We start from the raw sequence: 56,151 nt of genomic DNA, 5'->3' as shown, positions 1-56,151 counted from the left end.
GGACAGCGCGTAGCGAGCGCTATCCACCAGCGCAATGCTGCGAAAATCCGCCGGATCCCGAAACTCATAGCGGTAGAGGTGGAAAATACCATTGGAATACACCAGGTAAACCGGCACGACATCCTTGGCCAGGCGCTGCTGGAACCGGCGATACGGAAAATACAGCTGCCGGATATTGAAATCATCCGAAAGGTGGTTCTTCGCCTCCACCAGCACCAGGTGCTCGAGCGATTCAAAGCCGCCGTCGATTTCCATCTGCGCGCGGTCCACCGCCACATCCACGTCCAAGTCCGGCAGCCGCACCTTAAGCCCGTGCGTGGACATGCGCCCGGCCACCGTCGCCTGCAATGGCCTGCAGCCCAGGAAGTCCTCTAGCATCCCGCTTGCCGACGCCCCATTTAACGCCACCGCCTCCGAGCTCACCCCCTCCAACGAAAGAGTGTCCAGACCCGCCGGCAGCTCCAGCGTGCGTACCTCGCCGCGCTGCGTTTGTGGAAACTGCTCGTACAGGTTGAATCGCCCCACCAGATATTCGCTGCGGCTGACCGGTAAGATTCCCAGTTGGAGACGCTGAAAAATCCACGGCCGCGACGTAGAAAAATCATGCTTGGCCATCAGCCGCGGCTGCCGGCCCGAGAGCCGTTCTAGCTCCCGCGCGCCGATATAGAAATACCCGCGCCGCTCCAGCTCCGCGTCGTATCCCGCCGCCAGGATGCGCAGCCACCCCCAGTCATTGACGCCGAGCTTCACCGACTCCGGCACACCAAAGCGCGCCCGCAGCTCCGGCGCTTCCGGCCCGCTAGTCACCGCGGACCTCGTAGTTGCGCACCAGGACCTCGTCGACCTTGCCCCGCTTCGAACCAACGGAGTTAATCGCCCGCGTTGCCCCCACGATTCCTACTTCATAGTCCGCATAGAGCTCGCGGATGAACTCGGTGGCCGAATTAGACAACAGGAACTTCACCCCGCGCCTATCCAAGTCATCGCAGACCTCTTTGAGACGCTCTTGTTCCGCACGGTCAAAGCCGCCCTTTTGGTAGCCGGTAAAGGAGCTCGTCACGTTCACCGGGTCATAAGGAGGGTCGAAGTACACAAAGTCCCCCTCGCGTGCCTGTGCTACCGCCGCGGCGAAATCGCCCTGCGAGAAGGCCACATCATTCTCCGCAAAATAGTGGTGCACCGCGCGCAGAGTGTCTTCATCGCAGATGGTGGGATTCTTATAACGCCCAAACGGGGCATTAAATTGGCCGGCCGCGTTCACGCGGTACAGGCCGTTATAGCAGGTGCGATTCAGATACAACGTTCGTGCCGCGCGCTCGACGGGGGAGAGGGCGGCAAACTCGTGGGCATCCCGGTCCACTGCGCGCAGCGCATAGAAAAACTCTGCCTCATTGGGGTAGCCCGCGAGCTCCTCAATGAGCTCATCGACCCCGCCGCGCACCACCTCATACAGGTTAATGAGCTCGCAATTGAGATCGTTGACCCGTGCGCTGGCCGGCTCCAGAGAGAAAAGCACCGCGCCGCCACCGATGAAGGGTTCATAGAAACGCCGCGGGGTATCCGCCGGCAGGGCGGCGTGAATATGCGGCAAGAGCTGGCGCTTCCCGCCCGCCCATTTCACCAGTGGCTTAACGTTTTTCATCGTTGACTCATCTTAGCCGCCCCATCGGACATGAGCACCATCGGGCTTTCGAACGTGCGAGCGGATAAGTCGGGTGCGCGGCCGGGCGGGGCTTGGCGCCCTGGTTGTCCAACGTCACAGTTTTCCCGAAAAGTGCCATGACGGGCGCAAACGCGCAGCCGTGCCGGCGGGAGATCCTCATGGCGTGTATGGCGGTTTCCCTGACCGAATATAAGGTAATAAAATCGCCCCAAAACCCTTAGTTTGTAGACAAAATAGAATTTCCTCACATTTTCTTAGGGAGAAAGAAAAGTTACTGAAGCTGGAAGAGCGTCGGGACAGAAAGGGGCATTTATGCCGCGTATATCAAAAATCCGAGTCGCTGCGCTCAACCTCGTCATCGAGAACGGTTATGACGGGTTCACCATGGAGGAGCTCGCTCACGAAGTGGGCGTTTCCCGCCGTACGCTTTTTAATTACATAAAAGACAAAGAATCGGCAGTTTTAGGCCCCGAAATGTCGGAGGAAGTGGAGAACCAATTCCAAAATTTCGCCGCAGGATTGCCCACCGGAAGCCTGCGCGAAGATTCCAAAATCATGGCTATGACCGTATTCAATCGTGCCGTAGGCGATGAGTTCTTCCCCGAAATCTCCCAGCTCACGGCCCAGGCGTTGGCTAAGGATACGAAGCTGCGCGCTCTGTACTGCCAGCGCAATAGCCGCATAATTCAGCGCGTCCGCCAGGCGGTGCAGGCCCGCGAAGGTTGGAAGTCCTCCGACCCGCGTCTCACGCCGACCGTCAATATCATCCACACCCAGTTCCTGACCGCCTTCGAGACCTTCGTGGAAACCCGTGGCGGAACTTCGCTTGCCGACGCCTTCCGTAGCGCCGGCGCCATCTTCGAAGACTACTTCAACGACGACCTGGCCTAAGCGCCCCGCCTAAGTCTCACCGGCCCTGCCTGCCGGTTCCGCCGCCCAAAATGAGCTAAGAAAATCCCCCGGCGCGCTCCGTAGAGCGCGACCGGGGGATAATCTGTGCAATGGCTCTTAGTCCATCTTGTTGAACGCGGAAGCCATGCCGGACTTCTTGTTGGCTGCGGTGTTGCGGTGGAAGACACCCTTGGACACGGACTTGTCCAGGGCACGGGATGCCACGCGCAGCTGCTTCTCAGCAGCAGCCTTGTCGCCAGCGGCAACGGTCTCGCGGAACTTGCGGATCTCGGTACGGACGGCGGAGCGAACGGACTTGTTGCGCTGACGTGCCTTCTCGTTGGTGATAACGCGCTTCTGCTTGGACTTGATATTTGCCATGAAAAATACCTCTTAGTAATCGAAAGTGATTGACGTAGAAACCGACCTACTCGGACTACTCCCGCGGCCAGCAATCACTGGCGCGCTCGGCGCTGGTATTCGAAGAGCGAACCCAAGGTCCTGCCCGCCCCGACCAGCGCGCCCGGCAAGTAAGTAACCAACACACAATAGCAGTACCGAACCCGACCTGCCAAAACCCTCCCCGCGGCCGCGGCCTGCGCGCTGGCTAGGCCCAGTGGTAGCGCGACCGCAACCTATTCGCGATTCGTTCGAATCTGCGTTCCGGGAAAAGCGTGCCTTGCCGGCGCACCTGCTCCTCGGATACCTCGAGCAGGCGGTCGAGACGCACCCAGCAATCGCACCCGGACTCGTCCCACTCTCCGGCACCGATTTCCAGCCAGGCGTCGTCAAGCGCATGCTTTGGGTTGGGGGAGATAAGCAAGCCCATTACCGTGGTGCGGGTGCGGCCGACGACCAAGATAGCCCGCTCGCGCGGTGGCGCCTGCTTACCTTCGGCCGGTACCCACACCCAGACCACCTCGCCGGAATCAGCCTGGCCGTCCATATCGGGGGTGAAAAATATGGACCGGGGGTGGGAGGCAGTGGCCTCTACCCGGATATCGGCGGCCTTGCGCGGCTCGTGGAACTCATCCGACCTATCCAGTCCCAACCGGGAATTAATGCGGCTCAGGCCGGTGTCTATCGGCTCGCGCTCGCTGATTCCCAGCGCTTGGCGCAGACGGGTGAGCATGGCGCTTTTCATGTCGACTATTGTAGACGTATGTCTGAAAACTTTGCGGCCACGACGTTTACGGATCCCGCCCGAATCCGAAACTTCTGCATTATTGCTCACATCGACCACGGCAAGTCGACGCTGGCGGACCGCATCCTGCAGCTATCCAAGGTGGTTGCGGAGCGCGATATGCGTGACCAGTTCCTCGATAATATGGACATCGAGCGCGAGCGCGGCATCACCATTAAGGCGCAGAACGTGCGCCTGCCGTGGGTGCCCCAGTCCGGCACCGCGCAGGGGGAGCAGATTGTCATGCAGATGATCGACACCCCCGGCCACGTGGACTTTACCTACGAGGTCTCCCGCGCGCTCGAGGCATGTGAGGGCGCCATCCTGCTTGTCGACGCCGCCCAGGGCATCGAAGCCCAAACCCTCGCCAACCTCTACCTGGCGATGGAAAACGACCTGGAAATCATCCCTGTCCTCAATAAAATCGACCTGCCGGCCGCCGACCCGGAAAAATACGCGCTGGAAATCGCCAATATCATCGGCTGCGAGCCGGAAGAGGTGCTGCGCGTGTCGGGCAAAACCGGCGAGGGCGTGGTCGAGCTGCTGGACAAGGTCTGCGAGCTAGTTCCGCCGCCGTCTTCTGAATTCGACGCCGATGCACCGGCCCGCGCCATGATTTTTGACTCCGTCTATGACACCTACCGCGGCGTGGTGACCTATATCCGCATGGTGGACGGCAAGCTCACCCCGCGCCAGAAGGTCACCATGATGTCGACCAACGCCAACCACGAGCTGCTGGAAATCGGCATCGTTTCGCCCACGATGCAAAAGTGCGAGGGCTTAGGCCCTGGCGAGGTGGGTTACCTCATTACCGGCGTAAAAGATGTTCGCGAGACCAAGGTGGGCGATACCGTCACCTGGTCCAACGGCGGTGCCGAAACCCCACTCAAGGGATACAAGGACCCGGACCCGATGGTTTACTCCGGCCTTTTCCCCATTTCCCAGGCCGACTTCCCGGACCTGCGCGATGCGTTGGAAAAGCTGCAGCTTAACGACGCCTCCTTGACCTTCGAGCCCGAAACCTCCGTCGCCCTCGGTTTTGGTTTCCGCTGCGGCTTCTTGGGCCTGTTGCACATGGAAATCACCCGCGACCGCTTGGAGCGCGAGTTCGGCCTCGACCTGATTTCCACCGCGCCTTCGGTAACCTACCGCGTGGTGGCTGAAGACGGCGAGGAAAAATGGGTCCATAACCCGTCTGACTGGCCGGAAGGAAAGCTTAACGAGGTCTATGAGCCTGTGGTGAAGATGACCGTCATCGTGCCCGAGCAGTTCGTCGGCCCCACCATGGAGTTGTGCCAGTCCAAGCGCGGCCAGATGGGTGGCATGGACTACCTTTCCGAGGACCGCGTGGAGCTGCGCTACACCATGCCGCTCGGTGAAATCATCTTCGACTTCTTCGATATGCTCAAGTCCCGCACCAAGGGCTACGCTTCGCTGAACTATGAAGAGGCCGGCGAGCAGCTCGCGGACCTAGTCAAGGTCGACATTTTGCTCAACGGCGACCCAGTCGACGCCTTCTCCGCCATCGTTCACCGCGATTCCGCCCAGTGGTACGGCAATAAGATGACCAAGAAGCTCAAGGAGCTCATCCCGCGTCAGCAGTTCGAGGTGCCCGTCCAGGCGGCCATCGGCTCGAAGATCATCGCCCGCGAAAACATCCGCGCCATGCGCAAGGACGTGCTGGCGAAGTGCTACGGCGGCGATATCTCCCGTAAGCGCAAGCTGCTGGAGAAGCAGAAGGCCGGTAAGAAGCGCATGAAGACGCTGGGCTCCGTCTCGGTGCCGCAGGAGGCCTTCGTGGCCGCGCTGTCTACCGACGCCGACGATTAATCCACTCCACGCATGCCGAACTCACCTCGCAGCCACGCCGTGGTTGCGAGGCTGTCAGCTGCCGGATTCCACGGCAGGCTTGAGCGCCCCGGTCCGCGCAGGAGGGTTGGGGCTGGGGCTTCAGGCGAGTAGTTAGGTTGAATCGGCCCAGGGTGGGACCCAGACTATTCGGCCCTGGCGCCGCTCGAGGCGGCCGCGCACCGGCGGAGCGTGCGGATCGTCGTCGTTGACGCCATTGTGATACGGGCACGCCACGCTGAGATTCGCCATATTGGTCTCGCCGCCGTGTTTCCACGCCTGCAGGTGGTGGATCTGGCACTTATCCGCCGGATAGTTGCACTCGGCCCACGGGCAGGTGGGGTTTTCCGCGCCCGCCATGAGCCGCTGCTTATCCGAGGCATGCCGCGAGGTGCGATACAGGTTCACCGCTCCCTCATAAGGATGGACGAGGGTGACAAGCCCGCATTCGGCCAAGCGCTTTTCCACCAGCTTCGCGCCGCTGATTTCGGCGCCATTGGTAAGGCGTAGCGTGATTTCCTCGCCTCCACCGCTTAAGATTTCATCCAATTCATCGAGCTGGATGATGATATTCGTCGTGGCAGTAGGCCGCGCCGCAGCCCCGCCGCGGAAGAAGATATTCTCTACGGAATCAAGCGGCTTTTCCTCATTGATGCTGGCGTGCAGGTCAGCAATGAAATCGGAATCGCCGGTAATCGAAAGCGTCGACGGCCCGCCCTTGCGCCGCGTCATCCGCACACCCTTCTCCGGCTGCCGCGGCGGATATAGCTCCTTCAACCGCGTGCGCGCGAGCTGCTCCACGTCCTGGTCGGTCGCGCACAATTCAGCGCGCAGCGCCCACGCATCCCGCTTGGATTTCGTGCGCGAAACGTACTTTTCAATGATCTTCAACGTCGCCAAGCAATGCTTGGTCGCCCGGCACGAGCGCTGCCGGCGGGTGAAGGGAGTGGAGCCAAAGTAGACGTCGGCAAGCGCAAGCAGGCTCCGTGCCTCCTGCCGGGGAAGCCCCAGCCGGCGCAGGTCGGCCTCGCGCGCGCCAGAGACCTCGCCGAGAAGCTCCATCGGCGAGGCAAGTTGGCGGGCGTAGTCCTGCAAGCGGGTCATGCCGGCGAGCCTAAGACACCCCGCAAGCCCGCGGTAGCCCACCCGCGCCCGCCTGTGGATAACTCGCCCCACCCGTCACACCAACCCCGAACCCGCCGGGCGCCCTGTGGATAACCTGCGGTACCCTCGAATAGGAAAGCGAGAAAGGAGCTCCCCATGACTGACCCGACCAAGCGGATTCGCCCCGCCAACCCCGGCCGCCTGGCCGCCCCGCGCCAGGCCCAGCAGCTGCCGCCCCTGCCGGTGACGCGGGCGCGCATTGGTGAGCGGGTGGCCACCGAGGTATTCCAGGAAATGGGCGAGAGCATGCTCGAGGAGCTGCAGAACTTCCGCCGCGACCTGCACCGCAACCCGGAAATCGGCCTGGACCTGCCGCGCACGCAGAAGAAGGTCCTAGAAGCGCTGGAGGGCCTGCCGCTGGAGATTCACGTGGGCCAGGATTTGAGCTCGGTGGTGGCCGTGCTGCGCGGCGGCCAGCGCGGCGAGCGGCCGGTGTCGGTGCTTTTGCGCGCGGACATGGATGCCCTCGAAGTGCGCGAGCAGACCGGCAGCCCGTTCGCGTCGACGAATGGGTATATGCACGCCTGCGGCCACGATCTGCACACCGCTGGTCTGGTGGGCGCGGCGCGGATTCTGTGCGAGCACCGCGAGGAGCTGCACGGCGATGTCACCTTTATGTTCCAGCCCGGCGAGGAAGGCCCGGGCGGCGCGCTGCCGATGATTGAGGAGGGCGTCCTCGACGCCGCTGGCCGACGCCCCATTGCTGCCTACGGCCTCCACGTCGGCCCGCAGGACCGCGGCACCTTCCACTATGTGCCAGGCCCGATGATGGCCAGCTCCTCCAACCTGACCATTACTGTGCTGGGCAAGGGCGGGCACGGCTCCCGCCCGCACGATGCCATCGACCCGGTGGCGGCGCTGGCGGAGATTCAGATGTCGCTGCAGACCGCGCTGACCCGCCGTTTTGATGCGCTGGAGCCCATCGTGATTACCGTGACCAACCTGTGGGCTGGCGACGGCGCGTATAACGCCATCCCGGAGCGCGCGGCCTTGGGCGCTACGGTGCGCGTGCTGCGGGATGAGAAGATCGACGCCGTGCGGCAGATGATTACGGAGGTCTCCAGCTCCGTCGCCGCCTCGCACCGCTGCACCGCGCAGGTGGATTTCGAGATTTTGTACCCGACCACCAAGACCAATGCGCGCGAGAACCAGTTCGCCGCCACCTTGTGGGGCCAGATGTTTGGCGCCGAGAACGTCCAGCCTTTTGACGCCCCGATGATGGCCTCCGAGGACTTCGGCTACGTCCTCTCGCAGGTCCCGGGCACGTTTATGTGGATGGGCACGGCGAATCCGGAAAAGCCCGAAAATCAGCGCGAGTGGAATCACTCGCCGATGATGCGCTTTGATGATTCCGTACTCGGCATGCAGTCCGCGGCGCTGGCGGCCGTGGCGTTTGAGCGCCTGGCTACCGAGAACGAGCATCCGTCCGCGCAGACGAAGGCCATGCGCGATGCGGCCGGGGTGCAGAAATAAATCATCCCTAGGGACTATGGCCGCCGGCTTAAGCTTGAGGCCATGGTCAGAACGAAGTGGAGTACGGCGGGCATTGTGGCTGCCTGCGCGGTGGCGAATTGGCTCATCGGCATGGTGCTGATGAACCTCGACATTGAGGAGTATTCGCCGTCGTTTGCGGAGTATGGGCCCTATATCTGCACCGGGTTTGCGGTGGGCGTGCTGGGTATTATCGCCCTGCCCTTTGCCCTGGAGCACCAGCCGCGCGAGCTTTCCGACGTCGACTATGCCGGCTCCACCCGCAGCTTCATCGCTGGCTGCATCGTGCTGCTGGGGTCTAGCTCCTATTTTGGCGCGGCTAGTGGGCTCGTGGCTTTTATTTCTATGGTTTCACGCCGCTCGACCTCGCGCTCGGTGGTCGCAGTGGCGTGCTTCGTGGCGGCATTTGCGATTGATACCATCTTCAACCCCTATATGAGCTGGCACGAGATCGGGTGGGTTGGTGCCATCTTCGTCGTGGTCGTGATGGTCGCGGGGTTATTGGTGGGCCAAAAGCGCGCCAATCTGCGCGAAAAGCGGTGGCGGGTAGAGCAGCAAGCCCGGATGAACCGCGAAGAGATGCGCGCCAAGGTAGAACGCGCGCGGCAAGAGGAGCGCGAGAATATCGCGCGGGACATGCACGATACGCTCTCGCATCGGCTGAGCCTTGTGGCTATTCACGCGGGAGCGCTGAGCTATCCGCGCGAGGGCGTGCCGGAGGAGTTTACCGACGCAGCCCGCACCATCCGCGCCGAAGCCCAAAACGCGGTAGAAGATTTGCGGACTGTCTTAAGCGCCTTGCGCGAAGACCTTTCCCAGGACCCGCGCACCGGTGTAGAGGAGCTGGTCGCGAGCGCACGGGAGGCCGGCGCAGAGGTAACGGTGGCCTACGCGGACGGTGCCAGCCCGGACGTTTTTGACGGACTGTCCACGATGGCGCAGCATGCCGTGCATCGGGCAGTACAAGAGGGCTTGACGAACGCCCGCAAGCACGCGCTCGGTCAGCCGGTAAGCATCACGGTGCGCGAGGCGGCCGGCGCGGTGGACATCGAGATGCGAAACCCAGTCCCGCGCGGGACCCCAGGAACCGACACGGGCAATGGCGCGGACACCTCAGGTGGTTACGGACTGGTGGGCCTGCGCGAGCGTGTGGAGCTTTCCGGCGGGCGCATGAGCATCGCGGCTGACCAGGGAAGTCCGGAAAGAAAGGAAGGCGAGGAATTCAGATGGAGTATCCAGCTACCGCTAGCGCACAAGGAGGCTGCGCAATGAGCGAGATGAGTTGGCAACTGCGCCATCCCGAATACGGGCTCATGCGCATCGACCTAGAAGAGACCACAGCCCGCGAGGGATGGACGGGAGAGTACTTAGACTTTAAGCGCAGTCTTTTTACCTCCACCGTCAACGGAACCTCGCGCAAGCTCAGCTATACCGATACCGATGACTCGGCCTATAGCCTGGAATTCCTGCGCGGACACTGCGATGATAACGCGCCCGAAGACGCCGACCGCATCGAGCTGGTGGAGCGCCGCGGTTATGTCGTGCCGGAGTTTCGCGGGCAAGGCGCAAGGGTGATGTTTGCGGCGGTGGGGAAGCCGGACGTCGATAAGCAGCTGCACCGGGTAAGCCTGTGGACGTTGCTCCTGCAGACTGCGCTGACATTCATTGCGGCCACACTAGTCATCGAATTTTTCCCCAGAATCTTCGAAAAGCTAAACGATATTCTCGTGCCCTCCTTCCTCAACGGCGTAGTGGCGGGCCACGTGGGAATCGTGCCGATAGCGCTCGCGGCAGTGGTGGCGGTTACTGTGGCGTATACGCCCGTCGCATCGCAACTGTGGCGCGCGCGGTGGAATCAACCAGTAGGAAAGGGAGCATAATGGCCGATGCCCTGCGCGTAGTGCTCGTTGATGACGAGGCTCTAGTCCGCAGCGGCCTGCGCCTGCTGTTGTCTAATGCGCCCGATATCGAGGTCGTGGCCGAGGCGAGCAATGGCCGGGACGCGGTGGCTACCGTGCTCGATACGCAGCCCGATGTGGTGCTGATGGATATTCGCATGCCGGTCATGGATGGCATCGCGGCCGTGGAGAAGATTCTGTCCGTCCACGCAGTGCCGATCATCATGCTCACGGCCTTCGATACCGATTCCTTTATTTTGCGAGCCCTGCGCGCCGGGGCGGCTGGGTTCCTGCTGAAATCGACGCCGCCGGAATCGCTCATGGCGGCCGTGCGTGCGGCCGCGGCGGGGCAGCCGCTGTTGAGCCCGGAGGTCGTCGACAAGCTGGTAAGCATGCAGGGGCCCGCGCTTGACGACGCCCATTCGCACCACACCCGCACCGCCCGCAACCGCCTAGGCGCGCTTAGCTCTCGCGAGCGAGAAATCGCCGAGCTGGTGGCGCAGGGCTTGAATAACCAGGAAATTGCCGACCGGCTCGTGGTGTCCATGGCCACGGTAAAGTCCCATATGCAGCACATTTTGAAAAAGATCGGTGGCACGAGCCGCGTGCATATTGCGATCATGGTCTTGGAAGCCCGCGGTTAGGGAGCAGAGAATCCTCCCTGCGGGGGATACCGCGCGGGCGGCGGGCCGGCTTAGACTGGTGCGCGTTATGAAGTTATTCCGAAAATTCGACGCGATGCTGCAGCGACCGCTGTGGCAAAAGCTCGTCATCGCCGCGGTGGCCGTGATCGGCGATTTTTTGGTCGCCTCCGTCCACCTAAGTTCTTCCGAGGTCGTTGAAGATCGGTTAGTGCCCACGTTTGCAGCGATGCTAGGCACCTGGATCCTATTGCCCTTTGCTCTCCGGCATGCTGCGCGGGAGCGTGACCCGCGTAGCACCCAGCCGGGTCCGCGCAGCGCGTTGGTAGCGGCGACGATCATTTCTGCGACGGTCTCGATAGCCGAGTTCCGGCCTTCGGTATTTATGGCGGCATTTTCCGCTGCCTCGCGGCGCAGCCGGCTGTGGATGGCGGTGGTGTGCGTGGCCATGCTGGTTTCCAAGCTAGCAGCCACGGATATTTCCATACCTGCGGGTGAAAGTTTTGCGTATAAGCTGGGTTACTTCGGTAGCCTTGTTTACCCTGCGCTAATTGTGTTGGTTGTTGGGCTGGTGCGGTCGAACCAGAAGGAGCGCACGATTGCGCTTCAAGCGCAGGCCGAGCTCACGCATGAGGAAATGGCCACGCGGGAGAACTTTGCGCGGCAGGAGGAGCGCGACCGGATTGCGCGGGATATGCACGATACGCTCTCGCATCGGCTGAGCATGATCGCGGTCTACGCGGGTGGGCTGGCCTACCGCAAAGACTTGGATCCGGAGGAGACGCGGAAATCTGCGCGCACGATTCGCGATGAAGCCGAGGCCGCCGTAGGAGATCTGCGTGAGGCGCTGCACTCGCTGCGCAGCGAGGGGCGCATCGATCCGCGCGAGGGCGTGGACTCGCTGGTGGAGCGCTCCCGCCGGGCGGGCATGGACGTGGAGGTGCGCTACAAGCAGGGCACGGGGCCGCAGTCGCTGGCGGAGCTTAGCACCATGGCCGGCCACGCGCTCAATCGCGCGGTCCAGGAGGGCCTGACCAACGCCCGCAAGCATGCACCGGGCGAGCCGGTGACCATCACCATCGCCGCGCTTGCCGACGCCCTTTTAATCACCATGTCCAACCCCGTCGCCCCAGCCGAGAAGAAGAGGAGTGGGAACAGTGGCGGGTACGGGATCGTCGGCATGCGCGAGCGCGCTAGTGTGGTGGGCGGATCGCTGCAGGTAAACGATGAGGACGATAGGTTCTCGTGGTCTCTGCGCCTGCCCAGGAAGGAAGTACAGTGAGTGATATTCGTGTGGTGCTCGTCGATGATGAGCCGCTGCTGCGCCACGGCCTGCGCATGATCTTGGAAGGCGCGCCGGGCATCAGCGTCATCGGCGAGGCCGGAAACGGCAAGGAGGGAGTCGAGCTCATCCTGGCCGAGGAGCCGGACGTGGTGCTGATGGATATTCGCATGCCGGTCATGGACGGCATCGAGGCGACGGCGCAGCTGCATTCGCTGGCCGGCGCGCGCGATATCCCGGTGGTGATGCTCACCGCTTTTGATACCGACGAGTTCATCCTGCACGCCCTGCGCGCTGGGGCGGTGGGATTCTTGTTGAAGACGACGGCGCCGGAGGCGCTGGTGGCGTCGGTAAGAGCAGCGGCCCAAGGCCAGCAACAGTTAAGCCCGAAGGTGCTAAAAAACCTGGTGGGGTTGGCAGACACGCCGCCGCAGCCGGAACAGGAGATGATTCAGCCCAGTGGGCTAGATGAGCTTAGCGAGCGCGAAAATGAAATCGCCCAGCTGGTGGCCCAGGGGCTGAGCAATGCCGAGATTGCCGAGCAGCTTTTCATCTCGCTGACCACGGTCAAGACGCACATGAAGCACATCCTGGCCAAGATCGATGGCACCAACCGGGTGCATATTGCCATTGCAGTGCTTGGCGGCTAGCTCCTGCTCGGTGCGGGACCGGCTAGGGCCGACGGAAAATGGCGGAGACTAGCCCGATAAGCGCAATGGCGCCGACGATGATGGAGGCGGCCGGCCAGTATTGCGGGTAGTACTTGAGCGTGTAGCCAAAGACTTGGCCGTCATCGAAGTGCTGCCACAGTGTTACAGGCATCCACCACAGCTTGGTCAGGGTGAGCAGCGCGCCCACGAGGCCGGCGGCAACGCGGCTGCCCCCACGCAAGAAGAAGCTGGCCGCAACCAGCAGTACGCCCGCGATGGTCAGGGCGAAGAGGAGGGGAGTTTCGGTGCCCAGCGGAGAGCCGCGCAGCAGGAACTCGTGGTCAATTTCGTGTTGTTCGATGAGGGTATATCCATCGAGTACGACGTCATCTGGGATTCCCATTATTTCTCCTTATTAGTGTCCGGGGGCGGCTGGGGCGCCTGAGGTGGCATAGGGAAGGCCGACGGAAACGCGGAAATCTGCCACCCTAGAACCGGGTTGTACATCTATTATAGACAAATCTGTCTTAGAAGGCGTAGTCTGAGGCCTTTGACTCGATACAAGGAGACAGTGTGATTATTACCGGACTTCTCACCGGCATCGTCTTCGGTGCTGTGCTGCAGCGCGGGCGCTTCTGCGTGACCGGCATGCTGCGCGATATTTTCCTCACTAAGACCTGGCGCGGTTTTACCGCTCTGCTCATTTTGATCTCGGTCCATGCTTTTGGCCTTACCCTGTTGACCGGCGCTGACGTGCTCTCTCCGGAGATTGCTGATTTCAAACCAGTAGCCGTCATCGTTGGCGGCTTCATCTTTGGCCTTGGCATCATCTTGTCTGGCGGCTGCGCTTCAGGCACGTGGTACCGCTCTGCCGAGGGCCTAGTTGGCTCGTGGATTGCGCTGCTGTTTTATGGGCTATCGGCCGCGGCGATGAAGTCCGGTCCGCTGGCTGGGGCGAATGATTGGTTCAAGCAGTGGAGCCTGCCGGTAACCACCATCCACGACGCGCTGCATATCTCGCCGTGGATTCTCGTGGCTGTGCTGTGGGGCGTGACCTTTATGCTGTGTCGCCACTACCGCGCCAAGGATGCCGGGCGCCCGAAGGTGGACTTGGGCCAGCCGTGGTACGCCAAGCCGTTGAATATGAATATCGCGGCGGTTGCTGTTGGCATCATCGGCACGGTGGGTTTCGTACTCTCTGCCGACGCCGGCCGCAATGGTGGGCTCGGCATTACCACGCCGACTGCGGATATCGTGCGCTGGGCCGCCACCGGTGATTCCGTGCGCATGAATTGGGGCACCCTGTTGGTCATCGGCCTTCTGGTGGGTGCTTTCATTGCCGCGAAGTCCGCCGGCGAGTTCCGCGTGCGCGTTCCGGATGCACAGACTGCAACCCGCGCTATTTGGGGTGGCATCATGATGGGTATGGGTGCTTCGCTGGCTGGCGGTTGCACCGTGGGCAACGGCATGGTGGAGACCTCCTTGTTTAGCTTCCAGGGCTGGGTATCGTTGTTCTTTATGGCACTCGGCGTGGGTGCGGGCGCACGCCTATGGCTCAAGCCGAAGAAGGCGCAGGGCCACCAGTCACGGCAGCCGCAGACCTACTCCACCGAGGAGTCCGTGGATAACTCGGCGGTCTCCGCCGAGGAGAAGGTGCTGCCGAGCTTTGCCTCTGCCACCGGGGCAGTGGCGCTCAAGACCAAACCGCAGGCCAAGGAAAAGGCCCGTGCTCTAGGCGGTGGGCGCTACGCGCTGGATACCCTCGGTGCAGTCTGCCCGTTCCCCTTGATTGAGGCCAAGCAGGTCATGGCGGAGCTAGAGCCTGGTGAGGCGCTGGTCATTGATTTTGACTGCACCCAGGCCACCGACTCGATTCCGCAGTGGGCGGCCGATGAAGGCCATGAGATTCGTGATTTCCATCGCGCGGGCGATGCCGGCTGGCAGGTTACGGTAGTCAAGGGCGGCTAATTACATCATTGTCAGCTACTATGTGGAGGCAGAAGAATCGCGCGTGATTCTTCTGCCTCCTTTGTGGTTTGAAAGAAGTTATCTCATGCCCGAGTTTGATGATAATTCCACCGCCGTTGCGGATATTTTGCATGCCTTCGCCGTCTTTGAACGCGAGGAAGAACACGTGCTAGACGCGGAGCTGCGCCTTAACGTGTATGCCAGCTAGACCATGATTCGCGTCTTTTCCGCGCTGCTGCCTTCTGCCGCCGCGCGCGAGCATATGGTACATACGCTTAGGCCCATCCATGCGGCAACTACCAACGAGTTGCGCTGGACGGATCCGGATAATTGGCATGTGACCATGGCCTTTTATGGCGACCAGCCCAATGATGCCGCGGCTGTGCGCGAGCACCTCGCCCACGCGGTGGCTGGGCGCTCGGCGTTGGATGTGCATGTGAGCGGAGCGGGAAGTTTTGAGCAGCGCACCCTGTGGTTGGGCGTCGGTGGCCAGGCGCGGGGTGTGCGGGAGTTGATGGCGGATTGCCAGCTTGCCGATGTCCCCTTTAATCACCACCGCCCCCACCTCACCGTCGCGCGCGCCGGCCGGCGTACCCGTGATCCGTGGGTACTGGGGGATGTCGTGCGTGCGTTATCGGTGTACCGAGGACCGGACTTTTGCGCGGACCGGGTTTGCCTTATGCAATCGCACCTGGGCGAGGGCCGCGGCGGCGGGCCGCGCTACGAAGTAATTGAGGAATACCCCCTATTCTAGGCGGCGCGGGCGGCACGGATTTCCCGCACGAGGGCATCGAGCTCTTCGCGGGTGGCGGTGCGGTCTGGGTGGGTGGTGCAAAAGTCCAAAAGGAAGTAGCCGGCGTGCTGCAGCGCGATGTGGCGGGCCCAGAATTGGCGCACGGCATCTGGGTTATCGGCGGCGAGGGATTGGATGGCGCGGCGCTCGGAAAGCAGCTCGTACTGTAGGTCACGGCGTGCGGACAACACGGAATCCGGGGTATTGACAAAGAGCAGTCCGAGCAGGGTAGCCATGGATTCCATCGCGCGGACCTGCAGGCGGGCCTGATTGCGTACCGGGGCGCTGCGCTGCCATAGCCATAGCACCGCGGTGGCGATGAGGATGGACAAGAGGATCTCGCCGCAGCGAGCTTGAATGGTGGGCAACAGGGGGCGGGTAGCTGAGTTGCCCATGAGAAGCGCGAGCGGGGTGGAGAAGATAACGCAGATGGCGTAGTTTTTCGCCACGAAGATTTCGGCGCAGAATTGGCAGGCAGCCAGAGCCAGCAGCAGCGTCCAGCCATTAATACCGAAGTAGTGAAGGATGGAAAATAGCAGCACGCCCACTACAGAGCCGAGCATGCGGTGGATGCCGCGGACGGTGCCCGGCACATGGTCGGGTCCCCATTGCAGCATGAGGAAGGCAGAGACCACGCCCCAGTCCGGCCGGTCGAAGCCGAGGCTAAGGCCCACGAGCACGGTAATGATCGCCGAAAGAACCACCTTTTGGGTAGTGACCATGGCATGCGAATCCCGCACCGCGGCGCGGTAAAGCCGGTACCGGCCGGTGGGCCGGGTATGGGGGATAGCGGTGCGATTCGGGTCGACGTCGGTGACATGATCGGTAAGCTGGTCCGAATCGGAGCCGAGGTCAAGGGCGCGGTTATGTGCCACGATGGTGTGCTGGGCAGCAAGGGTGCGCTCTACTAGGTGGGCTCCTTGGGAGTCGATGATGCGGCCACCGCGGATAATGTGGGCGTCGGAAAGCGCCTGCCAAGCAGCAAAAAGTGCGGTTTGTGCTTGGTGGTGGCGGGCGAGTGAATCATCCTGTCCGGCCTGGAAGGCAGACGCGGCCTTTTCCAGGCTGGCTACGGCGCGGCGCTCAGGGCCGTGCGGGTCAAAAAGGGCCGGGGCCATGCCGAGGATCAAGCTGGCCACCATGCCCGTCAGCGCCCAAAAGAGCAGCTGGCCCACGGTGACATCGGTGCGGGCGAGCATGACCGAGCCGCCGCCGACCATGACGAGGAAGAAGGTGCCCGGTGGCGGCAGGCGCAGCGCATTTTGGGCAAAGCCACAACCGGCGGCCAATGCCGTGGAGTAGAGGCCTGCGAGTAGGAGCCACCAATGGCCGTGGCCGGGCGCAAAGATAAGATGGCCTACCAACACGCCGACGGCGGCGACGGTAATGAGCGCGGTGCCGGCGGTGAGCATGACGCGCGGGCGGGTGCGATAGGGCTGTCCCTCGCCAAAGATGACGGTAAACGCGCCGGTGGAAATGAGCAGGATAGCGTAGTCGTGGCCGGTAAGCAGCGCAATGGCGCCGGGCAGGAGAATCGCCAATCCCGCGCGCAGTGCACCAGGCCAGCGCACCGAGGCGCTATTAAATGCGGTGAGTAGCTGGGTGGTGCTAGGGCGCTGCGGGATGGGATAGTCAAGCTGGGCGGCCACGGAGCAGCAGGATCCTTTCTAAGTGGAGTTATCTGACCCGACTACCTTACGCCCACCAGCACCCGCTTCACATTTCGGCGGCCGCGATAAGCCGACGCGTGTAGTCCGTGCTGGGGGAGGACCATACGGCCTCGGTAGGGCCGTGCTCGATGAGCCGGCCGCGGTCGAGGACGGCGACACTATCGCATAGGTGGCGTACCACCGCAAGGTCGTGGGTGACAAAGAGTAAGGTGAGCTCTCGCTTGTCGATGATCTCTGCCAGTAGCTCCAAAACCTGCGCGCGCACGGACATATCAAGGGCCGAGACTGCTTCATCGGCCAGCAGGATATCTGGCTCGCCGCACAGCGCGCGGGCAATGGAAATGCGCTGGCGCTGGCCACCAGAAAACTCGTGCGGGAAGCGGTCGAGGCTATCGGCCGGAAGCCCGACCTCTGCAAGCACGGCCGCGGCGCGGGAGCGCTTTTCGGCTTTGTTTGGGTTGCCCGGCATGGCCTCTGCGATGGATTTCCAGATCTTTAGCCGCGGGTTGAGAGAGCCCTGCGGATCTTGGAAGACCATCTGCACTCGGCCACGGACAGTGACCTCGCCGCTTGTGGGCTGGTCGAGTCCGGCAATGAGCTTGAGCAGGCTGGTCTTGCCCGATCCGGAGCCACCCACAATGCCGAGGCGCTCGCCGTGGTGCACGCGCAGATCGATGCCGTCGAGTGCGGCGTGAGTGCCGTGCACCTTGCTAACCCCTTCGAGCGTGACGAGGGAATCTTCTGCTGCGGCCGGGGCAAGGCTCATCTCTGGCGGCTGTGAGGAGGCGATGAGCTCGCGGGTATAGGGATGCTCGGGCTGGGCAAGAATCCGCTCGGTAGGGCCCGACTCCACCACTGCGCCATGGTGCATTACCACAACGCGGGGACACATGCGGCGGATGACTCCCAAGTCATGGGTGATGAAGATCAGCGCGATGCCGCGAGCCTTGGTCACGCGCTCGATGACGCGCAATACGCCATCTTGCGTGGTGGCATCCAGCGCGGTGGTCGGTTCATCGCAGATGAGCAGATCGGGGTGGCCGGCCATGGCCATGGCAATGAGCACGCGCTGGCGCTGGCCTCCGGAGAGCTGATGCGGAAATCGGGAGGCAATGTCGGCATCAAGCTCCACCTCTTCGAGAGCGGTTGCGGTATCGCGCACCCCGGCGTGGGCCAGCTGTTTGCCCACGCGCATAAGCGGGTCCAGCGCGCTCATTGGCTCTTGGAAGACCATGGCCATGGTCTTCCCGCGCAATGGGCGGATACGGGAATCGCGTGTGCCGACTACCTCGTGGCCATCCACTGTGACGGAGCCGCTCGCGCGCACCCCATCGGGCAAAAGCCCCATGATGGACAGCGCAGTGAGCGATTTTCCGGAGCCGGATTCACCAATAATGCCGAGCTTTTCGCCGGCCGCGAGCTCGAAGTTAAGCGGCCCCAGAAGAGCAGTGCTGGACCCAGCAGCGGTGACCGCCAGGTTATCTACTTTGAGCAGGCTCATCGCGCGGATCCTTTCAGGCGGGGATCGAGGAGGTCACGGAGGGCGTCGCCAAGCAGGTTAAAGCCCAGCACTGTTGCCGCAATGGCCAGGCCGGGCCAGAAGGCCTGCAGAGGAGCGGTGCCCAGAAGCGACTGGGAATCTTGCAGCATCCGGCCCCACGAGGCGGCCGGTGGGGCGGTGCCTAAGCCAAGATAGGACAGGCCGGCCTCGGCCAGGATGGCAAGCGCGAAATATACCGAGGCCTGCACGATGAGCAGACCGGCAAGATTGGGCAGAATATGGCGCCACGCTACCTTCCAGCCCGGCACCGCGGAGATGCGCGCGGAGGAAATAAAGTCCTGCGTGATAACCTGCAGCGTGCCCGAACGCGCCACGCGGGCGAAGGAGGGAATGCCGGCGATGCCGATGGCAACCATGGCCGTTAGCGCCGAAGGGCCCCACACCGCGCCGGCAATAATCGCCAACAGCAGCGCGGGGAAGGCAAGCAACAGATCCGCGCCGCGCATCACCAGCGCATCGGCCCACCTGCCGCGACGCATGCCGGCCAGGATCCCCAATGGCACGCCTACGAGGGCGGCGATGCCTACCGCAATGAGCCCGACGAAGACAGTAATCTGGGCTCCCGCCATGATGCGGGAGGCGGTATCGCGCCCAAAGCGGTCCGTGCCCAGGAGATGCTCGGCGCTGGGGCCAGCAAGGCGTACATTCGGGTGCGCCAGCGTCGGGTCATACGGCGTCCACACCAGCGAAACCAGCGCCACCAGCACCGTGGCGGCAACGAGGAAGGCACCCAGCCAGCCAGAAAAACGCAGCTTCATTATTTCTCACCTGCCGTGATGCGCGGATCGATGAATCGGTAGGCCACATCCGTTAAGGCGTTGACCACCAAGGCGAAGGCAACGAGCAGCATGACCAGGGTTTGCACCGTGGTCAGATCGCGCACCGATACCGCATCCAACAGCATGGAACCAATGCCGGGGATGACAAAGACGGATTCGATCACCACCGCTCCCACGACCATCGTGGTCAGCTGCACGCCGGCCACGGTAAGCACTGGCAGCGCCGCATTGCGGAGGTCATGGCGCTTGAGCGCCTCCCACGGGGACTGGCCGAGCGCACGGGCGGTGCGGATATAGTCTTGATTCAGCACATCAAGCACCGCCGAGCGCACGTAGCGTGTGAGCATCGCACCCTGTACCACGGCCAGCGCAATGACCGGCAAAATAAGGTGGCGGATAAACTCGCCTGCTCCCTGGTTCGGCGGCACCCACCCATTGGCCGGCAGCCAGCCTAGATGGACGGCAAAGATGGCCACCAAGATGATGCCGAGGAGGAAGCTTGGCACCGCAATGCCCAGCTGCGTGCCGGCCGACACCACATCCGCGCCGCGGGTGCGGTTGCGCAGTGCCAGCCACATGCCCACCGGGATGGCCCCGGCCAGCGCCAGCAGCATCGCCAGGCCAATGAGGATGAGCGTGACTTGGGCGCGGTCTAGCACCAGCGGCGTAATATCCTGCTGCGAGGACAAAGACTGCCCAAAATTGCCGGTAAATAGGCCCTTTACCCACTCCCAATACTGCGTAAGCAGCGGGCGGTCCAGCCCCAGCTCGGAGCTCAGCTTGCCGACGGCCTCTTCGGTCGCATTGACCCCCAGCGCCACCCGCGCCGGGTTGCCCGGCACCGCGCGCATGAGCGCAAAAATGATGATGGAAGCTACAAAGAGCGTCAACGCGAAGCGCAGCAGCGGGCGTACGATGGCGCGCCCCGTGGTGCGAAGGGAACTCATCGGGCCTCCTTTCCGGTGTTCTCTGCGGCGGTGGTTTTAGCGTCCGCGTCCGCGTCGGCAGAGGTCAGGTCGCGCAGGATGAGCGCGTCGGTGACCTGATCTGGGTGAAGCCCGCGCACGCCAGCGCGGGTGAGCACGATATTGGGCATATTCATGAGCGTCAGCGCGCCCGCATCCGCCATGATCTGATCCACGGCCTGCGCCATGAGCTTGGGGTAGTCCTTCTCTGGGGCGGAATCGGCCTGGGCCAAAAGCTCACGGGTGCGTGGGGAATCGTAGTTGAGGTAATAATCCGGATCGCCGAATAGGGTGGGTACATCGCGCGGCTCCACGTGGGAGATGAGCGACATCTGATAGTCTTTTGCTCCCATCACCTGGCCTAGCCACACGGCTGGGAATTCGGCGGATTCCAGCCTCACCTTAAAACCAACTTCGGTGAGTTGCGAGTACAGCAGCTCGGCGACGGTCTGGGCGTAGGGAAGCGTCGGCGTGGTCAGCGTGATTTCGGCCCCTTCTGCGCCGGCCTCCGTGAGCAGCCTGCGGGCCTTTTCTGGGTCGTGGTCGTAGTAGTGCTTACCCTCGAACCACGGATCCGTAGGCGGGATCGGTGCGCCGCCGGTGTCTTTGGCTAGCCCATTCCACAACACGTCATTGGCTGCCTTGCGGTCTACAGCATAGGCCACGGCTTGACGCACGCGCGGATCGTTGAATGGGGCGCGGGCATTATTCATGGACAACAGCACCTCACCATTGGTGGTGCCGACCTCGGTAGCGATGCCGTCCTTGACGTCATCGAGAAGCTCCGGGTTTTGCACGCCCCAGACCACGTCCACGCCGCCGGCCTGCAGCGCATTGACCGAGGAGATGGTGTCTGGGAAATAGCGTACCGTCACATCCTGTGCCGCAGGCTTTCCCCAATATCCGTCGCGAACGTGCAGCTCAACGAATTCCGAGGGTGCAAAGCGGGAAACCTCATAGGGGCCGGTACCCACCGGCTGGGCGGCGAGGTTATCCATGCCATTAGGCGTCATCATCGCGCCGGTGGCTGTGCCCATGGACCAGAGCCAGCCATTCGACGGCTGCTTGAGGCGCACCTTGAGTGTGTGATCATCGGTGGCCGTGGCCTTGGCTACCGGATCCATGGCTGCAGAAATGCCATTGGTCCATTTCTCCTGAACGTAATTAATGGAAAAGGCCGCGGTCTCGGCGGTAAAAGCATCGCCATTGGAAAAGGTGACGCCCTCGCGCAGGTGGAAAGTATAGGTGCGGGCGTCATCGCTGATATCCCACGAAGTGGCAAGCCCTGGGGCAATGGAGCCGTCTTCATCGATGCGCACAAGGGTCTCGTAGACGTTGTCCATAAGCACGGCGGGGATGGCGGCGCCACCGGTGGTGGTGAAATCCAGCGAGGTGGCCGCAGAGGTGGAAGCCACGGTGAGGGAAGAAGGTGCGGTGTCGCTGCCTGCCTGGGTGGTATCAACCACCGCGGTATGGCCCGCGGAACACGCCGAGAGGGTTCCTACAGCGGCCGCCATGGCGAGGCTGCCCAGCGCCCTACTGGCGCGAAATCTTCTCATAAAAAGCAGGGTAGCCGGTGGGGATAGCTGCCGTGAAACTTATGCAAAATTTCCTGGTGTGGGGATAACTTCTAGGGGTGAAACGCCCCCACGTACGCTATTCATAGCCAGCTTCATGCGGTCCGCACGATAGAGGTATACCGCCAATTCGACTGGTTCGCCCGAGTGGTTGGATATTTCCATCTGGAGCCGCCACAGCGGGGTACCCGTAGCCACGCCAAGCGCTTCAGCGTCCTCCGCATCGGCTTCTTCCAACGTGAGTTCGCGGCGCACATTATCAAAGTCCACGCCGCACTCGCGCAGGTGCGCGTGAATGGATCCGGCATCCGCATCGAAGTCCAAGATGTGCTTTCCCACCACCATGGGGAAATACATGCGCTCGATGGCAATGGGGTGGTCTTCGGTATAGCGCACGCGGTGGACAAAGACGACATTTTGTTCTGGGTCTACGCGCAGAAAGCGGGTGATGTCCCGCGGCGCGCGGCGGCGAGCTAACCAGAGGGTGTGCTGCTGTGGATCTACGTCATATTCGCTCAACCAGCTGGAAATGGAGTAAATCGATTCAAAAAGCTCTGCCTGGGTGGAGGCCAAAACGGTAGAGCGGCGCCCGCGGCCTGAGGACACTAGCCCTTTGGCCCGCAAAGCTGCAACGGCTTGGCGCACGGGGCCGCGGGAGGAAGAAAACTTCTCGCACAAGTCTGCTTCACTAGGCAGGAAATCGCCTGGTTGCAGCACACCGGAGCTGATCTGTTCTCGCAGGTAATCAGCGATCTTCTTATGCTGCTGTTTATCGCGTGGGCTCATTCAACCTTTGTCCTTAGTTTCTCCGGGGCCTTTCCCAGCGGAGCGAAACACAGTAATGTTATTCCATTTTGCAAAGGCGCGCTAATGCAACAAAGCTACCGAGCATGTGCTCCCCGCCCGGCCAAGAGGAAGGCAAAGGAAAAGGCCACGCGCCGTCCGACCAGCACCGAGATGCTAGGCGAGCACGCTAGGCTAAGTGTCCGTGGACGAGAGCACCGAAACGATTGAAATACGCGCGGCCAGCGGCAGCGCGCGCCTAGGCAGGGCGGTAGCGGTGGCGGTCATCATTGCCGTCGCGCTGCTAGTAATCGGTGGGGTGCTTATTTACTCGGCGTTGCAGGAACCGGCCGATACGCGCCTGCACTCCGTTTATCTCATTGCCGCGCTCATGCCCCTAGGCGGGGCGCTGTGCGCCATGCTGGCGGTGGTGGCCTCCGTGCGGCGCCGGGCGCGTCCGGTGCTGCGGATCGGCGAGGAGATTTCCTTGCCCCACCAACGGACCAGTTTCGCCGCCTCTGAACTAGAGCGCGTGCAGTTCTATTCACTCGAGTTGGATCAGAATTTCCTTGCCCTGATTCCAGGCGGGGTGCGCGTTTCTACCTTGGAGGAGGCCCAACGGTATTCGGCCCGCCTGCCGGAGCAGGCGAACCTGGGCCCGCGGGAACTTGAGGGGAAGCTCCGGGAACGGTTTCCCGGCGTTCCCATTGACCACCTAGGTCAGGTGCGGGCCGAAGACTAGCTCGGGGTGCCAGCTACGCGTGCCGGATCGAGCTGCCAGCCCTGCGCGAGCAGCTGCATATTCTTGAGTACCTCTTCGTGCGAGCTGGACTGCAGCGAGACCATGAGCTCATCAGCCTTGGCGTGCTCTTGGAAGGTATCGAGGTAGTTGGCCACCTCATCGGCGGTGCCGACAGCGGAGTACTTCAGCATGTTTAGGATCTGCTGGCCCTGGTAGGAGCCGATGATCTGCTCTACCTGTTCATCGGTGAGGTGCTTGCCGCGGCCGGCGAAGGCCTTGACGCGGTTGAAGCACACGCGCTCGTATTCTTCCTGTGCCTCTTGGGTGGTATCGGCGGCGGTGACGTTGACGCCGGCGATGACATAGGGCTTGCTAAAGCGCTCGGAAGGCTGGAAGTGCTCGCGGTAGTAGGTGGTGGCCTGCTCGAGGTGCTGCGGGGCGAAGTGGGAGGCAAAGGCATAAGGCAGACCGAGCTTGGCGGCTAGCGAGGCGCCGAACATGGACGAGCCCAAAATATAGATAGGCACGTTGGTATTCGCGCCTGGAATGGCACTGACTCCCGGGATATAGGACTTGCCCTCGAGGTAGGAGTTGAGCTCCTTGACGTCCTCGGGGAAGCGCTCGGCAGAGTGGGGGTCACGGCGCAGCGCGCGGCCCAGGGTATTCATGTCCGTACCGGGAGCGCGGCCCACGCCCAAGTCAATGCGCTCGGGGTACATCTCCTCCAAGGTGCCGAATTGCTCGGCGATGACATAAGGGGAGTGGTTCGGCAGCATCACGCCGCCGGAGCCCAAGCGGATGCGCTCGGTCTTCGCACCGATGTGGGCGATGAGCACGGCCGGGGAGGAGGACATGATGGACTTCATATTGTGGTGCTCGGTGTACCACATGCGGGAGTAGCCCAGCTTTTCTGCTTCCTGTGCCAATTGCACGGAGCGGGCGATGGACTGTGCTGGGGTTTCGCCCTCATAGATGGTGCAGAAGTCCAAGACGGAAAGATGCGCGCGTTCGGTCACGGGGAGGGCCTTTCTTTGCTTCGGTAGATGCTCTATAAGTTCTCTCCTTCCAACGGTACGCGCCGCCCGACTATTCCTGCCGGGGGCGATACAGCAGCGTGGAGTGGAGAGCGGTAGGCACACAGAAATCTCCCCTCCGCCTCGGCGCTGCGATGCAGTGCGAAGAGGGAGGGGAGTGGAGTGAAGCAGGAGAAGGCTACTAAGCCTCAGCGAGGGCCTCAGCCTCGGCCGTTTCTTTCGCTTGTGGGTTGGCGGCGGCGTGCTTCTCGCCGGCCTTGGTGGCGATATCGACAACGAGGCCGATGACTGCCGCGATAGCGGTAGGAACAATCCAGCCCAAGTCCACGGACTGGCCGGGCGCCAAGCTCAAGAGGGGATCGAGTGCGTCGGCGCCCCAGCCCTGGGCGGCGATGACGGACAGAGCCGACCACAGCACCGATACCCACAGCGCCAGGCGGTAGGTCCAGTAGAAGACGACGGACTTCTTTACTGCCGGCTGGAACAGGGTGAGAGCGATGAGGGAGATAGCCGGTGGGTACAAGAAGGTGATGAACGGAACCGCGATAGACAGGACCGTATCCAGACCCTGGAAGGCAAAGAGGATGGACAGTGCGGTAAACAGGCACGCCCATACGTGGTACTTGACCTTGGGCACAAGCATTTCGAAGAAGGCTGAGGTGGAGGTGATAAGGCCCACCGCGGTGGTCATGCAGGCCAAGATGACGATGGCAGAAAAGACGGCTTGGCCGATGGTGCCCATGGTGAGATTTGCGGCGTCGGCAAGCAGGGGCGCTCCTGACTCATAGGACTGGCCATTAGGAATGGTTTGGCCTACCCACGCCAAGCCCAGATAGATGGCGGCCAGCAAAGCGCCAGCAACCAGAGCGGCGGTGATAGTGCCGTTAACCAAGGACTTTTTGGTCTTAAACCCCTTGGAGCGCAAAGAGCCAACAATCACGATGGAAAAGGCCAAGCCCGCAATGGCATCCATGGTGTTATAGCCCTCAAAAAGTCCGGTGACCATGGGGGAAGAAGCATAGTCCGTGGTAGGGGTCTGGGGATCGCGGGGATTGTTGAAAGCTGCCAAGGCGATGAGGATAACCAACAGCGCCACCAAAGCCGGGGTGAGGAATTTACCCAAGGTATCGATAATGGAATTCGGCTTCCAGGACAGCGCTAGGGCGATGAGGAAAAAGACCACATTGAAGATGCCATTGGCCATGGTTCCTTCCCAGCCCAGCAGTGGGGTGATGGCGGTTTCCATAGAAACGGCGCCGGTGCGCGGCAGGGCGTAGAAAGCGCCGATGGCCAGGTAGGCCATCACGGAAAAGACCAGGCCGAAGAGGGCGCCGCCGTTGGAGCTCAGATCGCGCACGGAGCGACCAGAAATGGCAACGGCAACAATAGCTAGGACCGGAAGGAGTACGCCGGCGGCCAGGAAGCCGAGGACGGCGGGCCAAAAGTTGGTGCCGGCCGAAACGCCCACCATGGGCGGGAAGATGAGGTTGCCGGCGCCGAAGAACATCGAAAACAGCATCAGCGACGCGATTACGATGGTGGCGCCGGGCTTAGAGGTGCTTGACGCAACTGGGGTAGCCATTGTGGCTCCTTAATTTTCCATGTACAGCTAGAATGCGAGGAAGCTTTCCCATTCCGCCGAGGGTGGTGGCGGAGGCGGGGTGCCTCTTCGCGGTCCGAGGTGGCGGGTCACGCCTGTTCGTGTAATGAGACATTACCGCCCACATGGTGAGAAATCAAAGCGTGGGGGTGACGCAGAATACATGGTGGCCCCAGCTGGGCCGGCCTAATCGAGGTCCGCGAAGGCGCGCTCCATGCGGTCGAGCGCTTCTTCCAAGATTTCGCGCGAGGTAGAGAAATTCAACCGCGCATGGCCCGGGCCGCCGGTGCCAAAGGTATCGCCCTCATTAAGTGCTACCTTCGCATTCTCCCGCAACCACTTGGCCGGCTGCGGGTTGCCGCCGATAGCGGTATCGGCAAAATCCAACCACAGCAGGTAGGTGGCGTCCGGCTTGCTGGTCTTTAAGCCGGGGATGCGCTGAGGCAGCTCCTCCACCAACCAATCGCGGGTCTGCCGCAGGTACGCTATTTCTTCATCGAGGAAGTCGCCGCACTCGCGGTAGGCAGTCTCCGCAGCAAGCACGCCTAGAGTGCCCGTGCCATCCTTGGCCACGCCTGTAAGGCCATTCCACGTGTGTACATCGGCCGTGTTGGAGAAAATGATCTGCGCGCACTTGAGGCCGGCGGTATTAAAGGCCTTAGACGTAGCGGTGACCGTGATGGTGCGCTCCGCGGCCGAGGCGCCGAGCGAGGCTACCGGGATATGTCGCCCCTCATAGACCAGCGGGGCATGGATTTCATCGGCCAGGATGCGCGCATCATATTTTTCTGCCAGTTCTACCAGGCCGGTGAGGTAGTCCTCGTCCAAGACGCGGCCGAGCGGATTATAGGGATTGGCCAGCAAAATAGAGCCCGCGCCCGCCTGGAAGGCGCGCTCAATATCGTCGAGCTCCAAGCTGGTCTCGATTTTCTCACGGCCCGCGGTGCGTGGCAGTTCCAAAAGCGGTGGGTAGGAAGGAACCGGCACGACCACGGGCGAGTCCTCACGGGTGAAGTACTGCACGCCGAGCAATAGGCCGCGCACTACATCGCCGATCCAGAAAATATGGTCGGAGTTGGGGCGCCAGCCGTAGCGTGTGTCATAGAAATCGGCCACTGCTTCGCGCAGCCCCGAGGCCTTGGGCGCTGGGGTATAGCCAAAGGTTTCCTTATCCACCAAGTCTTCCAGCGCCTTCTTTACGGCAGGCGCGGTGGGGAAATCGGACTCCGCGATCCACAGCGGCAGGACGTCTTCCTCGAAGACGGTCCACTTGCGGGTTCCGCGGGCTTGCAACTCTTCTAGGCTAGGAAACTCCATGGCCATAACCATAACGCGAAGCCCGCGGCCACCCCAGCGCTTTTATGCGCTTTTATTCATCTTCCTTGTCGGCCCACCGGGAGTCCTCCTCCTCGTCTTCGGATTCGGAGGCAGGGCCGGAGACAAAACCATACTTCTTCAACCGGCGGCGGTCCGCGGCCGAGGTGGATTGGGTGAGCTTGAGCAACTCGGCATAAATGCCACCGGATTGCGCCAGCTCGGCCGGCGAGCCCATCTCATCAATGCGGCCGCGATCCAGGGTGATGATGGTATCCACATCCGCAATCGTAGATAGGCGGTGGGCAATAATCAGCGTGGTGCGGTCCTTCATCAGCTCATCCAGGCCGGCCTGCACGGCGCGCTCGGACTTGGTATCCAGCGCCGAGGTGGCCTCATCCAGCACCAGGATGGGCGCGTCCTTGAGCATGGCGCGCGCGACGGAGACGCGCTGCTTCTGCCCGCCGGAAAGCTTCAGACCGCGCTCACCAATGACCGTGTCATAGCCGTCCGGGAAGGCTTGGATGAACTCATGGGCATTGGCCCGCTTGGCGACGTCCACGATTTCCTCCTCCGTGGCACCCGGCTTGCCATAAGCGATGTTCTCGCGAATGGTGCCAGAAAAGAGGTAGGACTCCTGGAAGACCACGCCCACCGAGGCGCGCAGGCGAGAGGCGGTGAGATCGTCTACTCGGTGCCCCAGCACATCGAGGTGCCCGGCCGAGGGATGGTAAAGGCCTAGCAGGAGGTTGACCAACGTGGACTTGCCGCCGCCGGACTCGCCCACGAGCGCCACCTTGTGGCCCTCAGAGGCGGCGAAGGAAATATCCTCCACCACGGGCTTGCCCTCCTCGTAGGCGAAGGAGACATGGTCAAAGGAGAAGACCGGCGCGCCGGGTGTGGGCTCCAGCGGGCTGACCGGGGTGAGGTCGAGTTGCGGGGTATGCGAACCGGTGGTGGCCGCAACCAGCTCGCGCGGTGCGGTGGGTTCCAACTCTTCTTCCATCACCTTGAAATAGTCCTTGGAACCGGCGATGGCGCGCTGGGCGGTATCGACAATCCAGCTCATCATGAAAACCGGCTGCTTCGCACTGGAGACCATTTGCAGCAACATGACCATATCGCCCAAGGAGAAATGCCCCTCGAGCGTGCGCCAGAAGATTACGCCGTAAATGCCGAGGAAGATAACCGCCATGGCTAGGCCGCGGAAGGTATCCATCATGTGCCACCAGCGTGACTGCGGCTTGGTGGTATCGACCACGGTGCGGTAGCGCTTGGCAAAGTAGGAGAGTTCGCGGGTTTCGCTCACGAAGGACTTAGCCACCTTGACCTGGCCGATGACCTCGGCGAAGCGGCCGTTGGCGACGTCAATATTCTCGTTTTTGACCGCCTCAAACTTCTGCCAGCGCTTCGAAGTCAGCGCGGTAAGCCACATATAGACCGGAAAGAGCAGGGCGAGCAGGATAGCCAGCGGCCAGTAATACCACGCGGTAATGGCCAGCACCGCGAGGGTCTGGATGATCATCGTGAAGAAGTTATTGGCAAAGGACTGCACGAACTGCGTGATATTGGCAATCGAGCGATCCAGCCGGGCGATGATCGTGCCGGTGACCTGGTTATCGTAATAGCCCTGCGGGAGGGCCAGCAGCTTCGCAAAGTAACGCGTGGACAAAATCTCGCGCAGGCGCGAGACCATGACATCGCCGATGTAGCCGCCGATATTGCGGAAGAGGGCATTGGCGGCGTCGGCAAGAAAAAGCGCTACTGCCAGCAACAGCACCGTGCGCAGTGCATCGCTCAGTGGGGCGTCGTCCTGCAGGGCGCCCACGATGGTATCGGTGGCTTCGCGCGTCAAAAACGGCGAGATTAGTGCAACGACCGCAGTGACCGTGGCGGTCAGCAGCACGCCCAGGTAAAAGGGCCACAGGGCGGAGGCACTGCGGGTAATGCGCAAAATGGAATTCATAAGTAGACCACACTCACTTCGAAACGGCGGTTAGTGCGCGGAATTAGGGAAGAAGACGGAGAGATTTAAGCGACTGCCCAGTATGCCACATGCGGCGTTTACGAGCGTAAATACTTAAGTTCAGGGAGGTTTAGGCTAAGGTACTTGTGCAGAAATACAACAATCTTCGCGTGCAAAGGATCCATCCACGGTGAAAATTTCCCACACACTCGGCGCGGGCGTAGTCAGCGTACTCGCCGTGACCCTGACCGGATGTAGCGTTCTCCAGCCGGAAGAAACCGGGCTGGGGGACCATATCACCGTCTCCAGCTCCGAAGAGGCCCCGTACGAGGCCAAGGACACCGACGATAAGGAAGTCACCTCTAATCTGGGCGAGCCGGTAGAGGATAAGGGCCTTGGTGTGAGCTGGGAGTTGCAGGGTGTGTATACCGATAGCAACACCGGTGGCACCGTAGTGACCATTCTGCTCAAGAATAAAAACGATGTGCCCCTGCCTGTCGACGCCTTTGAGGACCCCACCCTGGAGCGTGCCGACGGCAACGGCGGCTGGGCCAAGATCAACTCCTTGCCCTATGACAAGGAATCTGCCCCAGACGTGGAGCCCCCGGGACTCGATCTCCCGCTGGGTGCAGGCGCTTCGGTCAACCTGCAGTACCGCTTTGACGTGACGCCTGGCAACCTGTGGAATGCGCGCTTGCACATTGGCAACGTGACCTGGGTAGGAGACCTTAATCTATGACGGAACTTGTAGTCTTGGCCTCTGCCGAGGGCGAACCCATCGGCACCGCTCCCAAGGCCGAAGTTCATACCACTGATACCCCGCTGCACTTCGCCTTTTCTGCCTGGTTGACCTGCGGTGGCAAGGTGCTGGTCACCCGCCGCGCCCTGAGCAAGCGCACCTGGCCCGGCGTGTGGACCAATGCCTTTTGCGGCCACCCCGCACCCGGCGAGGAGACCGCGGATGCGGTGCTGCGCCGCGCTTCCTTTGAGCTCGGCATTGCGACGGCGGATCTATCCGCCCCGCAGCTTATCCTGCCGGACTTTTCTTATCGCGCGGTGGATTCCTCGGGCACGGTAGAAAATGAAATCTGCCCAGTATATACCGTCGAGCTTGCTGCCGACGCCGCCTGGGAGCCCAATCCCGACGAGGTCGATTCTTTCCAATGGGTCGAGCCGGCACGGCTTTTTGCTGCCGCCGATGCCATGCCTGGCGTCTTTAGCCCGTGGATGATTGATGAGCTCGCGGACGAAAAGCTGCGTGCTGCGCTGTAATTAAAGCTCGTCGTCGTTGTAGAAGGCCGCGGCCACGTAGTCCAAGGTGGCATAGGCTAGGCGGCGCTCGCCCGTATCCAGGTCAAATTCCAGCACCTGGTGGTCATCGCCGTAGCCGGGGAATCCGGGCTCACCCGTGGCGGCAAAATGGCGTAGCCACTCGTTGAGTTCTTCGGCGGGGGCGTTGATTTCTTCTTCGCTACCGTTGCCGCCAAAAAGCGGGCCGAGCTCGGCGCAGTGCACTGCGGGGGCATTAGCGCGGGTAAATTCCATCATCCACGTAGGTCCCGGAGCGTGCTCGGCTACCTGGGCTGTCCAGCGGCGCACGGCGGCATCACCGATGAGGCGGCCCATCGGCCGCTGCGGGTCCACGTAGTGCGCCAATTGCCGCCACTGCTTGAAGCGCCCCTGCGAAATCCCAAACTTGGGTGAAAGGTAGCTGGTAATAAAGCCCGCCAGCGCCATCTTGTCAATGCGCTGGGCTTGGGGCATGTTGTAGAACTCATCGCGGGTAGACGTCACCACGATAGGGATATCCGCCAATTCTTCGGCGCGCAGTGGTGCGGGGCCCAAGGCGACGTCGAAGCGGTACTTCTTGCGGAATTTGGCATAGCCCTTGGCCAGTGATTCAGGATCCATCTTTTCCAGCGCCTGGCGCGTGACCGGCACGCCTAGGGCCCGGCGCAGGTCGGTGATGCGATGCTCAAAACGGTCGCGCGGGAATGCCGGCGAGAGCGCCAGCACGCGGCGGAAACCGCCCCGGAAGTGATCGCGGCGTGCGAGCCACAAGCTCATCGCTGCCCCAGCGGATTGGCCTACCAAGGTGATATTGGTCTTATCGCCGCCAAAGGCCTCGATATTGTCCTGTAGCCACTCCAAGGCCAAGAGGCAATCATCGATGCCGCGGTAGCGGTCCGCCTCGTCGCCGTCGAAGCGCGCGAAGCCAGCCAAGCCCACCCGGTAACCCACGTTGACCTGGATTACCCCGTGGCGGGCATTCTTTTCCCCCGACAGGCGTGGATCCTCGTGCGAGCCGTGCTCAAAGCGGCCGCCGTGAATAAAGACCACGACGGGGCACTCGGCGGCGTCGGCAGGCGCGGTAATGCTCAGCGCAATATCTGCTGGGTGCGGCTCGCGGGCATCCTGGTCGCGAGTGCCTTGGAGCGGCTCGGCAGGCGAGTAGGGGCTGGGGATGGTGCTATAGCGCACCGAATGGAAATAATGCAGGCCATCGCGGCGCACGCCGGTGATCCGGCCGGAAGCGGTGGCGACGGTAACGGGAATCTGGGCGCTCGACATGACAGCCAGGTTACCGCGAGCAAGTAGGATAAGTAGCCATGGAGTGGTTGACGAGCTTGGGCAGCACGCTATCGCAATTGTTGGTGCAGGCGCCCGTGTGGATTCAAATGGTCATCGTGGTGGCCATCGCCGTGCCACTCATGGTGGTCATAGCGTGGTGCCTGATGTGGGCGGTCGACCGCGTGGCCAATCGGGCCGCCGGAGTGATTTCCCAGCAGCGCAGCCGCAGCACTAAGGTAGACCATCATGGCTGAGGAAAATAACGAGCGCGCGCGGCAGGAGCGCGCCGAGCTGCGCGCCAACCCCCGCGAGGGCCTTTGGGACCCCGAAGCCAAGCGCGCCGGCCAGCGTTCCGCCCCGGCAACCGCTCCCGGCGCACAGCCGGCAAAGCGCAAGCGCGCCCTGCCCAAATCCCGCGTCTCCCTCACACTGTGGACGATGATCGCGCTGGTCATCGTCGTTGCCCTCATCGGCCTGTGGACCTAGGCGCGCCCCACCGCCCGCGGAGGCTAGTGCCTAGCGCTAGCCCTTTCGACTGGTGGCTGCTAAGCGCTGGAAGAATTCCAACTTAGGAAGATCCTCGATGAGCAGGGCAGTGCCGTTGGTATCGCACAGCGGCACGCACCAATTGGGATAAAGCTCGTGCGTGGTGCCCGGCTGATTTTGCGCACGCACATCGCCCACCATGTCCACCAAGCTGGTGCAGGCAAGCGCCGAAGGCGTGCCCGCAATATAGCGGTGCAGCGCCACAGAGATGTCTTCCTCCTCGCCGCGGGAGGCGCGCTCGGCCGGATCTACCAGGTAATCGCGCTGCGGCAATAGGTCCCGGTCCGCCACCGCGCCCAATACGCGGGCCTGCCATTCGATGTCATCGTGCTGCTCATCATCCACCGAGCGGGTCAGCACGCCTAAGCGCGCGCGGAGCGAAATATGATCGCCGCGCAGGTACGCCAAGGTTGGCGGCAGATCGTGCGTATTGACCGAGGACAGCGCCAGCTGGCGGTACTTCTCTTGCGGCAGCGGGGAGTAGTCATCATCGTCGCGTTCAAACCACACGATGGAGGTACCCAGCACCGCCTTCTGCGCGAGCACGTCTTGTACCCACGGCTCGACGGTGCCCAGGTCCTCACCGATGACCACCGTACCGGCGCGCTGCGCCTCTAGCGCCAAGATGCCCACCATGGCCTCAAAGTCATAGGAGACATAGGTGCCCGTCAGCGGGCTGGCCATGCGCGGGATCCAATACAGGCGGAAAAGTCCCAAGATGTGGTCCACGCGCACGCCGCCGGCATGGCGCAGCACGGTGGAGAGCATCTCGCGCCACGGGGCATAGCCCGCGGCGGCCAAGCGCTGCGGGTGCCATGGCGGCTGCGACCAATCCTGGCCCTGCTGGTTATAGTCATCCGGCGGGGCACCTACCGAACATTGCGGCGCCAAGTATTCGGTGAGGTTGACCGCATCGGCGCCGCCCGGGTGCACACCCACGGCAAGGTCAGTCACCAAGCCCAGGCGCATGCCGGCATCGAGTGCGCGCTGCTGCGCGGCGGCCAGCTGCTCATCGCACAGGAACTGCAGCCAGGAATAAAAGCGCGTGAGCGTGTCCATGTCCAGGCCTTCGGCATGGCGCTGGCCCGACTGCGCCGCGGCGTCTTGCTGCGCGCACCAATACGCAAAATCGCGCAGGCCACGGCCCTCCTCGCGGGCGTAGCGCACGAAGGCCTCTTCGCGCTCCGGGGAGGGCTGGTAGTTAAAGAGCTCGCGCAGCACCTGCAGCTTGGCCTCAAAAATGGTGTCGCGGTCAATCTCCTCGGTGCTGCGATTGCGCTGGCGAAACTCCTCGGCCAGCTCGCGCACATCATCCTGCAGGTCCTCCGGCAGGAGCTTAAGCTCCGGGATGGATTCGATGTGCAGGTAGAGCGGATTGATAAAGCGCCGCGTGGTGGGCAGGTACGGCGAGTCCTCCACCGGTGGTAGCGGCTCGGCCGCATGCAGCGGGTTGACCAGCAAGAAATCCGCGTGCGGGGCCAGCGTCTCGGCCAACTGCCCCAGATCCTGGAAATCGCCGATACCCCAGGAGGACTCCGAGCGCACCGAATACAGTTGCGCCATCACGCCGCTAATGGGGCGCTCCACAAACTCATCGGCCGTGGAAAGGCGCGCCGGGGTGATAATCAGCGGGCAGACATGCTTGCCGATGCCCTCGGACTCCAACACCAGCTCGTGGTACCCCATGGGCAGATCGCCAGGGACGTGGAAGCTCGCCTCGCCCCACAACGTGCCATCCACATTTGCATCCGGGGCGTCATTGGGGTCTTGGTAGACCTCGCGGGTGCCGCCTTCCTCCAGCTCAATGTGTACGTTGGCGGCATCGCCCGCGTGCACGTAGACTACGAACCCGCGCTCTTGGCCCTGCGGCGCGACAACGCAGTGGGGGAGGGGTTGGGAGGAGCGGTCCAGGTAGTCGTCGTAAAGCAGCTGAGTGAGCACCGCATCGTCCGGATTGTCTTCGATGGCCACGCCCAAGGCGCGCAGGGTATAGGCAATAGTGTCTTCAGCGACGTGGACGGGGAAACCAGACTGGGAGGTATAGCTGGTGGCCACGCCGTGGCGCTGAGCGAGTTCTTCAAGCAAGTCGCGGGTAGTCACAGGCCACATTGTGCCACGGGGACAACGCGCCTGCTGGGGAACTGATTGGTACAGTAGGCGGAGATTAATAATTAGCTGTTCGAAAGGACACCGCGTGACCCTGCAAGAAGTGCATACCCCGGCGCAATTTACTATCGAGCCTGGCGAAACCTGCCTGACCGCCCTGATGGATACCGCGAAGAAGCGCCCTCACGGCGTCATGTTTACCCGCCCGGCTAACTACGAGTGGGTCAACGTTACGGGCAAAGAATTCATCGATGAGGTCTTTGAAGTAGCCCAGGGACTTATCGCCCTAGGCGTGCAGCAGGGGGATCGCGTCGCCCTCATCTCTGCCACCCGCTATGAGTGGTCCCTGTTGGACTTTGCCATCTGGGCCGCCGGTGCCGCCTCCGTGCCGGTCTACCCGTCCTCGTCCGCCTCCCAGGTGCGTTGGATCATTGAGGACTCCGGCGCCGTGCTCGCCATCACGGAAACCCGCGAGCATTCCGAGCTGGTAGAAAACTTGGTGCTGCAAGAAGACGGCGAGCCGAACCTCAAGGGCTCCCCATCGCAGCTGCGCCGCGTGCTGGAAATTAACTCCTCTGCCATCGATACCTTGAAGTTCGAGGGCCGCGGCGTGACCGCCGACGAGGTATACGCCCGCATCAAGGCCACGTCCACCGATGACCTGGCTTCTTTGGTTTATACTTCCGGCACAACCGGACGACCCAAGGGCTGCATCCTTACCCACCGCAATTGGCTAGCCCAAACCCGCGGCCTATGCACCAACCCGATTGGCATCTTCGCAGTGCCGGGCAGCCACACCCTGACCTTCCTGCCGCTGGCCCACGTCTTTGCCCGCGCGGTATCCATTGCGGTGGCCATGCGCGGCGCCTCCCAGAATCACTGGTCGGACTTTTCCACCATCTCCATCGAATTCGCCCGCTCCCGCCCGAACGTCATCTTGGGCGTGCCGCGCGTCTTTGAGAAGGTGCGCAACTCTGCCGCTGCTAAGGCGGCCGATTCCGGTATCAAGACCCTGCTTTTTGAGCAGTCCGAGAAGGTAGCCATCGAGTACTCCAAGGCTTTGGATAAGCCGGAGGGGCCGGACCGCTTCCTCAAGGCCAAGCACAAGGTCTTTGACAAGCTGGTCTACTCCGCCATCCGCAAGGGCGTGGGCGGCAACGTGAACTATTGCATTACCGGTGGCTCGGCCATGGGCCATGACCTGCTGCACTGGTACCGCGGCATCGGCATCCCGGTCTATGAGGGCTATGGCCTGACCGAGGTCGCCGCCGCGGCCGCGGTGGACTTTGTGGATCAGTCCATCGGCACCGTTGGCCCGCCAATGGGTGGCGTGACCTTCCGCATCAATGAGGAAGGCGAAATCTGCATCAAGGGCGATATCGTCTTCCACGGTTACTGGAATAATCCGGAAGCCACGGCCGAGGCCCTCGAGGATGGCTGGTACAACACCGGCGACTTGGGTGAGATTGATGAGGACGGCAAGCTTGTTATCACCGGCCGCAAGAAGGACCTCATTGTCACGGCCGGCGGCAAGAATGTCTCGCCTGGCCCGATGGAGGATATCTTGCGCGGGCACCCGCTTATCTCCCAGGCCATGGTGGTTGGCGATGGCAAGCCCTTCGTCGGCGTGCTGCTGACTCTGGATCCGGATATTTTGAAGCGCTGGAAGCTGGACCACAACATTCCGGAGAATCGCTCCATGCGCGAGCTGGCCACCGATCCGACCCTGCGCGCGGAGCTGCAGGATGCCATCAACCAAGTTAACGCCACCGTCTCCCATGCGGAGGGCATCAAAAAGTTCTACATCCTCGAATCTGACCTTACCGAGGAAGAAAACGAGCTGACCCCCACCATGAAGGTCAAGCGCAACGTGGTAGCGCAGCGCTATGCCGCGGCCATCGAGCACCTGTACAAGCGCTAGACTGCGCGACGGGTACACCCGAGGGAATTCCCTCGGGTGTTTCTTTTTGCCCTGCTTGCCGACGCCCCCTTCTGCAGCTCACCCCACCATCCTCACCCCAGTGCGGGCGAACCTGCCATAAACCTGTGAATGGCTTCGGAGTGTCGCACGCTCGTGGCGGCGGATCTCGCATAAAGTCGTGAGGCGTTACAGCAAACCTCAACCTCTACTAGAGGTTAGAAATGGGACCGTGGAAGGAGTGGCTCGAAGCCTATGCATAAAATCGCCGCCGAGCTGCGCCACCGCGAGCTTACGCAAGAGATTTACAATATCGGCGACGAAGTCGCAGAATATCTCGAGCACCTCATTGAAGCCATCGAGGATTGGGACGAAGAGCTGTGCATGGATTGCCTAGCTGAGCTGGGCGATATCGTCGAAGACGCCCGCGTTGACTCCGGCCGCTGCGTTGGCGAGCTAATGGGCCTGCGCCAAGCCCTGGTCTCCGGCGTGCGCTCCGGCACCATTTCCGCCGCTTCTTCCGGCGTGAATGACGTGGAAGAGCCGGAACAACTTACCCCGCGCCTATTGGATGAGCGATTCCCCATCTCCAAGCCCATCGTGGTGCACGAGCTGGCCGAGTCCCTGCGCTCTCGCACCCAGGCCGTGGCGGATTACCTCCGCGAGGTAGTCGAGTACGTGCTCGCGCAAACCGACGCCGTGGCCCGCAACCTCGATATGGTCTCGCTGCCGCACTTGTACAAGCGCACCGGCGAGTCCGCACTCATTGCGGTCCAAGCGTGGAAGCACACGGTGCTGGATACCCACCCAGCCTATGTCCGCACGATGCGCGGGCATAACCCACCGCAGTTCTTGGAAGAGCGCGCCCGCGTTGCCGCAGTGGTGGAGAAGGTCCGCGCCAAGCGCGAGGCGGCCCGCCGGGCTACAACTGCATAAATCACATAGACTTCCTTGTTTCACGCAAGGGGATGTTCACGGCCACCGAGATTCCCTCTCTCGGTGGCCGTTGAAGTTTTCTGCACTAGGGTGCCCCAATTCGGGGAAGTATTTAGGGAAATTTTAGGTTAACGGCCGTTCCATACAATTTCTGTTATGCCTGTTCAGTGGCTTGGGTGCTGTATCCAGCGGTATTGTTGCTAAGTCAACCTTAAAATCTAAGTAGAAAATACCCTTAACGCGCTGTAGGGTATTCCCTGTCCATGCGAGCGCCGCGACCTAGCACCATCCACACGCGGCGAGCGCAATCTCATTTATAATCACATCTACAGGGAGTTAATCCATGGGCGCACGCCGAACTTCTCGCCTTATTGCCAGCGCAGTGGCCGTAGCCACCTTCTCTTCCATCACTGTTGTGCCTACCGCCGTCGCGGCTGACGACACCACCTTCGTCGAGGAAAAGACCACCGACGATACCGTAAGCCTCAACGGCATCGAATTCGATGAAGACGGCAACCTGCTGGAGGAAAACAACGCCGGCGATAAGGCGATGGAAGAACTCGATGAGGAAGAAGACGCTGCCGAGTCCATCACCCCGTACGCCGTAGACGGCGCGGAGGAGACCGCCGAAGCTCCGGCTTCTGAGGAGTCTGCAAAGCCGACCACCCTCGAGGAACTTGCACAGACCGAGGCCTCCAACGGCGACGTCAACGTCAAGGTCGTCAAGGATGAGAAGAAAGACAAGCTCGTCTGTGAGGTAACTGATGCCCCTGACAAGGAAGGCAACATGCTTGACCTCAAGCTTGCGCTGGCTAAGGCCTTCTACGATGGCGGCGAAAAGATTCTCAAGACCGTCTGGGAGATCATCCCGGTTGTCGGTGACTTGGTTCCGGCCGATTTCATTGACAAGATTTCCGGCAAGACCTGGGACGGCATTGCCAAGCTGGTCAAGGAAGGCGAGAAGGACAAGACCGTGACCTGGGATCTTTCCCGCGCCCAGGGCATGGCCATCGGCCGTATCGATAACGCCGATGCCGACGTTGATATGAACAACCCGGATGGCGCTAAGAAGACCGTTTCCGGCCTGCTCAAGTTCGCGGACGGCGCCTTTGGTAAGGGCACCAAGGTAATCCTCAAGCTCTTTAATGCAGCCGTCACCATCGCCGGCCTGGTTCCTGGTGCCGGCGTTGCTGGCGACTTGAAGCTGAGCAAGGACCAGCAGAAGAGCATCGAAGACTCCCTGAACAACATCTCTACCGCAGCTTCCGATCTCGCGGCCGTGAACGCCCCAGCCGGCCAGCTGTGCTCCGATATGCTCAACGGTAAGAAGACCAAGGACCAGCCTGCTGAGGACAACCCTTCTGAGGAGCCTTCCTCCGAGGAAACCACTTCCGAGGCTCCGGCTTCTGAGGATGCTACCTCTGAGGAGAGCACCCCGTCTGAGTCCGCAGAAGAGACCTCCGCAGAAGAGACTTCCACCGAGGAGACCTCCGCAGAAGAAACGGCCACCGAAGAGCCGACCTCCGCAGAAGAAACTTCCGCTGAAGAGCCGACCTCTGAGGAATCCACCGAACCTTCCACTACCGAAGCTGCGGTTGTTCCGGGCAAAGACGGCCAGGACGGTAAGGACGGCCAGGATGGCGTAGACGGTAAGGACGGCCAGGATGGCCAAGATGGCCGCGACGGTCGCGATGGCCGTGACGGTCGTGACGGTAAGGATGGCGAGAACGGCCGCGATGGACGCGATGGTCGTGACGGCCGCGACGGCGAAGATGGCCAAGACGGTAAGGACGGCCGCGACGGCGAAGATGGCCAGGATGGTCGCGATGGCCGCGATGGCCGCGATGGACGTGACGGCCGCGACGGACGTGACGGCCGCGATGGCATCAACGGTAAGGACGGCAAGGACGCAGACATGTCTTCCGTCGCAGGATTCTCCTTCCTGGCTGCGCTCGTAGGCGGCAGCACGGTGCTGGGCATCCTGTCCACCATTGACTACCTCTACACCCACGGCATGCTGCCGAAGAACAGCGTCCCATGGCGCATCAACCAGTAAGACCTTCCTGTTGAGGCATTAGCTGGAAGCAGTAGAGCCTTCGCGAGCATATGCTCGCGAAGGCTCTTTCTTATTGCGGGCGCAGTTTCGGTGGGTTCTCTTGCAAGGCGTTCGCCATTACCCTCCCTTCGCGCTCATCGGCGCAGCGGATTCCGCGGCGAAAGCACCGCTGGTGAGCGCGAAGGGAGGCGGGGTAGAGGAAGGCGGGAGGAAGCGTGGACCTAGGCAGAACGGGCGGCCTTTTGTCTGGCGGAGATGGTGGAAATGAGGTCGGTCAGGAAGCGGGTGGGGCGGTCGATGAGTTGCCGCGGGGTATAGCAGAGGACGGTGAAGCCGGCCTCGCGCAGACGTCGGTGGCGCTCACGCTGGTGGGGAAGTGCTTTCGCGGGGATGATGTCGATGAGGTAGGCGCTGTTGATACATAGGGCGGTCGTGATGCCAGGCAGCGCGTTAAACGGCGCCTCGAAAAACATGGGCCAGGGGAAATCGGCCTCAATGATAAGGGCGCGGGCGAAAGACTCGTAGGGAGAGCGGGAAAGAGCAGAGGCGTGGTGGATTACGGCGCGGACGATGCGGCTATTGCGCACCCGGCCCATGCGGGCGAACTCTTCCTTGAGGTCTTCCCGGTTGAGGCCGGAGCGCAAAGCGGAGTCGGCAGCGATGAGGCCGTCGGTGAAGCCGTGGTAGCGGGCGACGTCGATAACCGCGCGGGCCTTGGAAACGCAGCGGGTGCCGTCCACGAGGACGGGTTCGGGAAGTAAAGCCTTGCGGTAGATGCGCTCGGGATGGCGCCGGTCCTTGTGGGGAAGCGTATTGGTGGGAAGGGCCATTTCAATCTTTTCCTCGGCCGTGGCGATGACCCACAGTCCGTGCACGCGGGCGGCGGACTTGGAGATGAGCACCGCGGTATAGGCACTGCGGGCGGCGGCGATGGCGCGCAGACGCAGCTGGGAGGGGAAGTCGAGGCAATGGTAGTGATCGCGCTGGACTGCGATGCGTGGTGCGAGTTTGAGGTAGGTGCCGTTTTTCAGGTCGGTCCAAAAGGTGGGGTGGTTGGTGCGGATGGAGTCGATATTGGTCAGTGGTGGTGTCATGACTCCTAGGAAAGGGCACGCTGCCGGCTGGTGCGAGGAGGTGGCGGCCGGGCCTGTGGATAACAAGGCCGCAGGGAAAGGAGAGTGAGCGAAGTGGCGGCTGGGAAAGTTACGGCCACAGTTATCCACAGTCCGGGAAGTAGCCCTTGCGCGTGGGCGCGAAAACGGCAAAGCCCGCGCCGGCCACGATGAAGCGGGCACGGGCGCGGGCGAGGACGCGGCGGGAACTAGACGGCCGGGGGAGGGGTGACCTTATCTAGCTGCTCAGTAATCTGCGGCCACAGTTGGCCCATGATGTCGTCCCAGGTGAGGATCCACACGGCGTTGTCCTTATCGGCCTTGCCCACCATGACAAGCTGCTCGTTGCGAGCGCGCATGTGGTCCAGAGTCTTTTGAACGGTGGTGGAAGAAGACACGGACAGGGCAGGGCGGGAGAACTCGAGAACCGGGGTCTCTGGTTCTGCCAGCAAGGTATCGCGCACATGGACCACGCGGGGGACGCGGGAGTCTTTAGGGAAGACCAGCACGCGCATGATGTTCTTGCGCACGACGAGGTCTTGGAGGTCGTCCACGGTGGCGTCGGAAGGCAGGGGCACTACCTCCGAGCCGTGCTCGCGGGCCATGGCGCCCACGGTGGAGTTTTCCAACTCGATGACATCAGAAATCTGGTTGGCAGACTCATCATCCAAAGCGCCGGTCTCGCGGGAGTGCTCGACCAAGGTGCGCAGGGTTTCGGCGTCGTAGCCGGCCGCACCGGCGCGGTCGACGGGCTCTTCGCCGGCCATGGAGACCATTTTGTTGGCCATGACGTTGATCCACTTCAGCAGCGGGCGGAAGATCCACACGAAGCCGCGTGCAGGGACCGCGATGAACTGCAGGGCGGTCTCTGGGTGGGTAATAGCCCAAGACTTCGGTGCCATTTCACCCAGCACGAGGTGGAGGAAAGTGACGATGAAGAGGGCGAGGAGGAAGCTGACGACGTCGGCAATGCCTAGCGGCAGGCCCGCGGCCTCCAGCGGAGCCATGAGCAGGTGGTGCACCCAGGGCTTGGTCACAGCACCGAGCACAAAAGTGGCGGCGGTAATGCCCAGCTGCGCGCCGGCGAGCATGATGGTCAGCTCATTGAGCGAGCGCAGGCCGGCGCGGGCGGTGCGGGAGTTTTCCGCATCCTCTTCCAAACGGTTGCGGCGAGCGCCCATCAAGGAGAACTCGATAATCACAAAGAAGCCGGAAGCGGCGATGATAAGCAGGGTCACGAGGAGGTTAAACCACCAAGATTCGGTCATTATGCGTCCTCCTTCTTAGCGGCATCATCGGAGCGGTCGGAGTAATCCTCCACCAGCTCGATGGCAAGCACGGACGGCACGTGGCGGTCCACCTCTTGCACGCGCAGGCGGATGGAGCGAACGGGGGCCTCATCGTGGTCCACCCAGTCTTCGGGCTCGGCCTCGAGCTGGATGGTGTGTTCCTCGCCTACCTCAGGCAGCGCACCGGAGTGCGCAATGACGAGGCCGGCGACGGTCTCAAAGTCGCCCTCAGGCAGGTCGTGGCCGATAGCGCGCTCAATCTCATCAATCGGCGTATCGCCGTCGACCAACCAGTGGGAATCGTCCTGCTCGGTGATTTCCTCGGTTTCTTCGATATCGTGCTCATCGGTGACATCGCCCAAGATCTCCTCGGCCAAGTCCTCCATGGTCACGATTCCCACAAAGCCGCCGTATTCATCGATAACGCACGCCATCTTCTGGTCGCTATCGCGCAGCTCTTCCACCACATCCGGCAGCGGCATCAGCTCAGGGACCACGACGGCCTCCTGCATGATGCTGGTGGCCTTGGTGGCGGCGGGCAGGTCGCTTCCCAGGACGTCGATAAGATGCACCACGCCGATTGGATTGTGTTCATCGTCGATGACGGGGTAGCGCGTGTGGTCGGTAGACATCATCTCGCGGACCTCACCGAGGGTGGTGTCCGGATCAATGACGTCCACACGGGAGCGTGGAATCATGGCGTGTTCAACGTCGTGCTCTGGGAAGTCCAGCAGGCGGTCTAGCACCATGTAGGTATTCTCATCCAGATCGCCGGCCTCGTGGGAGGAATCCACGATGGATTCCAGGTCATCGGCGGTGGCAGAGGAATCGACGTCTTCTACCGGTTCGATGCCAAAGAGCTTGAGGATGGCATTGGAAGAGTACTCAAAGAAGTGGATGAGCCAGCCAAATAGTCGCAGGTAAAGCTGTGTGGAGGCGGCCAGCCAGCGCGCCGTCTTCATCGGTGCGGCGATGGTGTAGTTCTTGGGGAAGAGCTCCGCAAACAGCATCGTCGCAATCGTGGAGATGAAAAGTGCCGCGATGGTACCAACGGTGACTGACACCGCGGAGGGAACGCCGACGCCGCCCAGCAACGTACCCAGTCCTTGGCCCACGAGCGGCTCGGCCACATAGCCGATGAGCAGGCCGGTAATCGTAATACCGAGCTGCGCGCCGGAGAGCATAAAGGAGGTCTGCTGAGTAATAGCCAGCGCGCGTTGTGCTGTCTTATCCCCCTCAGCAGCCTGGGACCGCAGCTGCGTGCGGTCCACGGACATATAGGAAAATTCTTGAGCCACGAAGTATGCGTTCGCGACGATGATGAGGCCAATGACTACGAAGCCGGCCAGAATCATCAAAATAGCCGATAACATGATTTACTCCCCACCGCCTAAAAGGAGGTAGGGACATCGACTCGGAGGTTCCACTGAGGGTGCCTTTCTACTTGGGAAGATGGAAACATACTACATGCTTAACCCCGCTTTCGGCCATTTTGTTCCCGGCCTATTAGGGTTTTATCCATGACTGAACCCTTCGGGCTGTATATCCATGTTCCTTTCTGCGCCACTCGTTGCGGGTACTGCGATTTCAATACCTATACCCCAGGCGAGCTTGGCAGCCCGCGCGATCTCACCGGCCCCTACCTGGATGCCTTGGACCGCGAGCTGGAGTTGGCGGCCGCGCGCGTGGGCCGCCCGGCCGAGACCGTTTTCATTGGCGGCGGCACGCCTTCGCTGCTGGGCGGGAAGGGCCTGAGCCGCATCTTGAACACCGTCCGTTCCACCTTTGGCCTGAAACCTGGGGCGGAGGTCACCACCGAATCCAATCCGGAGTCCACCTCGCCGGAGTATTTTGCCCAGCTTGCCGACGCCGGCTATACCCGCATCAGCCTCGGCATGCAGTCCGCATCCCCGGGCGTTCTCCAAGTCCTCGAGCGCGCCCATACCCCCGGCCGCGCCTTTGCCGCCGCCCGCGAGGCCCGCGCCGCCGGCTTCGAGCACGTCAACCTCGACATGATCTATGGCACGCCCACCGAAACGGATGACAACGTGCGCGAGACCTTGGACCGAGTGCTAGAAACCGGCGTAGACCACGTCAGTGCTTATTCCCTCATCGTAGAAGACGGCACCCGCATGGCGCGCAAAGTCAATAAAGGTATCCTGCCCGCCCCCGATGAGGACGTGCTGGCACGGCGCTATGAGATGATTTCTACCACCCTCGAGGCAGAAGGCTTCGAGTGGTACGAGGTCTCCAACTGGTCTAAGCCCGGCGGCGAGTGCGAGCACAACCGCATCTACTGGGTAGACGGCAATTGGTGGGGCGCCGGCCCAGGCGCTCACTCGCACTTGGGTAACGAGCGCTTCTTTAACGTCAAGCACCCCTCGCGCTATATCGACGCCCTCAGCCGCGACGAGCTGCCCATCAAAGAAACCGAGACGCTTACCGACGCCGACCGCCACATGGAGAAAATCATGCTCGGCCTGCGTCTGCGCGAGGGCATCCCGGAGGCCTGGCTTGATGCCCACGCTTCCCCCGCCCTCGAGCGCTTCATCGGCCGCGGTCTACTCGAACGTGCCGGCGACCGCGTACGTATCACCAAGCCCGGCCGCCTGCTGGCCGATGGCATCATCACCGATCTCCTCGTCGCCGAAGAAACCTAATCCCCCTCCCGTCTAAACTTGAAAGCACGTGAAATAGCCAAGCGAATAGGAGCGCCATAGTGTCTACCTCAACCGATGCCCGCCGCAAGGAAGTCCTGCGCGCCATCGTGGCGGACTATATTGCCTCCCAGGAGCCCGTTGGCTCTAAATCGCTCTTGGAGCGCTACCAATTGGGAGTTTCCTCGGCCACCATCCGCAATGACATGGCCGTGCTCGAATCCCAGGGCCTTATCTCCCAGCAGCACGCCAGCTCCGGCCGCGTGCCCACCCAGCAGGGCTACCGCCACTTTGTGGACTCCCTCCACGAGGTCAAGCCGCTTTCGGCCCCGGAGCGCCGCGCCATGCTCAACTTCTTGGAAGGCGGCGTCGACTTGGAGGATGTGCTACGCCGCTCGGTGCAGCTACTGGCGCAGGTGACGAAGCAGGCGGCTGTCGTCCAACTGCCCAATCTCAAGGTATCCCGCGTCAAACATTGCGAGGTCGTGGCGCTTTCCCCAGTGCGCCTGCTGCTGGTGCTTATCACCGATAACGGCCGCGTGGATCAGCGCAATGTGGAGCTCGATGAAATCATCGACCAGGACCAGACCTTCCGCCTGCGCGACATCGTCAATAGCGCGCTAGTGGGCAAGACGCTTAGCGACGCCTCCGTGGAGCTCGCCCACCTCGTCGACGACGCCCCCTTGGATATCCGCCACCACGTGCTCAAGGTGGCCACCACCCTCATCGAGACCCTAGTGGAGCAGCCCTCCGACCGGCTGATTATGGCCGGTGCTTCTAACCTGACGCGCGTGGCGCGCGAGTTTCCGGAAGGGTTGCCCAAGATTATTGAGGCACTAGAAGAGCAGGTCGTCGTCCTCAAGCTGCTTGCCCGCGTGCCCGATCTGGGCAACGTCTCCGTGGTCATCGGTGAGGAAAACGAGGAAGACCAGCTGCGCCAAGCCTCCGTGGTGGCCACGGGCTATGGCCTGGGCACCGGCGATGAGGTGGCCACACTCGGCGGCCTCGGCGTGGTGGGGCCTACCTTTATGGATTACTCGGGAACAATTTCTAAGGTCTCTGCCGTTGCACGGTATGTGAGCGAAATTTTGGCCGGCGAGCAGTGCGAGTAAACTGGCTGGCCGCGCATTATTTTTTCAAGTTAACCCCAACAAGACGAATTAGAAGGAATATCTCTTACAGTGGCTCGTGACTATTACGGCATCCTCGGTGTTGATAAAAACGCAACTGACCAGGAGATTAAGAAGGCCTACCGCAAAATGGCCCGCAAGTATCACCCGGATCTGAACCCGGATGATGACGCTGCCGCGGAAAAGTTCCGCGATGCCGCGCTGGCCCAGGAGGTCCTGCTGGATCCGCAAAAGCGCCAGATCGTGGACATGGGCGGCGACCCCATGGAGCAGGGAGGTGGCGGTGCCGGTGCCGGCGGCTTTGGCGGCTTCGGTGGCGGCGGCCTCGGCGATATCTTCGCCGAATTCTTTGGCGGCGGTGCCGGCGGTTCCCGCGGCCCGAAGTCCCGCGTCCAGCCGGGCAACGATGCCCTGCTGCGCACCCGCATCACCCTGGAGGAGGCCTACACCGGCCTAAAGAAGAAGGTCACCGTGGATACCGCGGTGCTGTGCGATAGCTGTGGTGGCACCGGTTCCGAGTCCAAGGCCAAGCCGGTTACCTGTGATAACTGCAATGGCATGGGTGAAATCCAGGAGATGCAGCGCAGCTTCTTGGGCAACGTTATGACCACCCGCCCGTGCCCGAAGTGCCAGGGCTTCGGCGAGGTCATCACTGATCCGTGCAACCACTGCGCCGGCGATGGCCGCGTGAAGAAGCGCCGCGATATCACCGTTAATATCCCGGCCGGTATCAATGACGGTATGCGTATCCGCATGGCTTCCCAGGGCGAGGTCGGCCACGGTGGCGGCCCAGCCGGTGACCTCTACGTCGAGGTCCACACGGAGGAGCACCCCGTCTTCCAGCGCAACGCCGATGACCTGAACCTCACCGTGCGCGTGCCGATGATTGACGCCGCCTTGGGCACCAACTTCACCATCGATCAGCTAAGTGGCGAAGAGCTCACCATCGACATCGAGCCGGGTACCCAGCCGGGCGAGTCCATCAAGGTCGATGGCGCCGGCATGCCGCGCCTGCGCACCGATGGCTACGGTAACCTCTTTGCCCACGTGGACGTCGTTGTGCCGAAGGACCTGGACCGCAAGACCCGCGAGTCCCTGGAGAAGATCCGCAACTCCCGCGACGAGGGCGCGCGCGTGCGCACCACCGGTGATGGCCAAGAGGAATCCTTCTTCAGCCGCATTCGCGATAAGTTCCGCCGCTAATGTCGCTGCCCGTCTTCATCCACCCGGATCTTTCCGCCGCGCGCACCGGCGAGGCCTTCAGCTTTTCCGGCCCGGAGGCCCGCCATGCCGTGACGGTCAAGCGCATGGGGGAGGGCGAGCGCCTCGAGCTTATCGACGGCACCGGTATCCGCCTCACCCTCACCATCACCGCCACCTCGGGCAAGGACTCCTTGGAGGGCACGGTCGAGTCCATCGTGACCGCGCCCGAGCCCACCCCACGCGTGACCGTGGTGCAGGCCATTCCGAAATCCGAGCGCGCCGAGCTCGCCGTGGATCTTGCCACCCAGGCCGGCGCCGATGAGATCATCGCCTGGCAAGCGGATCGCTGCGTGGCTAAATGGGACGGTAAAAAGGCGCCAAAGGCGGTGGCCAAGTGGCAGGCGGCCGCCGATTCCGCGGCCAAACAATCTCGTCGCGCTCGCATCCCACAGGTGCGCGGCCCGCTGACCACCCCGCAAGTTGTCCAAGAACTCACCGGCGGCCGCGGCGGCGCTTCCTCTAACGCACCCACTGTGCTCGTCCTGCACGAAGAGGCTACCGCCTCCATCAAGGATGTGCCGCTCACAGAGGACGTCGTCCTGCTCGTCGGCCCCGAGGGCGGCATTGGCGACGCCGAGCTCGATCGCCTCAAAGAAGCCGGCGCTACGCCCATCAAGCTCGGCCCGGAAGTGCTGCGCACGGCGAGTGCGGCAATGGTGGCGCTGGCGGCAATCGGCATGCGCACCGAGCGTTGGTAGCAGGCGCTGGTAGCCTAAAGCACGTGCCTATCATCACGAAGAAATGTGAGCTCGATTCCGCCTACGTCAGCAGCGTGCTGGGCAGTGCGGACGATAACCTGCGCGTGCTCAATAACCGCCTGGATGCGGACCTTTTTGCCCGCGGCAATGTCGTCACCGTCACCGGTCCGGATTATGAGGTTGCCCGCGCCGCCAAGATCCTCGATGAGCTCGAGGCCATCGCCCGCCGCGGCCACGCCGTGTCCACCGATACGGTCAAGCACACCATGGACATGGTGGCCGTGGAGGCGCCGCAGTCGGTGTCGGCGGCGCTGGCGGCGGACATCGTTAAGCGCCGCGGCAAGGCCGTCCGCCCGAAGACGGTGGGGCAGTCTGAATACGTGCAGGCCATCGACGATAATACGGTAGTTTTCGGTATCGGCCCGGCCGGTTCCGGCAAGACCTACCTGGCGGTGGCCAAGGCTGTGCAGGCGCTGCAGACCAAGCAGGTCTCGCGCATTATTCTCACCCGCCCGGCCGTGGAGGCAGGGGAGAAGCTCGGCTTTTTGCCGGGCACGCTCAATGACAAGATTGACCCGTACCTGCGCCCGCTGTATGACGCCCTGCGGGACATGCTCGACCCAGAAATGATTCCTAAGCTCATGGAAGCCGGCATCATCGAGGTCGCCCCGCTGGCCTATATGCGCGGCCGCACGTTGAATGATGCTTTTGTCATCCTCGACGAGGCTCAAAACACCACGCCGGCGCAGATGAAGATGTTCCTCACCCGTCTGGGCTTTGGTTCCAAGATCGTGGTCACCGGCGATGTCTCGCAGGTGGATCTCCCGCACGGCCAGGTCTCGGGCCTGCGCATCGTGCGCCGCATCCTGCGCAATGTGGAAGATATACACTTTGCGGACCTGGGCTCTAAGGACGTGGTGCGCCACCAGCTGGTCGGGCGCATCGTCAATGCGTATGAGACCTTTGATAATAAGAAAGCCGCTGAATACGAGGGAATGGAATGAGTATCGAGTTTCTCAATGAATCCGGCTTCGAAGGCGTCAACGAGGAGATGCTGATTGACGTCGCCTCTTATGCCTTCGGCGCCATGGACATCAACCCCGATGCCGAGTGCACCATCACCTGTGTGGATTTGAAGACCATCGAGGATCTCCATGTGCGCTGGATGGATCTGGAAGGCCCCACCGATGTTATGAGCTTCCCCATGGACGAGCTCACCCCTGGCGCCATCGCTGGTGGCGGCCGCCCCGATGCCGCCGACCCGGGCCCAGCCATGCTGGGCGATATCGTCCTGTGCCCCGAGTTTGCCCTGCGCCAGGCGGAGGCCGCCGGCCACTCCCTAGGCCACGAGCTGGCCCTGCTTACCGTCCATGGTTGCCTGCACCTGCTGGGCTATGACCACTCCACTCCGGCCGAAGAGAAGGAAATGTTCGGCCGGCAAAACGAGCTGCTCGCGGATTGGTACGACGACGCAGCCGAGCGCGGCGTTTCCTATCAGCCCAAGCCTTCTGGCCCGAAGGCTTTTCCTGACGCCGCCGAGCGTGCCAACCTAGACAAGCAGGTTCCCGGCGGCGGAATCCCTGCGGTGGGCGAGCCACAAGATCGGCCCGAGGAATAATTTTTCCTTTTTCTTTTGTGGGCGCATAAGCCGCGTAGCACAATAGATAGCTATGACTATCCTTTCCATCCAGTCCCACGTCACCTACGGCCACGTTGGCAACTCCGCGGCCGTCTTTCCCCTGCAGCGCGCCGGCCATGAGGTATGGCCGGTCCACACGGTGAATTTCTCCAACCACACCGGCTACGGTGACTGGGGCGGACCGATGATTCCCGCCAGCGACGTCACTTCCATCATCGACGGCATTGAAAAGCGCGGCGCCTTCCCGCAGATCGACGCCATCCTTTCTGGCTACCAGGGAGGCGCCGACATTGCCGACGCCATCGTGGAAACCGTCCGCCGCATCAAGGCCGCCAACCCCAAGGCCCTCTACGCCTGCGATCCCGTGATGGGTAATGCCAAGTCCGGCTGCTTCGTCTCCGATGAGATCCCTCCGCTGTTGCGCGACCGCGTCGTGCCCGTCGCCGATATCATCACCCCCAACCAGTTTGAGTTGGGCTACCTCACCGATTCCGAGGTAGGCACCCTTGATCAAACGCTCGCCGCAGTAAAGAAGGCGCAGGAAATCGGCCCGAAGACCGTGCTGGTTACCTCCGTTAGGCGCCCCGAGACTGCCGACGACCAGATTGAGATGCTCGCCGTCGACGGCGACCGCGCCTTCCTCGTGTCCACGCCACTGCTGCCGTTCAAGCGCAACGGCTCCGGCGATGTTACCGCCGCCCTGTTTACCGGCCACTACACCGAGACCAGCGACGTCAAGGAGTCCCTGCGTCGCACCGCCTCTTCCGTATATGACCTGCTGGAAAACACCTACGAGGCCGAGACTGCCGAGCTCCAGCTCATCCAATCCCAAGATGTATTCGCGCATCCGCGAATGCAGTTCCACGCCGAGGAGCTTTAATTCACGCTTGGGCCTAATCTGCTAGGTCTATCGAGTGTCTGCCGAGCTGAGTAAACCTTCCCCTCAGCTCGGCTCTCTTATTTCGTCAAGGGCGGCTTACGATGAGTCTCTTATACGAGACTACTTCTCCGAGCGAAAAGTGTGACGTACCACTAGTGCGTCAGTAATATGGCTCCTGCCACATTATCTACTTTGCGATAGGAGCCCACTATGTCCAGCACTGGCAGCATCAGCGCATCCCCCGACGGCCTGTTGATGGCCCTCATTCAGTACCCCGTACCTGTGGTCAATACCCCGGAAGACGTCCAGGCCAGCGTGGACGAAATCTGCCGCATGGTGGGTTCCACCAAGGCGGGCTACCCAGACCTCGACCTTATTGTCTTCCCGGAGTATTCTTCCTCCGGTCTCAACACCAAAATTTGGTTCTATGATGAATTCCTCATCGGCCTCGATGACCCAAAGGTGGACCAGTTCAAGCAGGCCTGCAAGGACAATGATGTCTGGGGCGTCTTTTCCATCATGGAGCCAAACCATGAGGAAGGAAAGCCACCTTTCAACACCGCCATCATCATTAACTCCGATGGTGAAATCGCACTGCACTACCGCAAGCTTCAGCCGTGGACTCCTATCGAGCCTTGGTACCCAGGCGATCTGGGCATGCCGGTTTGTGACGGACCAAAGGGCTCCAAGCTTGCCGTGAACATTTGCCACGACGGCATGTTCCCTGAGCTCGCGCGCGAGGCTGCATACAAGGGTGCCAACGTCTATATCCGTATCTCTGGCTACTCCACGCAGACCCAGGATCAGTGGATCATGACCAATAAGACGAATGCCTTCCAAAACCTGATGTACACCGCATCCGTAAACTTGGCTGGCTACGACAACACCTTCTACTACTTCGGTGAAGGTAACGTCTGCAATTACGACGGCCACATGATTTCTGAGGGCCACCGTAATCCGGGCGAAATCGTCACTGCCGAAATCTTCCCAGAGCTGGCTGACAAGGCCCGTATCAATTGGGGCCTAGAAAACAACATCTTCAACCTGGGCAACCGCGGGTACGTGGGCTACCCCGGCGGCAAGACCGATAACTATCTCACCTGGGTCGAGGACCTAGCCAAGGGCGAGTACAAGCTGCCGTGGGCTGACGACGTCCGCATCAAGGACGGCTGGAAGTACTACCCGGACGGCCCGCAGCTCGGCCCTCTGCCGGACGAGTTTAAGTAAGCTCCTCTAATCCACCATCAAAGCCCTGCACCCATCTCTATGGGCGCAGGGCTTTGACGTTGCTTAACGCACTGCCTTCTCTCTGTTAATACTCGTGGCCTTCAACCGCACCCATATCCGAATCCGCTAGCGCATCCGCAACTGCGCCAGACTCTGGTGCGTAGCCTGCATCTATATCGCCGTAGCTTTCGGAATAGTCCGAATCGGAAGGTGGAAGGCCTCCGTTGCACAGCTCGGCCCATTCCTCAGGGTACTTATAGCGACCTTCCTCACCGCCGCAGACTCCTTCGGCTCGAACAGATCTCTGTAGCGCTGGAGTGTTGCAGAGCTCAGTTTGGTGCCAAGATCCATCGGAGAAGTGTCCAACTGCCCCTAATCCAATATCGCAATACAGTAACTCCGGCTCCGCGGCTGCAGCCGGAGGTTGGGTCTCCGGTCCGGGGGCAATGCTTTCTTCCGGTTCTTCGGTTTCGGTTTCTTCGCTGCTGGTCGTGGCGGAAGAGGTGCTGCTTGAAGAACTAGTAGCGCTCGAAGTAGAGGTAGCTGAAGAACTAGTACTCGTCTCGGTGGATGTCTCAGAATCGGGCGAGGAGCATGCGGAAAGGATGAGAGTAAGAGCAGCGCCCAAAAGTAGGGCAGGGGATTTGCGGGGCATGAAGGGCCTTTCGGAGAGTGAGCGCGGTATGCGCTGGGGAGAAGAGGTTTCTCCATAGATTAGCCCTATGCCGTGTCACCGGTGCGAATTGGCTGCGAACTAATCGGAGATCTTGACTCCGTGGGCTATTATTGCGAGTAATGAGTTCTGATTTTGATGCACAGTTTGATGCGGCATTCGAGGGCTTGCCAGAAGACCCCGATGATGCCGTGCCGGAAGGCGCCGAAAATACGGCAGCCCCGCTTGATTATTCGCAATACACCGATACCCCGGAGGGATTCCGTTCGGGCTTCGTGTCCTTTGTAGGGCGTCCGAATACCGGCAAGTCCACCCTGACCAATGCCCTGGTGGGGCAGAAGATTGCGATTACCGCAGACCAGCCGGAGACTACCCGCCACACCATTCGCGGTTTGGTCCACCGCGATGATGCCCAGGTCATCGTCGTGGATACGCCGGGTCTGCACCGCCCGCGCACACTTCTGGGCGAGCGCCTCAACGAGGTAGTGAAAGACACCTATGCCGATGTGGATGTAATCGGCCTGACCATCCCGGCCGATGAAAAGATTGGCCCGGGTGACCGCTGGATCCTGGAAAACGTGCGCAGCATCGCGCCAAAGACCCCGATCATCGGCATCGTCACCAAGCTGGATAAGGCCAGCAAAGATCAGGTTGGCGCGCAGCTGCTGGCCCTGCACGAGCTGCTCTCCCAGGATGACCCGAATGCGGTAGTCATCCCGGTTTCCTCCAAGGAGGGTGTGCAACTGGATGAGCTGGTGCAGGTCATCGTGGACCACCTGCCGGAAGGTCCGAAGTTCTACCCGGATGATCACATCACCGATGAAGGCCAGGAAAAGCGCATCGAGGAACTCATTCGTGAAGCTGCTCTGTCCGGCTTGAAGGCGGAGCTGCCACACTCGGTGGCGGTGCAGGTTGATGAGATGCTGCCGTCGCGCACTCGTGAGGGCGTGCTGGATATCCATGCCATTTTGTACCTGGAGCGCCCAGGCCAGAAGCGCATTATCGAGGGCAAGGATGGCTTGCGCTTCCGCCGCATTGTGGGCAATGCCCGCAAGGAGATTATTAAGCTGCTGGGCCAAAACGTGTACCTGGACCTGCGTATCAAGGTGTTAAAGAACTGGCAGTCGGATCCGAAGTCGCTGGGCAGACTCGGTTTCTAAGCGGTTATGCGCGAGAACTATCGTGACCGCGCAGTGGTCATCCGCACCTATGACTTTGGTGAGGCCGATCGCGTCATAGTCCTGCTTACCCGCGATCATGGCCTCGTGCGCGCGGTAGCCAAGGGAGTGCGCCGTGCCAAGTCGCGCTTTGGTTCGCGCCTGCAGTTCTTCGTCAACCTCGATGTTCAGCTGTATGTGGGCAAGAATCTGGCCACCATTTCCCAGGCGGATACGGTCGACTACTTTGGCGCGCGCCTTATTGAGGACTATGAGCGCTACACGGCCGCGTGTGCAGTGCTGGAATCGGCCGAGCGCCTTGCATTTGCCGACGCCGCCCATGACCCCTACCTCTACGAATCCGTCACCGCGACCTTGGAGCAGCTGCAAACCGCGGACCCGACCATGGCGTTGGATGCCTTCTTGCTGCAGGCCATGGCGCATGCCGGCTGGGCGCCGAGCCTGTTCAACTGCGCCCAGTGCAACCGGCCGGGCCCGCACCACGCCTTTCACCCAGCGGTAGGCGGCGCGGCGTGCCACGAATGCCGTCCGCCAGGTGCCGCGGAGGTAGACCCGGAAACCCTGCACCACCTGTGGCTTTTGGCGCATAATCACCCGACGAACCCGACGAATGCGCAAAAGCAGGAGGGGCATCGCCTAGCGCGCGCACACCTGCAGTGGCACATGGAGCGCAATGTTTCCGCATTGCAGGTTATGGAGCAGTAGAATATAGCCCGTGATTACGCCAGACCCGAACCGCACTTTGACCCCGCCGAATATCCCGGATGAGTTCATCCCGCGCCATATTGCGCTGGTCATGGATGGCAACGGCCGCTGGGCCCAGGAGAAGGGCATGAAGCGCACCGAGGGGCATAGGCGCGGAGAAGCCGTGCTTCTCGACGTCGTCGATGCCTGCCTTGCCGCCGGCGTTCCCTACCTTTCGGCCTATGCCTTCTCCACGGAGAATTGGCGCCGCAGCCCCGAGGAGGTCCGCTTCCTTATGGGATTTAACCGCGACGTGCTGCGCCGCCAGCGTGAGTGGCTCAATGAGCGTGGCGTGCGCGTGGTGTGGGCGGGCCGCCGCCCGCGCCTGTGGCGCTCGGTTATTAAGGAGCTCGAGGCCGCTCAGGAGCTGACCAAGGACAATACCAAGATGACCTTGGCCATGTGCGTGAACTACGGCGGTAGGGCAGAGCTGGTAGATGGCTTTAGGGACATCGCCAAGCAGGTTGCCGCCGGCGAGCTCAATCCGCGTGATATTAAAGAAGAGACCATCGCGCAGCATCTTTATGACCCAGGCATGCCGGATGTGGATCTCTTCCTTCGCCCGTCCGGTGAGAAGCGCACCTCTAACTTCCTGCTCTGGCAGTCCGCCTACGCGGAGATGATTTACCAAGACAAACTCTTCCCGGATTTCACGCCGGAGGATCTCTTCGCCGCCATCGAGGAATACGCGCGGCGCGATCGCCGCTTCGGCGGCGTGAAGAAGTAGCGCGCAGCGTGGTTATTCCTCGGGGATGAAAATGTCCTCGATGCGGCAGGAAAAGTGGCGCGCGATCTGAAATGCGAGGGGGAGTGAAGGATCGTAGCGCCCTTTTTCAATACTGATGACTGTTTGGCGCGAGACACCTAACTCCGTAGCTAAGCCCTGCTGCGAAAGACCTTGGCTCTCGCGAATCTCTTTTAGCCGGTTGTCCATGGTTTAGCTCGCTGCTCGCTTATGGGCAAAGTAGCTAATGCCAAAGGTTCCAGTGACAAATACTCCCAAGATGATGGTGAGCATGGTGCCGGAAACCTGGAACTCCCAAAATGAGGAGACAACGCCTAGGCCGCCGATGCCAAAGAGCATGGCGTGCAGGGTGTTTTCGGAAGCCTGCGAATACCAATGGGATTCGATGGAGTTTTCCGGGTCGGGTGTTGCCCCGCGGATGGTGGACCGATCCACCATGAATCCCCAGCTAGCCGCCGTAGCAACAGGCAGGAGGCACAGCGAGTACACGGCAAAAGCTAGCCACGGCGAATCATCGTGCACGAACGCGGCCATGATGGCACCGGCGGCTGCTGCGATGGCTGCGCCTGCAGCCACGGACAAAGTAATGAGTTTGGTTTGCGTGCCTCCGAACTTGGGGCGGCCAAAGCGAGTGGTATTCACGGGAACCTCCTATAGTAAGCAGTTGTAAAGCGTGCTTGACACACACTATATGTCAAGGGTCCTTTACTGTAAAGGAGGCTTTACTATTTTGAGTAAATTCATTCTTAAGGATGAATGGCGGCCTTTTAAGGTGGGGGCATGGAAGCGGATAACATCAGGTTGAAAGATGCGCTTATTGGACTAGCGGCCGTCATTGCAATGGATGTCCTCTTAGTGGCGACAGTTTTTGTCATGATGAAGGCTGGTTTAACCACGGGTGGACTAGGCACGATCATGCCCGTTGCGCTTGCTCTTTCGGTGGTAGTGCCGACGACTGCATTGGTGTTCTACCTAAAACGGCGGGGAATTGGTCTCGGCTTTCTTCCTTTGGGTCGGCGTGGTTGGCACTTGGTATGGCAGGTTCCGCTCGCCATCTTTATGGCGGGAGCGGCAGCCGCAATAGTGGGCCCGCTGCTGGGATTATCGCCCTCGGAAAATACATCCTCCGCTGACGGGCGCGGTGCTATGGTGGTTATTTCTTTAGCGTGCTACCTATTTTTGGCGCCGCTGATAGAAGAAATTGTGTTTCGCCGCCTGCTCATGGGGTACTTGGATCGCAGTGTTGAAGCGTCCTGGGTTTAGTTCCGCTTCTTTTACGGCCCTGTGTTGATGGGCTGGGTGAAATAGTACTCGGTTTCT

The 56,151-nt window shown here is 61.6% G+C and carries 55 protein-coding genes (1 of these 55 only partly in view); 32 read left to right on the top strand and 23 right to left on the bottom strand.

Going from position 1 to position 56,151, the window contains the following annotated elements; all coding sequences use genetic code 11:
* On the bottom strand, positions 1-807 hold the 5' portion of the coding sequence (locus QP909_RS08735) for a type II restriction enzyme (RefSeq protein WP_284766955.1). 525 nt of this gene lie to the left of the window's left edge; the window shows 807 of its 1,332 coding nt (coding positions 1-807); its start codon is at positions 805-807; its stop codon lies beyond the left edge, outside the window.
* The gene (locus tag QP909_RS08730; protein WP_284766954.1) at positions 800-1,642 is read right to left on the bottom strand and encodes a DNA adenine methylase; all 843 of its coding nucleotides are present in this window, start codon (positions 1,640-1,642) and stop codon (positions 800-802) included. Before QP909_RS08730 ends, QP909_RS08735 begins: the two co-directional genes overlap by 8 nt.
* Before the next feature lie 333 nt (positions 1,643-1,975).
* Between QP909_RS08730 and QP909_RS08725 the strand changes: the two genes are divergently transcribed.
* The gene (locus tag QP909_RS08725; protein ID WP_225746569.1) at positions 1,976-2,554 is read left to right on the top strand and encodes a TetR/AcrR family transcriptional regulator; all 579 of its coding nucleotides are present in this window, start codon (positions 1,976-1,978) and stop codon (positions 2,552-2,554) included.
* Positions 2,555-2,671: 117 nt separating this feature from the next.
* Here QP909_RS08725 and rpsT read toward each other — a convergent pair whose 3' ends face one another.
* Together rpsT and QP909_RS08715 are read right to left on the bottom strand one after the other, a co-directional pair.
* Positions 2,672-2,935 carry a 30S ribosomal protein S20 gene (rpsT, locus tag QP909_RS08720; RefSeq protein WP_005324114.1) on the bottom strand — a complete coding sequence of 88 codons (264 nt, stop codon included), beginning with the start codon at positions 2,933-2,935 and terminating at the stop codon, positions 2,672-2,674.
* A 226-nt stretch (positions 2,936-3,161) separates the two neighbouring features.
* Positions 3,162-3,698, bottom strand: a complete 537-nt coding sequence (locus tag QP909_RS08715) for a type II toxin-antitoxin system PemK/MazF family toxin (protein WP_284766953.1) — start codon at positions 3,696-3,698, stop codon at positions 3,162-3,164.
* An 18-nt stretch (positions 3,699-3,716) separates the two neighbouring features.
* Between QP909_RS08715 and lepA the strand changes: the two genes are divergently transcribed.
* Complete coding sequence (gene lepA, locus QP909_RS08710) at positions 3,717-5,567, top strand: translation elongation factor 4 (protein WP_005324118.1); 1,851 nt, start codon at positions 3,717-3,719, stop codon at positions 5,565-5,567.
* Positions 5,568-5,699: 132 nt separating this feature from the next.
* On the opposite strand, the gene QP909_RS08705 is transcribed toward lepA, so the two are convergent.
* The gene (locus QP909_RS08705; protein ID WP_284766952.1) at positions 5,700-6,689 is read right to left on the bottom strand and encodes an HNH endonuclease signature motif containing protein; all 990 of its coding nucleotides are present in this window, start codon (positions 6,687-6,689) and stop codon (positions 5,700-5,702) included.
* Positions 6,690-6,845: 156 nt separating this feature from the next.
* Between QP909_RS08705 and QP909_RS08700 the strand changes: the two genes are divergently transcribed.
* The 6 genes from QP909_RS08700 to QP909_RS08675 all read left to right on the top strand — a co-directional run bounded on the left by QP909_RS08700 (position 6,846) and on the right by QP909_RS08675 (position 12,711).
* Complete coding sequence (locus QP909_RS08700) at positions 6,846-8,222, top strand: M20 metallopeptidase family protein (RefSeq protein ID WP_284766951.1); 1,377 nt, start codon at positions 6,846-6,848, stop codon at positions 8,220-8,222.
* Between the two features lie 42 nt (positions 8,223-8,264).
* The gene (locus QP909_RS08695; RefSeq protein ID WP_284766950.1) at positions 8,265-9,512 is read left to right on the top strand and encodes a sensor histidine kinase; all 1,248 of its coding nucleotides are present in this window, start codon (positions 8,265-8,267) and stop codon (positions 9,510-9,512) included.
* A complete protein-coding gene (locus QP909_RS08690) occupies positions 9,509-10,120 on the top strand; it encodes a hypothetical protein (RefSeq protein WP_284766949.1) in 612 nt (203 codons plus the stop codon). Before QP909_RS08695 ends, QP909_RS08690 begins: the two co-directional genes overlap by 4 nt.
* Positions 10,117-10,782: a response regulator gene (locus QP909_RS08685; RefSeq protein WP_284766980.1), complete on the top strand. Its 666-nt coding sequence runs from the start codon at positions 10,117-10,119 to the stop codon at positions 10,780-10,782. Before QP909_RS08690 ends, QP909_RS08685 begins: the two co-directional genes overlap by 4 nt.
* A 67-nt stretch (positions 10,783-10,849) precedes the next feature.
* Positions 10,850-12,061, top strand: coding sequence for a sensor histidine kinase (locus tag QP909_RS08680; protein WP_284766948.1), 1,212 nt, complete (start codon positions 10,850-10,852; stop codon positions 12,059-12,061).
* Positions 12,058-12,711: a response regulator gene (locus tag QP909_RS08675; protein WP_284766947.1), complete on the top strand. Its 654-nt coding sequence runs from the start codon at positions 12,058-12,060 to the stop codon at positions 12,709-12,711. The genes QP909_RS08680 and QP909_RS08675 overlap by 4 nt, the downstream gene beginning before the upstream one ends.
* A gap of 22 nt (positions 12,712-12,733) precedes the next feature.
* Here QP909_RS08675 and QP909_RS08670 read toward each other — a convergent pair whose 3' ends face one another.
* On the bottom strand, positions 12,734-13,114 hold the full coding sequence (locus QP909_RS08670) for a hypothetical protein (protein ID WP_200288755.1): 381 nt from the start codon (positions 13,112-13,114) through the stop codon (positions 12,734-12,736).
* Between the two features lie 170 nt (positions 13,115-13,284).
* Here QP909_RS08670 and QP909_RS08665 point away from each other — a divergent pair, with 170 nt between their 5' ends.
* From QP909_RS08665 to thpR, 3 genes are all read left to right on the top strand, one after another.
* On the top strand, positions 13,285-14,679 hold the full coding sequence (locus tag QP909_RS08665; protein ID WP_284766946.1) for a YeeE/YedE thiosulfate transporter family protein: 1,395 nt from the start codon (positions 13,285-13,287) through the stop codon (positions 14,677-14,679).
* 85 nt (positions 14,680-14,764) lie between these two features.
* Positions 14,765-14,887, top strand: coding sequence for a hypothetical protein (locus QP909_RS08660; protein WP_005324145.1), 123 nt, complete (start codon positions 14,765-14,767; stop codon positions 14,885-14,887).
* 3 nt (positions 14,888-14,890) lie between these two features.
* A complete protein-coding gene (thpR, locus tag QP909_RS08655; protein WP_200288757.1) occupies positions 14,891-15,433 on the top strand; it encodes an RNA 2',3'-cyclic phosphodiesterase in 543 nt (180 codons plus the stop codon).
* Here the strand turns inward: thpR and QP909_RS08650 are convergent.
* The 6 genes from QP909_RS08650 to QP909_RS08625 all read right to left on the bottom strand — a co-directional run bounded on the left by QP909_RS08650 (position 15,430) and on the right by QP909_RS08625 (position 22,810).
* A complete protein-coding gene (locus QP909_RS08650) occupies positions 15,430-17,121 on the bottom strand; it encodes an FUSC family protein (protein ID WP_200288758.1) in 1,692 nt (563 codons plus the stop codon). The two genes, thpR and QP909_RS08650, sit on opposite strands and share 4 nt — an antisense overlap.
* Positions 17,122-17,188: 67 nt before the next feature.
* Positions 17,189-18,643 (bottom strand): ATP-binding cassette domain-containing protein, encoded by a 1,455-nt coding sequence (locus tag QP909_RS08645; protein ID WP_200288759.1) that lies wholly within the window; start codon positions 18,641-18,643, stop codon positions 17,189-17,191.
* Positions 18,640-19,461 carry an ABC transporter permease gene (locus tag QP909_RS08640; protein WP_284766944.1) on the bottom strand — a complete coding sequence of 274 codons (822 nt, stop codon included), beginning with the start codon at positions 19,459-19,461 and terminating at the stop codon, positions 18,640-18,642. The genes QP909_RS08645 and QP909_RS08640 overlap by 4 nt, the downstream gene beginning before the upstream one ends.
* Positions 19,461-20,429, bottom strand: a complete 969-nt coding sequence (locus QP909_RS08635) for an ABC transporter permease (protein WP_284766943.1) — start codon at positions 20,427-20,429, stop codon at positions 19,461-19,463. Before QP909_RS08635 ends, QP909_RS08640 begins: the two co-directional genes overlap by 1 nt.
* Positions 20,426-22,006: an ABC transporter substrate-binding protein gene (locus tag QP909_RS08630; RefSeq protein ID WP_284766942.1), complete on the bottom strand. Its 1,581-nt coding sequence runs from the start codon at positions 22,004-22,006 to the stop codon at positions 20,426-20,428. The genes QP909_RS08635 and QP909_RS08630 overlap by 4 nt, the downstream gene beginning before the upstream one ends.
* Before the next feature lie 39 nt (positions 22,007-22,045).
* The gene (locus tag QP909_RS08625) at positions 22,046-22,810 is read right to left on the bottom strand and encodes a GntR family transcriptional regulator (RefSeq protein ID WP_284766941.1); all 765 of its coding nucleotides are present in this window, start codon (positions 22,808-22,810) and stop codon (positions 22,046-22,048) included.
* A gap of 202 nt (positions 22,811-23,012) precedes the next feature.
* On the opposite strand from QP909_RS08625, the gene QP909_RS08620 reads away from it, so the two are divergent.
* Positions 23,013-23,549, top strand: coding sequence for a hypothetical protein (locus QP909_RS08620; RefSeq protein WP_284766940.1), 537 nt, complete (start codon positions 23,013-23,015; stop codon positions 23,547-23,549).
* Here the strand turns inward: QP909_RS08620 and QP909_RS08615 are convergent.
* From QP909_RS08615 to QP909_RS08600, 4 genes are all read right to left on the bottom strand, one after another.
* Positions 23,546-24,565, bottom strand: a complete 1,020-nt coding sequence (locus tag QP909_RS08615; protein WP_284766939.1) for an LLM class flavin-dependent oxidoreductase — start codon at positions 24,563-24,565, stop codon at positions 23,546-23,548. The two genes, QP909_RS08620 and QP909_RS08615, sit on opposite strands and share 4 nt — an antisense overlap.
* A 199-nt stretch (positions 24,566-24,764) precedes the next feature.
* The gene (gene brnQ, locus QP909_RS08610; RefSeq protein ID WP_284766938.1) at positions 24,765-26,165 is read right to left on the bottom strand and encodes a branched-chain amino acid transport system II carrier protein; all 1,401 of its coding nucleotides are present in this window, start codon (positions 26,163-26,165) and stop codon (positions 24,765-24,767) included.
* A gap of 204 nt (positions 26,166-26,369) precedes the next feature.
* Positions 26,370-27,500 carry a MalY/PatB family protein gene (locus QP909_RS08605; protein ID WP_284766937.1) on the bottom strand — a complete coding sequence of 377 codons (1,131 nt, stop codon included), beginning with the start codon at positions 27,498-27,500 and terminating at the stop codon, positions 26,370-26,372.
* Positions 27,501-27,552: 52 nt separating this feature from the next.
* Positions 27,553-29,463 carry an ABC transporter ATP-binding protein gene (locus QP909_RS08600; RefSeq protein WP_284766936.1) on the bottom strand — a complete coding sequence of 637 codons (1,911 nt, stop codon included), beginning with the start codon at positions 29,461-29,463 and terminating at the stop codon, positions 27,553-27,555.
* 190 nt (positions 29,464-29,653) lie between these two features.
* On the opposite strand from QP909_RS08600, the gene QP909_RS08595 reads away from it, so the two are divergent.
* Together QP909_RS08595 and idi are read left to right on the top strand one after the other, a co-directional pair.
* Entirely contained in the window at positions 29,654-30,202 is a 549-nt protein-coding gene (locus QP909_RS08595) for a hypothetical protein (protein ID WP_005326421.1), read from the top strand.
* On the top strand, positions 30,199-30,735 hold the full coding sequence (idi, locus tag QP909_RS08590) for an isopentenyl-diphosphate Delta-isomerase (protein ID WP_284766935.1): 537 nt from the start codon (positions 30,199-30,201) through the stop codon (positions 30,733-30,735). The genes QP909_RS08595 and idi overlap by 4 nt, the downstream gene beginning before the upstream one ends.
* On the opposite strand, the gene QP909_RS08585 is transcribed toward idi, so the two are convergent.
* Positions 30,736-32,034 (bottom strand): alpha/beta fold hydrolase, encoded by a 1,299-nt coding sequence (locus QP909_RS08585; RefSeq protein WP_284766934.1) that lies wholly within the window; start codon positions 32,032-32,034, stop codon positions 30,736-30,738. It abuts the gene before it with no gap.
* A gap of 38 nt (positions 32,035-32,072) precedes the next feature.
* Here QP909_RS08585 and QP909_RS08580 point away from each other — a divergent pair, with 38 nt between their 5' ends.
* Together QP909_RS08580 and QP909_RS08575 are read left to right on the top strand one after the other, a co-directional pair.
* Entirely contained in the window at positions 32,073-32,288 is a 216-nt protein-coding gene (locus tag QP909_RS08580; RefSeq protein WP_005324176.1) for a hypothetical protein, read from the top strand.
* Positions 32,281-32,520, top strand: coding sequence for a hypothetical protein (locus tag QP909_RS08575; protein ID WP_284766933.1), 240 nt, complete (start codon positions 32,281-32,283; stop codon positions 32,518-32,520). The genes QP909_RS08580 and QP909_RS08575 overlap by 8 nt, the downstream gene beginning before the upstream one ends.
* Positions 32,521-32,556: 36 nt before the next feature.
* On the opposite strand, the gene malQ is transcribed toward QP909_RS08575, so the two are convergent.
* Entirely contained in the window at positions 32,557-34,680 is a 2,124-nt protein-coding gene (gene malQ, locus QP909_RS08570; protein WP_284766932.1) for a 4-alpha-glucanotransferase, read from the bottom strand.
* A gap of 94 nt (positions 34,681-34,774) precedes the next feature.
* Here malQ and QP909_RS08565 point away from each other — a divergent pair, with 94 nt between their 5' ends.
* From QP909_RS08565 to QP909_RS08555, 3 genes are all read left to right on the top strand, one after another.
* The gene (locus QP909_RS08565; protein ID WP_284766931.1) at positions 34,775-36,607 is read left to right on the top strand and encodes an AMP-dependent synthetase/ligase; all 1,833 of its coding nucleotides are present in this window, start codon (positions 34,775-34,777) and stop codon (positions 36,605-36,607) included.
* A 252-nt stretch (positions 36,608-36,859) separates the two neighbouring features.
* On the top strand, positions 36,860-37,540 hold the full coding sequence (locus QP909_RS08560) for a hypothetical protein (protein ID WP_005324183.1): 681 nt from the start codon (positions 36,860-36,862) through the stop codon (positions 37,538-37,540).
* A 343-nt stretch (positions 37,541-37,883) separates the two neighbouring features.
* Entirely contained in the window at positions 37,884-39,596 is a 1,713-nt protein-coding gene (locus QP909_RS08555; protein ID WP_284766930.1) for a hypothetical protein, read from the top strand.
* Between the two features lie 221 nt (positions 39,597-39,817).
* Here the strand turns inward: QP909_RS08555 and QP909_RS08550 are convergent, their stop codons facing one another.
* The 3 genes from QP909_RS08550 to QP909_RS08540 all read right to left on the bottom strand — a co-directional run bounded on the left by QP909_RS08550 (position 39,818) and on the right by QP909_RS08540 (position 43,370).
* Positions 39,818-40,690, bottom strand: coding sequence for a hypothetical protein (locus QP909_RS08550; protein ID WP_284766928.1), 873 nt, complete (start codon positions 40,688-40,690; stop codon positions 39,818-39,820).
* Positions 40,691-40,917: 227 nt separating this feature from the next.
* Complete coding sequence (locus QP909_RS08545) at positions 40,918-41,976, bottom strand: CNNM domain-containing protein (protein ID WP_284766927.1); 1,059 nt, start codon at positions 41,974-41,976, stop codon at positions 40,918-40,920.
* Positions 41,976-43,370, bottom strand: a complete 1,395-nt coding sequence (locus QP909_RS08540; protein ID WP_284766926.1) for a hemolysin family protein — start codon at positions 43,368-43,370, stop codon at positions 41,976-41,978. The genes QP909_RS08545 and QP909_RS08540 overlap by 1 nt, the downstream gene beginning before the upstream one ends.
* Positions 43,371-43,517: 147 nt before the next feature.
* Between QP909_RS08540 and hemW the strand changes: the two genes are divergently transcribed.
* From hemW to QP909_RS08480, 12 genes are all read left to right on the top strand, one after another.
* On the top strand, positions 43,518-44,657 hold the full coding sequence (gene hemW, locus QP909_RS08535; RefSeq protein ID WP_284766925.1) for a radical SAM family heme chaperone HemW: 1,140 nt from the start codon (positions 43,518-43,520) through the stop codon (positions 44,655-44,657).
* A 59-nt stretch (positions 44,658-44,716) separates the two neighbouring features.
* Positions 44,717-45,766, top strand: coding sequence for a heat-inducible transcriptional repressor HrcA (gene hrcA, locus QP909_RS08530; RefSeq protein WP_023020999.1), 1,050 nt, complete (start codon positions 44,717-44,719; stop codon positions 45,764-45,766).
* Between the two features lie 69 nt (positions 45,767-45,835).
* Entirely contained in the window at positions 45,836-46,987 is a 1,152-nt protein-coding gene (gene dnaJ / locus QP909_RS08525; RefSeq protein ID WP_284766924.1) for a molecular chaperone DnaJ, read from the top strand.
* The gene (locus tag QP909_RS08520) at positions 46,987-47,745 is read left to right on the top strand and encodes a 16S rRNA (uracil(1498)-N(3))-methyltransferase (RefSeq protein WP_284766923.1); all 759 of its coding nucleotides are present in this window, start codon (positions 46,987-46,989) and stop codon (positions 47,743-47,745) included. The genes dnaJ and QP909_RS08520 overlap by 1 nt, the downstream gene beginning before the upstream one ends.
* A 23-nt stretch (positions 47,746-47,768) precedes the next feature.
* Entirely contained in the window at positions 47,769-48,749 is a 981-nt protein-coding gene (locus QP909_RS08515) for a PhoH family protein (RefSeq protein WP_239280663.1), read from the top strand.
* Positions 48,746-49,363 carry an rRNA maturation RNase YbeY gene (ybeY, locus tag QP909_RS08510; RefSeq protein WP_005326445.1) on the top strand — a complete coding sequence of 206 codons (618 nt, stop codon included), beginning with the start codon at positions 48,746-48,748 and terminating at the stop codon, positions 49,361-49,363. The genes QP909_RS08515 and ybeY overlap by 4 nt, the downstream gene beginning before the upstream one ends.
* Before the next feature lie 52 nt (positions 49,364-49,415).
* Positions 49,416-50,264, top strand: a complete 849-nt coding sequence (pdxY, locus tag QP909_RS08505) for a pyridoxal kinase PdxY (protein WP_284766921.1) — start codon at positions 49,416-49,418, stop codon at positions 50,262-50,264.
* 210 nt (positions 50,265-50,474) lie between these two features.
* Entirely contained in the window at positions 50,475-51,491 is a 1,017-nt protein-coding gene (locus QP909_RS08500; protein WP_284766919.1) for a formamidase, read from the top strand.
* Between the two features lie 446 nt (positions 51,492-51,937).
* Positions 51,938-52,204 carry a hypothetical protein gene (locus QP909_RS08495; protein WP_284766918.1) on the top strand — a complete coding sequence of 89 codons (267 nt, stop codon included), beginning with the start codon at positions 51,938-51,940 and terminating at the stop codon, positions 52,202-52,204.
* Between the two features lie 82 nt (positions 52,205-52,286).
* Positions 52,287-53,324 carry a GTPase Era gene (era, locus tag QP909_RS08490; protein WP_284766917.1) on the top strand — a complete coding sequence of 346 codons (1,038 nt, stop codon included), beginning with the start codon at positions 52,287-52,289 and terminating at the stop codon, positions 53,322-53,324.
* Between the two features lie 6 nt (positions 53,325-53,330).
* The gene (gene recO, locus QP909_RS08485; RefSeq protein ID WP_284766916.1) at positions 53,331-54,047 is read left to right on the top strand and encodes a DNA repair protein RecO; all 717 of its coding nucleotides are present in this window, start codon (positions 53,331-53,333) and stop codon (positions 54,045-54,047) included.
* A 10-nt stretch (positions 54,048-54,057) separates the two neighbouring features.
* Positions 54,058-54,813 carry an isoprenyl transferase gene (locus QP909_RS08480; protein ID WP_080971264.1) on the top strand — a complete coding sequence of 252 codons (756 nt, stop codon included), beginning with the start codon at positions 54,058-54,060 and terminating at the stop codon, positions 54,811-54,813.
* Positions 54,814-54,825: 12 nt separating this feature from the next.
* Here QP909_RS08480 and QP909_RS08475 read toward each other — a convergent pair whose 3' ends face one another.
* Positions 54,826-55,020 carry a helix-turn-helix transcriptional regulator gene (locus tag QP909_RS08475; protein WP_284766915.1) on the bottom strand — a complete coding sequence of 65 codons (195 nt, stop codon included), beginning with the start codon at positions 55,018-55,020 and terminating at the stop codon, positions 54,826-54,828.
* 3 nt (positions 55,021-55,023) lie between these two features.
* The gene (locus tag QP909_RS08470; protein ID WP_284766914.1) at positions 55,024-55,473 is read right to left on the bottom strand and encodes a hypothetical protein; all 450 of its coding nucleotides are present in this window, start codon (positions 55,471-55,473) and stop codon (positions 55,024-55,026) included.
* A 138-nt stretch (positions 55,474-55,611) separates the two neighbouring features.
* Between QP909_RS08470 and QP909_RS08465 the strand changes: the two genes are divergently transcribed.
* Complete coding sequence (locus QP909_RS08465) at positions 55,612-56,094, top strand: hypothetical protein (RefSeq protein ID WP_284766913.1); 483 nt, start codon at positions 55,612-55,614, stop codon at positions 56,092-56,094.
* The last annotated feature ends 57 nt before the right edge of the window (positions 56,095-56,151 follow it).

This window comes from Corynebacterium sp. MSK195 (assembly GCF_030228885.1).
GTDB lineage: Bacteria > Actinomycetota > Actinomycetes > Mycobacteriales > Mycobacteriaceae > Corynebacterium.
The sequence above is the reverse complement of the archived record's forward strand: the minus strand, read 5'-3'. Positions and strand labels throughout refer to the sequence as shown.

Excerpts from the sequence above, each read along its gene's own strand:
- QP909_RS08730 (WP_284766954.1), bottom strand. The coding sequence starts at position 1,642 with ATGAAAAACGTTAAGCCACTGGTGAAATGGGCGGGCGGGAAGCGCCAG.
- QP909_RS08725 (WP_225746569.1), top strand. The coding sequence starts at position 1,976 with ATGCCGCGTATATCAAAAATCCGAGTCGCTGCGCTCAACCTCGTCATC.
- rpsT (WP_005324114.1), bottom strand. The coding sequence starts at position 2,935 with ATGGCAAATATCAAGTCCAAGCAGAAGCGCGTTATCACCAACGAGAAG.
- QP909_RS08715 (WP_284766953.1), bottom strand. The coding sequence starts at position 3,698 with ATGAAAAGCGCCATGCTCACCCGTCTGCGCCAAGCGCTGGGAATCAGC.
- lepA (WP_005324118.1), top strand. The coding sequence starts at position 3,717 with ATGTCTGAAAACTTTGCGGCCACGACGTTTACGGATCCCGCCCGAATC.
- QP909_RS08705 (WP_284766952.1), bottom strand. The coding sequence starts at position 6,689 with ATGACCCGCTTGCAGGACTACGCCCGCCAACTTGCCTCGCCGATGGAG.
- QP909_RS08700 (WP_284766951.1), top strand. The coding sequence starts at position 6,846 with ATGACTGACCCGACCAAGCGGATTCGCCCCGCCAACCCCGGCCGCCTG.
- QP909_RS08695 (WP_284766950.1), top strand. The coding sequence starts at position 8,265 with ATGGTCAGAACGAAGTGGAGTACGGCGGGCATTGTGGCTGCCTGCGCG.
- QP909_RS08690 (WP_284766949.1), top strand. The coding sequence starts at position 9,509 with ATGAGCGAGATGAGTTGGCAACTGCGCCATCCCGAATACGGGCTCATG.
- QP909_RS08680 (WP_284766948.1), top strand. The coding sequence starts at position 10,850 with ATGAAGTTATTCCGAAAATTCGACGCGATGCTGCAGCGACCGCTGTGG.
- QP909_RS08670 (WP_200288755.1), bottom strand. The coding sequence starts at position 13,114 with ATGGGAATCCCAGATGACGTCGTACTCGATGGATATACCCTCATCGAA.
- QP909_RS08660 (WP_005324145.1), top strand. The coding sequence starts at position 14,765 with ATGCCCGAGTTTGATGATAATTCCACCGCCGTTGCGGATATTTTGCAT.
- thpR (WP_200288757.1), top strand. The coding sequence starts at position 14,891 with ATGATTCGCGTCTTTTCCGCGCTGCTGCCTTCTGCCGCCGCGCGCGAG.
- QP909_RS08645 (WP_200288759.1), bottom strand. The coding sequence starts at position 18,643 with ATGAGCCTGCTCAAAGTAGATAACCTGGCGGTCACCGCTGCTGGGTCC.
- QP909_RS08640 (WP_284766944.1), bottom strand. The coding sequence starts at position 19,461 with ATGAAGCTGCGTTTTTCTGGCTGGCTGGGTGCCTTCCTCGTTGCCGCC.
- QP909_RS08635 (WP_284766943.1), bottom strand. The coding sequence starts at position 20,429 with ATGAGTTCCCTTCGCACCACGGGGCGCGCCATCGTACGCCCGCTGCTG.
- QP909_RS08630 (WP_284766942.1), bottom strand. The coding sequence starts at position 22,006 with ATGAGAAGATTTCGCGCCAGTAGGGCGCTGGGCAGCCTCGCCATGGCG.
- QP909_RS08625 (WP_284766941.1), bottom strand. The coding sequence starts at position 22,810 with ATGAGCCCACGCGATAAACAGCAGCATAAGAAGATCGCTGATTACCTG.
- brnQ (WP_284766938.1), bottom strand. The coding sequence starts at position 26,165 with ATGGCTACCCCAGTTGCGTCAAGCACCTCTAAGCCCGGCGCCACCATC.
- QP909_RS08605 (WP_284766937.1), bottom strand. The coding sequence starts at position 27,500 with ATGGAGTTTCCTAGCCTAGAAGAGTTGCAAGCCCGCGGAACCCGCAAG.
- QP909_RS08600 (WP_284766936.1), bottom strand. The coding sequence starts at position 29,463 with ATGAATTCCATTTTGCGCATTACCCGCAGTGCCTCCGCCCTGTGGCCC.
- idi (WP_284766935.1), top strand. The coding sequence starts at position 30,199 with ATGACGGAACTTGTAGTCTTGGCCTCTGCCGAGGGCGAACCCATCGGC.
- QP909_RS08585 (WP_284766934.1), bottom strand. The coding sequence starts at position 32,034 with ATGTCGAGCGCCCAGATTCCCGTTACCGTCGCCACCGCTTCCGGCCGG.
- QP909_RS08580 (WP_005324176.1), top strand. The coding sequence starts at position 32,073 with ATGGAGTGGTTGACGAGCTTGGGCAGCACGCTATCGCAATTGTTGGTG.
- QP909_RS08575 (WP_284766933.1), top strand. The coding sequence starts at position 32,281 with ATGGCTGAGGAAAATAACGAGCGCGCGCGGCAGGAGCGCGCCGAGCTG.
- QP909_RS08560 (WP_005324183.1), top strand. The coding sequence starts at position 36,860 with ATGCATAAAATCGCCGCCGAGCTGCGCCACCGCGAGCTTACGCAAGAG.
- QP909_RS08555 (WP_284766930.1), top strand. The coding sequence starts at position 37,884 with ATGGGCGCACGCCGAACTTCTCGCCTTATTGCCAGCGCAGTGGCCGTA.
- QP909_RS08550 (WP_284766928.1), bottom strand. The coding sequence starts at position 40,690 with ATGACACCACCACTGACCAATATCGACTCCATCCGCACCAACCACCCC.
- QP909_RS08545 (WP_284766927.1), bottom strand. The coding sequence starts at position 41,976 with ATGACCGAATCTTGGTGGTTTAACCTCCTCGTGACCCTGCTTATCATC.
- QP909_RS08540 (WP_284766926.1), bottom strand. The coding sequence starts at position 43,370 with ATGTTATCGGCTATTTTGATGATTCTGGCCGGCTTCGTAGTCATTGGC.
- hemW (WP_284766925.1), top strand. The coding sequence starts at position 43,518 with ATGACTGAACCCTTCGGGCTGTATATCCATGTTCCTTTCTGCGCCACT.
- QP909_RS08520 (WP_284766923.1), top strand. The coding sequence starts at position 46,987 with ATGTCGCTGCCCGTCTTCATCCACCCGGATCTTTCCGCCGCGCGCACC.
- ybeY (WP_005326445.1), top strand. The coding sequence starts at position 48,746 with ATGAGTATCGAGTTTCTCAATGAATCCGGCTTCGAAGGCGTCAACGAG.
- pdxY (WP_284766921.1), top strand. The coding sequence starts at position 49,416 with ATGACTATCCTTTCCATCCAGTCCCACGTCACCTACGGCCACGTTGGC.
- QP909_RS08500 (WP_284766919.1), top strand. The coding sequence starts at position 50,475 with ATGTCCAGCACTGGCAGCATCAGCGCATCCCCCGACGGCCTGTTGATG.
- QP909_RS08495 (WP_284766918.1), top strand. The coding sequence starts at position 51,938 with ATGCTTTCTTCCGGTTCTTCGGTTTCGGTTTCTTCGCTGCTGGTCGTG.
- era (WP_284766917.1), top strand. The coding sequence starts at position 52,287 with ATGAGTTCTGATTTTGATGCACAGTTTGATGCGGCATTCGAGGGCTTG.
- recO (WP_284766916.1), top strand. The coding sequence starts at position 53,331 with ATGCGCGAGAACTATCGTGACCGCGCAGTGGTCATCCGCACCTATGAC.
- QP909_RS08475 (WP_284766915.1), bottom strand. The coding sequence starts at position 55,020 with ATGGACAACCGGCTAAAAGAGATTCGCGAGAGCCAAGGTCTTTCGCAG.
- QP909_RS08465 (WP_284766913.1), top strand. The coding sequence starts at position 55,612 with ATGGAAGCGGATAACATCAGGTTGAAAGATGCGCTTATTGGACTAGCG.